Below are 44606 nucleotides of genomic sequence, written 5' to 3' on the forward strand. Positions count from 1 at the left end.
AGCCCGCGTCTGCGTACTAGCTAGCTTGTCGTCGCTACAAAAAATTTAAAGTCTAGATTTTTGATCTCGGCGCTTTTGCCCTTTTTTTACTCCGATATCCATCAGGGTTGCGAAAAATTCGCTATTGTCGGCACTTTCTTTATCATAATAATTAGTTACGGCATGAGCTTTTACCGCCTTACCCGCCGCAAAACTCTCACATGCGGCGCCCGAGTTCGCACTAAAAACTACGCTTTCTAATATGCCGCCGCCAAACTGATAAAATTTGACCTTTTTAGCATTTCTTAGAGTCGCAAGCTTGTTTTTATCGCGCATATTTATGTACTGGTAGCCAAATTTTTCCTTATCGTTAAGCTACAAAACTATAAACGAACCCCCGTTTTGCGCGCACGTATCGCCAAGTTTCAAATTTTGACCGTCTTTTTTTATGAGCGCCATGCCGATGATATCGCCGTTTTTTTGCGCGTAGGTTGCGCTCAAATTTTCTGAGAAAAATGCGACATCGCCGACAGTACCGTCATTTTCTAGATATTTGATCCAGTCTGGTTCAGGCGATACTACGCTAGCCGTTAGATGATCCTGTGAAGGCATACAACCGCCCAGCAACGCAGCTAGAGCGGCTATAGATAAGATTTTTTCACTATTTTTTTCTTTTTTATAGAGTAAATTTCGTTATTTGCCGAGGCAAAAGTTGCTAAACATTTCGTCTAAAATTTCGCTTCTTTCAAACGGCCTCGTGATTGACGAGATTTGCTCTGTTGCCGTGTTTAACTCATAAGCAAAAAGCTCAAGTTCGGACTCGGCAAGCAAATTTAACGCTCTTTTTATCGCCTCGCTCGCCGCTTCGCAGCTTGAAATTTGACGAGTGGAATTTAGTAGTATCTCACTCGTCTCCTGCGCGTCGAGATAGGCTTTTAGGCTATTTATTATCTCGTCCGTTCCTTGCTTTGCGCAGATTTTTATCGGATTTTCGGGGCTTATAAATTTAACGCCGAGGTCGCATTTATTTAGGACGTAAAAAATCTTTTTTTGCGATTTTTTTAAAAGCTCCAAGATCTCGTTATCCTGCTCGTCCGCCTCCTGCGACGCGTCAAAAACAGCCAGTATGACGTCGGCCTCCTCGATAGCCCGTAGCGAATACGAAATGCCGATCTGCTCGATCTTGCCCGCGTTTTTGCGGATGCCTGCAGTATCGATGATGCGCACTAGATGAGTGCCGATTTTTAGTGCTTCTTCGATGCTATCTCTAGTCGTACCGGCCTCGTCGCTGATGATCGCTCGCTCGTAGGACAAAAGCGAGTTTAAAATCGAGCTTTTGCCGACGTTTGGCTTGCCTACTATCGCTATTTTAAAGCCCTCGAGTAGCCCTTTTCTACTCTGACTTATGGCTACGATTTTATCTAGTTTAGCACTGTTTTGTTGTAGCATTTGACTGATGCTCTCTAGCAAGTCAGCAGGCAGATCATCATCGGCGTAGTCGATGCTAGTCTCTACAAACGCCAGAGTTTTTACGAGTTCGGAGCGGATTTCATTTGCAAATTTAGCCAGATCTCCTCTCATCGTGCGAGCGATAATTTTTACGCTATCTTCGCTTTTTGCGTTTATGAGCGAGTTTATCGCCTCGATCTTGCTAAAATCCATCTTACCGTTTATGAGGGCGCGCTTACTAAACTCTCCGGCGCGCGCGGGTCTGGCGCCGTTTTTTATAAGCTCACCCAGGATCAAATTTGCCACCACTAGTCCGCCATGGAGTTGAAACTCCACTACGTCCTCGCCCGTGAAGCTATGCGGGGCCTTAAAGTAAATAAGTAGTGCTTCGTCGATGAGCTCGCCATCGGCGTAAATTTTAGTTAGAGTCGCGTAACGCGGGACAAGTGAGGTGATTTTGGTGAGTTTTAGAGCTAGGCCAAGGGCGTCCGCGCCGCTTAGCCTGATGATAGAGATCGAGCCTACGCCGTGTGCGGTGGCGACGGCGGCTATGGTCTCGTTCATTTTTTGATAAAGTCGTTCACGACTACGAACTGCCCGTCGCTATTTGACTTTACGCTTACGTATTTGTCGGGGAATTTTTCGCGCAGTTTTTCAAGAGCGATCTTAACCAAAACGCCGTCTAAAGACTTGGTTTTGGCCTTGCCCGTTTCCTCTACGCGCTCGATTATTCCCTTTAGATACTGATCGATCGCTGCTTCTTGATTTTGCAAAAATTGCGCGATCTCAAGGCGTACCGCAAGGCCGTATTTCGAGCTGATCCAGTTATAGAGCAGATACGAAATCGCCTTGTAGCGGTAGCCCTCCTTGCCGATGAGTAGCGCCGCATCCTCACCGTCAAGCTCGACTATCACGGTCTCGTCGTCAAATTTGCGCACGTCTATCTTGTTTATAGTAAAGAAATTTCCGCCAAAAAGCTTCTCTACACCCTGCTTTATCTCAGGCAGGACTTTCTCAATGTCGGCTTTTGGTTTTTGATCTTTTTGTTTCTGAGCCTGCACTCGATCAGCTCGGGAGTCTTGTTTTTCTTTTTTAGCTAAATTTGGCACGGCTTGCGTCAAATTTGCATCGCCGACAGATGCCTGCGAGCCTAAATTTTCGCCAGCTGCGGTTTTTTCATCGCCTTCGTAAAAGTCGTTTTTATTAAAGGTATCGATTATAGAGTGATCGAGGATGTTTTTGCCGCTATCTTTTTTAGGTTGTTCTTTTTTGTGCTGCTCTTTTTCTTTTGCTTGAGGCTCTTTTTGCGGCTGTGCTTCTTCAACCTTAGGCTCGTTTGCCGAGATCGCTTCGTTTTGCTTTGCCGCATGATTTTTGTGATGTTCGTGGCGATTTTTATGATTTTTTTTCTTTTCGCTTTTATGATTTTGCTCTTCGCCAGAGTTCTCTTTCTTCTTAAATTCCTTCTTTTTCTCGCCGCCGTTTTCTTTATGGGCGTTTTCGCGGGCGGCTTGAGGGGCTTTTTTTGCTTCTTTGTGCGCACCCTCTTTTACGGCTTCGATGATCGCCGTTTTTTTGAAAAATCCCAAAAAACCAGCGCTCGGGTTTTGTAAAATTTTAATATCAAGCTCCGTGACTGAGCACTTTAGCTCCTCGGCGGCTTTTTGAAAAGCCTCTTGTAAATTTTCAGCTTCAATTCGCATTAGGCCTTTACCTCGGCTTTCTTGTGCTTTTCAAAGAGTTTATTTACAAAAACTTGCTGAACAACTGAGCAGACGTTGTTTACGAACCAGTAAAGCGTAAGTCCCGCAGGGAAAGTCACAAAGAAAAACGTAAAGATAAGCGGTAAAAATTTCATTATCTTTTCTTGCATCGGATCGCTAAAGGTCGTCGGCGTTAGCTTTTGCTGAAGGAACATCGTCGCACCCATCAAAATAGGCAACACGAAATACGGATCCATCACCGAAAGGTCGTGTATCCAGAGTATCCACGGCGCCGCTTTTAGCTCGATCGCGTTTAGCAGTACGCGGTAAATCGCAAAGAAAATCGGGATCTGCATAAGTATCGGCAAGCAGCCGCCCATAGGGTTCGCGCCGTTTTTCTTATATAGCTCCATCATATGCATATTTAGCTTTTGCGGATCACCTTTGTATTTGGCTTGCAGCTCTTTTACCTTCGGCGCTAGATCTTTGAGCTTGTTCATCGATAGCATACCCTTGTAGGTTAGTGGGAAAAGCACGATCCTGATAACTAGCGTCAGAACGACGATCGCCCAGCCCCAGTTTCCGATATAGCTGTAAAGTAAATTTAAGAATACGAACATCGGCTTTGCTATAAAGGTAAACCAGCCGTACTCGATGACATCGACAAGCTCCTCATTGATCTGGCTTAGAGTAGCGTGGTCTTTGGCGCCGATGTAGCCTTTGGCTTTAAAATTTTGCTCACCTTTTACAAATATTACGGCATTACCTGCGCCATCTTTTGAAACGACGGGATTTAAAAGTCCGTCAAATTTAAAAAACAAAGCCGTGTAGTATCTGTCGCTAGCTGCGGCTATATTTACGTTATTAAAGCTCTCGGTCGCGTCTACGTCGCCGTCCTCGATGATAGTTAGCTTACCGTCGTTATGCTTAAGTAACGCGCCGTGGACGGTATAGCTGTCGATAGCGACGTTTGGACGAAAGCCCGGAGTTACGTAGTATTCGCCAGCACTCACGCTAAGATCCAGATCGTAGCTTCCGTTTGGATAAAATGTGATTTTTTTAGTTACGCTAGAGCCTTCCAAATTTTGCGTTAAAACTATGCTTTTTGGCTCGCTAGTTAAATTTATCTCGCTAACGTCGCTTGCGTAGGCTACTTTGAATGCTTGCTCGTTTAAAGCCTTATCGCTAAAGCGTACCTCAAGCGGCAGCGGCTGCGTGCCGGCTAGCTCTATGCGCTCACCCTCGGCGTTCTTGTATTTTTCGTCATTTAAATAAAATTTCGAAATCCTGCCCAGCTCGTCTATGCGCGCCTCAAAGTGTTCGCCCTTTATCACAGCGATCTCGCGGCTTTGAGTCGATGCGGCCTGCGGAGCGCTAGTGGCCGATGCGGTATTTGCGCTTGGAGCGGCATTTGCTTGGCCTGATTGCTGCGCTGTAACGGTTTGGTTTTGATCTAACGGCAAATTTTTAGGAATAAAAAAATAATCGTAAGCGATAAAAAAGATAAAAGATAAAACGGTCGCTAATAACACGCGTTTTTGAACTGACATATTGTCTAACACTATTTTTCCTTTTGAAAGTCTAAATTTTTAATAACGTAGAATTTATTTTTTTTATACGGGACGAACCAAAATGCGATATGTGATTTTAAATTTTGATTGGATATAAAAAAAGAGTTGAAATTTTTACTGATGACGGGATAGTCGATGCCGCCTTTAAAGAGTTGATTACAGCGTAAAATTCTAAAAATAACCGCAAAGAGTGCCGAAAAAAAGCCGTTAAATTTGAACTGCCAAACGGCAAATTCCGAGCAAGAGGGGTAGTATCTGCAAGACTTCGGAGTAAATTTGGAGATATAATCTTGATACGCTTTTATCAAAAATAAAATAGCTTGTTTTATCATTTTCATATGCCTGATTTTATACATCCGAGTTTTTTCATAGCCCAAGAGATATTTTTTTTGAGCTTTAAAAACGAGCTTTTATCTAGCCCGTTTTTAACGACTATCACATAAATGCCGTCCGCAAGCTCATTTGAAATCTCGACGACGACCGCTCGCAAAAGCCTTTTACATCGATTGCGAACGACGGCTTTGCCCACCTTTTTGCTGGCTACGACGGCTAATTTGTTTTCATTGCAAGGCTTAAAAAAGACTATCGCCTCCTCGCAGTGCCATTTGACGGCCTCTTTGTAGACGCTTGAAAACTCCTTTTGGCTACTTATAGAGCTAAATTTGCTTAAACGGCCAATCTTGCTCTGCCTTTTGCGCGTCTTGCGTTTAGCACTTTGCGACCGTTTTTAGTTTTCATGCGGACGCGAAACCCGTGAGTGCGTTTTCTAGGGGTTTTATGAGGTTGATATGTTCTTTTCATAAATTTTTCCTTATGGTGATTTTGATATAAGTCGGTGATTTTATCAACAAATCGCTTAAAATCCTTTTAATAAATTTTTAAACTTCGTTTTAAAATAATAAAAATATAATCGCTTATTAAAATTTAGGAGCAAATTTGCCTTATGTTATTAGAAAAGCCGTTAGAGCCGACGTCCCGGCCGTTTGCGAGCTGGTTAAAGAGCTAGCCAAATACGAAAAAATGAGCAACGAAGTAAAATTTACGCCCGAAATTTTTGCCGAGTCTGTTTTTGAGAAAAACTACGCCGAGATTTTAGTCTGCGAAACAGAGGGTAAAATCATAGCTTACGCCATATATTTTTATACGTTTTCCACGTTTTTGGGGCTTGGCGGGATGTATTTGGAGGATTTATACGTCCAAAAAGAGCATCGCAACAAAGGCATAGGAAAAGAGTTTTTTAGGCATCTAGCTCAAATTTGCAAGGACGAAAACCTCCAACGTCTCGAGTGGGCGTGCCTGCACTGGAATGAGCCCGGCATCAAATTTTACGAAAAAATGGGCGCGAAAAACCAGTCTGAGCAGTGGCGAAACTACCGCTTGGACGGCGAAAATTTAATCAAACTAGCGCTTTGATTTATCTGTTTTTAACGCCCTTTTAGATATCATCGCGCGATGAGTTACGCAAACGAAATTTTAAGAGAGCTTTACTATCTGAGGGCGTTCGGGTATAAATTTGCCGACTTTTCGCCTTCGTCCGCGGCCTTGCCAAGTAGCCTTGCCGAGCTAAACGCAAGCATCAAAGAGTGCAATCTATGCGAGCTTTGCAAGAGCGCAAACCACGCGCTAACGGGCCTTGGAGATAAAAGCGCTAAAGTAGTTTTCGTATTTGACGCGCCAAACGACGCCGAGGATGCGAGCGGAGAGTTTTTGGCTGGCGACGATAAGTTTTTTCAAAATTTAAACGAGCTAGCAGGACTTAAAAAGGATGAAATTTACGTCACTAGCCTGCTAAAATGCAAGCCCGCCGCCAAAACTCCGACAAACGCTTACGAGCTTTGCGAGCCGTATTTTAGCGCAGAAGCCCGCCTAGTCGCGCCAAAGCTCATCGTAGCGCTTGGCGAAGAGGTCTTTTACAAAATGATAAAACAAAGCGCGCAAAGCTTTGAAACCATAAGGGGAAACATAATGAAATTTAAACACTCGGCCCTGCTGGCGACCTACTCGCCTGCCGTCGTAGCGAAAAACCCAAGCAAAAAAGAGCTGTTTTTCAGCGATCTAAAAAAGATAAAAGAGTACCTATGAGAAAAATTTTAACCATTTTACTAATCTGCTCGGCGCTATTTGCCAGGAGTGACAAGCCCTCCGATATCCCGCCCGCAAGCGAAATTTATATAAATTTAGAACCCATCAAATGTAACGACACATGTTTATTAGAACTCGTTAGAGAGGGTCTTTTGCACAGCTTTTTGGCTCGCTACGAAGGCAGCTCCAATCAAGAAATTTTACAAGCCTTTAACGCGCTAAACGGCTCATACGTAAATGCCGGTACCGAGAGCCTGACGCCAAGCTCAAACGCCGAGTTTAAGATCGCCGTCATCATCCCGCAAGATAGCATAAAAAGCTACGCCGGCGTCGTCTCAAACGCGGTTATCGCCTACATAGTGAGGCAAAACGCCCCCATCGATGTTAAATTTTACAACATCGGCAACGAAGCCCCAAGCGCTATCGATGGCGCCCTAGCGCGCGCTAGAGGCGAAAATATCTCCTATATCATCGCGCCGTTTACGCCTGTGGGCGCAAAATATCTAAACGAGGCTTTAGATCCGTCTATGACGGCTTTCGTGCCGACCCTGCACATCTCTAGCGTCGATTCGCCACAGGATAATTTGATATTCGGCGGTATAGACTACAAAGGACAAGTTGAAAAACTGCTAAATTTTTCAAACAGCCAGGTTGCGGCTTTTTCTGACGGCAGCGCGCTAGGAGCGGCACTAAATCGCTACGCCGACGAGTTTAGCGGCGGACTAACCTACAAAAACGAGATCGCAAACGGCGTCACCGACCTAAAGTCAATGCTATCTGGCAACTCGAGACTAAGCGGCGCGACCGTTTTCCTAAACGTTCCGCTCGTGAAGGCCTCGATGGTGAGCTCTCAGATGCGCCTTTACGACGTCAAATTTAACGCCCTTTTAAGCACGCAGATAAACTACGCGCCGAGCATCTTTAAACTCATGCAACCGCAAGATAGAGAAAAGCTCTACATAGCCAACTCGATTTCTAAAACCGACGGCGCACTAGACTCAAACAACGAAATTTTGGGGCAAAATTTGAACTTTAACTGGGTGGGTTACTCCGCTAGCGTCGGACTCGACTACATCTACGCGACCTACCTAAATCGCGGCGCGCAGAGGCTTTTTAGCGAGAGTGTCGAGGACTCGCAGATCATCTATGACACGAAGGTTTTAAAAGCCGGCGAATACGGCTTTTACGAGCAATAAGAGGAGAGAAAATCAACTATCTCCTCGCTCATCTTGGCAGGTCTTAGGTTACTAACAAACGCAACCTCGACGTCAGCTTCAAAGACGAGCTCAGGCTCGCATTTGCTGCTTAAATTTGCGATTTTATAAATTTTTTGATTTATGAGCGCGGAGGCTTTTTTTAGGCTTGCCACGCTCGTTTTTACCTCGAGCAGATCGCCTAGGACGGCCGGTTTTTTAAATTTCGCCCGAATCTCGCTCACGACAAAATGCCCGTCCTTGCTAAAAGGCTTAACATCCGAGCCAAAAAACATCTCGCTGCGCGCCCTTTCGCAGTATTTTATATAGTTTGCATGATAGACTATGCCGCCAGCATCGGTATCTTCGTAGTAGATTCGTATTTTCAAGGCAGCTCCTTAGGCTTTTATATCAAGCCCTATTTTACCCGTTTTTCTTAAAAGCTCCATTATATCCGTCCCTTTTTCGCGTTCGACTTTCAGGAAATTTTCAAAGAATTCTCGTCTGATGTCTTTATCTACGTATGTTTTACTTTTACTAGTAGCCTGGATGGGTTTAAACGCTGTCGCCTCACTTGTGTTTTCCTTAAATTCAGCCCTGCCCTCAAGCAGATTTTGTATATCCAGACCCTTTTCTATCGCATCTCGCACGAATTTTATAAACGCCTTTTTGCTCTGCTCGTCCTTATACTCGATACTCTCAAGCTCCCTAAACTCCACGGGAGCCTTGTTTTTATTAATGACTATCGCGATATTTTCGCCATTCACGGATATTCTTTCCGCGCCGCTCTCGCCCAGACGCTTCAGCACGGTATATTCAGCCCACCTATCCTTAAACTCGTCCACGCTCATATTGGAGTCGAGGATTTCCATCCCCTTATTCCCTGCATTATATTCTATGCCCAAAAATGGGTATTCGTGGTTTATGTATTTTTTCGCAAATTCATCGACATTGGTCGTATCGTATCCCACCAAATCCCGAGTAAGTTTATCGAAACCAAACGCCCCACTACTATTTATAAATTTCTTCAGATTTTCCGCTTCGCTCCTACTAAAAGAGCCGTCTAATCCACTTATCTTACCCCATACGCTTATCTTTTCATCCAGAGTATATCCGCTCAGAGAAAATATGCCTCGTATATTAGCTGGTGTGCCGGGCGGGAGCTTTTTTATCTCCCTGATGGCCGCTTCCATCTCTTTAATGTTAAAGTCTACGTCAATTCTGTTTGAATTTGATACGTTTTCGCTATTTTTTGGGTTCGCTTGATTTGTCGAATTTAGCTGCGCGACCTCCATATTCGAAGCCTGATTGGAGGTTAAATTTATAGCCTCTTTTTCCTCGTGTGCTTTTAAATTTCGCTCGTGAGCGCTACTAAGATCATAATTCATATTTGCACTAAATCCATTTATGCTGCTTATCATATTAATCCTTTAAAACGAGTTTTAAGCTATATCGGCAAATTTGAGAAAAAATTTAGGGTAAAGATAAGAAAGGCTATCAAATTTAGCCCCTATTTCGAGAGCTAAATTTGATCCAAATTTGACGGATTGCCAAATTTTAACAAAACAATTAGCGGAAGTATTTTAAGATGGATTTAAATGTTGCGACGAAAATTTTGTCCCAAGACTAGACATGCAGTCTGTCGCAGGGCAAAATTTTCTAGCTCATTTAAAGACGCTTAAAAGATGCCGCGCAAAATTTACTTTTCGCTGGGCTTTCTCGTCACCAGATCGCACTTGGCGCCGCGGGTAATCATCAACGACTGATCGTAAAATAAAATAAGCACCACAGAAACGCCCACGCCAAGCGCTAGCGAGACCGTCGTGGTCGTGATCGCGTTATCGAAAAATATAATTAGGTATTCGTTTTTCTTAGCGATATCAGGCTCGTTTAGAAAAGAAAACAGCGCCAAGATGCCTTTATACGCATAGACTCCCGGCACCATCGGCAAAAGCGCCGGAAATGCGATGATCTCGGCCGGCACTTTGAGCCGTTTGGCAAAGAGCATACCCAATATTCCGCTTAAAAATGAGACGATAAGGGTGGCTACGCTGATGTTAAAAAACCCCATCTGCATGATCCAAAAGCGGCTAGCGTGCGCAAACGCCGCAAGCAGCGCGCAAAAGGCGAGAGTTCTTTTAGGCGGCGAGCTAGCATAGGCAAAGCCAAGCCCTGCCACCGCGGCAAAAGCGCCGTCTATGAGCGTCGCAGTCAAAAGATCAAACATGTAAAATCTCCGCGCTACTAAGCGAGAGCGTGATATAGACGCCCACCGCTATGCAAAGTATCAGGATGCCTGTACTCACGGCTCTGCTGATACCTACAAGCGTGTTGTCGTTTATGATATCAAAGACCGAGTTTATGAGAAAAACGCCCGGCATCAAAAAGAGTATCGACGAGCCGATCGCAACGTCGCTAGTGTGCGTAAAGCCATAAAATACGCCAAGATAGGCGATAAAAGATACGACAAACGAGGTCAAAACGTACTGGATTTTTAAATTTACGCCCATTTTAGCAAGCGCAAATTTGAGACTATAGCCAACCAGAGTCGCGAAAAATACGCAAGCTACCGAGCCCATATCGCCGCCAAAAAGCTTGCAAAACGCCGCATTTGCAAAGCTAATCAAGACAAGCGAGCTGGCAAATTTATTCGCGCCTATACGCATGACGCCATCAAACTGCTCTTTGGCTTCATCAAGACTCAAATTTTCATCCAATATCCGCCAGCTAAGCGACGAAAGCTCGGAAATACGGTTAAAGCTCACCTGCCCTATCGGGATCTTTTTCACGTAGGTTCGGCGAAGAGAGTTGTCGGCTGAGTCCATAACGCTAATGGTAAAATATTTCACAAAAATGGTCACGCTAACATCAAAGCCGTAGTGCTTAGCTATGCGGTCGACGCACTTTTCTACGCGCGCAGTGTATGTGCCAGCGCTCACCATTGCTGTTGTGTATTCGGCGAGGAAATTTGTTAAGATTTGGATATCAGGCTTGGCGTTCATCTTGACTGATCTTAAATTTCACAAAAAACAAAATGAGCTGCAGAACAAGCATCACTTTCATCACATATTCGCTAGCGCTATGCATCTTAGCAAACTCCGCTGTCTGCGTCGCCTCTGCGCCAAGACTTTGAGAGTGCACGATAAAAGGTGTAAAGATAAAGACAAAGCTTAGCGCTAAGGCTAAATTTAAAAATGAGAGCATAAATGTGCTAAATTTCAGCGAAAATGCGAGCTTTTTTCTTATATCAAAGAGCTCGCTAACTGCCACAAATGCGCTTACAAGTAGCAAAATGTAGTTAAATTTTAAAAATATCTTAGTCATCATCTGTCCGCTCATAAAATGCGTAAGCACTCCCTCGCCTATGATGCTTTGTGGGAAAAATATGACTGGTGCGACCAAAATTCCAAGCGTTAGCTCAGTGCCGATCACCGCCGCTAATAGTAAAAAATATATGCTTTTCAAATTCTCTCCTTTATAGTTTTAATCTTGCGCAAAAACCCCTATCAAAGCCCGCCAAGTCCTTGTAAAAAGTGCCCTCATAGCCACTAAATTTTAGCGCCATCTCCATGCTCGCTCTTTGATCATAGCCAATCTCGCAGGCGATATGTTTTATGCTGCGATTTCTAGCGATAAGGATGATATTTTTTAAAATTTCATCACCCACTTCGCCGCCAAATAGCGCCTCATGCGGCTCGTTTATCACAAATTTATCAAGTTTATAATCCTGCGCGATATATGGCGGATTGGACACCAAAATGTCGATATCACCTGAAATTTCATCGATGTATGAGCACTTTACAAACTCTATCTTCTCGCTTACATTAAATTTAAGCGCATTTTTTTTGGCTAAATTTAGCGCCTTTTCGTTTATATCGGTGGCTACTATTTTGGCGTTTGTTTTAAGAGCAAGCATGACGCTTATTATCCCGCTACCAGTGCCGATCTCAGCGATCTTTGGCACTTCATACGAGCTTGCGATCTCTAGCACTTTATCGACTAAAATTTCAGTCTCCGAGCGAGGTATCAAAACCCCACTTTCTACATCAAACTCCAGCCCATAAAAGCCAGCCTTGCCAGTTATATATTCAAGCGGCTCATAGTTTTCAAAGCGCTTTACAAGGGCAAAGTAGCCGTTCTCGTCAAATTCGATCTTTTGGTTTAAAAATATCCACTCTACACTCACATCAAGGTAGCTCATGAGCAATATTTTAGCCACCCTGCTTGGGTTTTCACAAAGCGGCTTAAGCCTTAAATTTGCCTGCTTTAAAGCCTCTTCAACTCTCATTTTCTAGCTCATTTATCCGCTCAAAGAGGCTTGGGTGCGAGTGATAAACAAATGAGTAAAGCCAGTGCGACTTTGGAAACGCTTTGTTTTCGCTACCAAGCTTGGTTAGGGCGTTTATCATGTCGGTTTTGTTTGAAATTTCTTTTGAAAACCTATCTGCGCCAAATTCATTTTTACGGCTAAAATATGAGATGATAGGCGAGAAAAGAAAGCTAAAAATAGGCGAGAAAAGCACCAAAAAGATGATGATACTAGCGCCGTTTTGTCCAAGCCCTATCGCCTCGTAAGCACCTACGCCCACATTTCCAAAGATGAAAAATAGACAAAAGAGCATAACCGCACTTAGCGCTATCATTTTTATGATGTCTTTATGCTTAAAGTGCCCAAGCTCGTGACCCAAAACCGCCACGATCTCCTCGGTGCTTAGCTTTTTTATGAGCGTGTCAAAAAGCACCACTCGCTTTGTCGCTCCAAGCCCGCCAAAATAGGCGTTTAAGCGGTTGTCACGCTTGCTAGCGTCTATCGTAAAGACGCCACTACTTTTAAAGCCGCATTTTGCAAGCAGACCCTCTATCTTGCCTTTTAGTTCGCCATCTTCAAGCAGCGACATCTTATTAAAGATAGGTGCAATGAGTGTTGGGTATATCAAATTTATAATTAAAGCGATGCCAAAACTTAGCAAAAATGCCCAAAACCACCAAAAATTTCCAAGAAAATTTATACATAAAAGCACGAGCCAGACAAAGGCCGAGCCAAAAATGAGCATAAGAGCTAGTGACTTAATGCTATCAAGCAAAAATATCTTTGCGCTCATATTTGAAAAACCAAGTTTTTTATCTTTAACAAAGCTCTCATAGATGCTTAGCGGTAGATCAAGAAGCGATGAGATCAGTAAAAAGCTCATCACAAATATGATATTTTCAAACGTAGTACCATCTTTTAGGCAAGCGTCTGAGAGCATTTTTAACCCAAAGCTGATCCACGCAAAGAAAATGATAGCGTGGTAGATGAGGCTAAAAATTTCAAATTTTTGATTTGTCACGGCGGCAACTGCGGCGTTTTTGTATTCGTTCGCTTCAAGCACCACTGGCTCATTTTTAGCCTGCGCTCTTACAAAGCTGATCTGTAAATTCGCTAAAAAAAGCTTAAAAATCACATAAAAAATGTAGATAAATAAAAGTGTATAAAACATATTCTCCCTTAAATTTCATAAAGACTAAAGCAACCATAGTCCGTTCTAACTGCGAGCTTGCCATCTATAAATTTAGCCTCGCAGCTCTTTACGACATGATCTAGCGTAAATTCCGCCATCACATCGCCACTTTTTAGATTGGCGGCGTATGCCCTGCTTTGATCTATCACTACAAGCTTACCAGCTTTGCTGTCTAGGCAAAATTCGCTCGCTCTTAGGTATTCGTCCTTTATCCAAGGCTGCTTTGAGACTTTTGCGCTTTTGATATCTACGCAAAATAGCTTGTTTTCAAGATACTTTCTAACTAAAAGTGTCTTTTTGTCTAAAAAGCAAATTTTATCAAGCGCTCCAAATTCAGCCGCTATGACACTTAAAATTTCGCCATTTTTTGCGTTTAAAATTTGCACTTCGTTCTCTTTGGTGCAAAGCGCAAGCATGCTAGCATCAGCGTTTAGCGCCGCACAAAGTATCGGTGTGTAGCTTTTTTCGCTGCATTTATACTCGCCGATCTTTGAAATTTTGCCATCTCTAAAAGCAAAAATTTGCCCAAACATACCAAAAACTGCCACCCCATTTGAAGCACAGATAAAGCTTGCTATCTCGCTACTTCGCTTGAGATTTTGCTCGGCTGAAATTTGGCGAAATTTAGCATTACTTGGCTCAAAAATGTAAATTTCATGATCAAGGTCTAAAAGTAAATTTTCATCCACACGCTGGGCGTCCCACGCAAGCGGCTTTGGCAAGGCAATCTGCTCTTTTATAAGGCCATTTTTATCAAGCCTAACCAAAAGATCATCCAGCATGCCACCATCTTTTTGTCCGCCACTTTTATAAACGTAAATTTCATCTCTCACACTTGCAAACGAGAGCGCACCAGTGTATCCACCGCCGATATAAACGTGCATGCTCGCTTCTCCTGCCTTTGCTTCGCTATCTTGCAGGACAAAGCCCTTTTTTAGGCTCTCCCACTCTTTTTTGACGCAGGCTTTTTTGGCCTCTTGCTCGCTTGCAAATTCTTTCTTAGTCTGCTTTGTTTTAGCGCATTTTTGGCTCACGCTAACTAAAGCTTTATCCTCTACGCTAAGTCTTAGGCGCTCAGTGCTATCAAAATTTACAAGCTCTCGCATATTTTACTTCAAAAAGTTGTCGTAAAAACTACTGATAAATAGCACCAAAATGACAAAAGGCACGATAAATTTGATGTAGAAAAACCAAATATTTATAAGTTTTGCGTATTTTTCGCTGCCTTGCAATATCTCTTTTTTAGCCTCATCTTTTAGCACCCAGCCAACAAATACAGCACATCCAAGCGAGGTTAGCACGAAAAATATCGTCGCGCTTATCGCGTCGTATGCGTCAAAGATATTTTTACCAAAAACCGTGACGTGGCTTAGCAAATTTGTAGCCATTAGTGATGGTAAATTTCCTAGCACGAAAATAACGCTAAGCACTAAAAATATCGCTTTTTTGCGCTTTATCTTAAATTTCTCTTGCAGCGTAGTAATGATCACTTCATATATCGGTAACGACGTCGTAAGCGCAGCGATCATAAGAAGCGCGAAAAACGCCACCGCAAAAAATCCACCAAACGGCATGTGCGAAAAGACGATCGGAAGCGACTTGAAAACTAGGCTAGGACCGCTATCTGGCGAGACGCCGTAGCTAAAAAGCGACGGAAATATCATAAAGCCAGCAAGCACGGCTATGACGGTGTTTAAGACGCCTGTGATGATAGAAATTTTAACTAGCCCTTCGTCTTTTTTCACAAAACTTGAGAGCGTTATCATCACGCCAAATCCAAGTGAGAGCGCAAAGAAAACCTGCCCCAAAACATCGACAAAAAGCTTTAAATTTATCTTTGAAAAATCAGGCGTTAAGTAGAATTTCACGCCATCCATCGCGCCATCAAGAGTGATGTTTTTAGCGATCATGACGAGCATTAAGATAAAAAGAAGTGGCATTAGATATTTTGCTGAGCGCTCGATGCCGCCAACTGCACCTTGCACCAAGATAGCGTAGTTTACAAGCACAAAAACAAGGGTCGCAAAGCTGATGGCTAGCGGGTTGCTGACGATATTTTGCTCGTAAAATGCGCTAGTTTGCTCAAAGCTCACGATATGCGAGAGATCAAGCAAACCAAATGAAATTTGAGCGATATAGTTTAAAACCCAGCCTCCGATAACCATATAATAAGCCATGATGCCAAATGCGCCAACAAGCCCCATCCAACCGACTATCTGCCACTTTTTGCTGATCTTTTTGCCATTTATCGTGCCGCCAAATGCGTCTACGGCGTTGCATTTTAGGCGCCTACCGATGGCGTTTTCAACCAAAATCATAGGAATACCAATGACTATCATCGCTATGCAAAACACAAGAACATAGGCCCCGCCGCCGTTTTGACCGACTAAGTAAGGAAACCGCCACGTCGCACCAAAGCCGACCGTAGCCCCTGCAACAGCTAAAATATATGTAAGTCTTGAACTCCACGATCTTCTATCCATGCTATCTACCTTTGTGAAAAATAGGGATTATATAAAAAAATTGATTAAATTTTGCTAGCGGCAGGCGATGTTTGCGTGTAAATTTGGCTTTTTTGCTAAATTTAAGGACTTTTATGTGCCGATTTTTTATCTTTGCAGGGTAAATTTAACTCTGTTAATACAAAACACCAAATTCTACATACCCCTCCATCGCAATAAGCAATATCCAACCCTCTTTAAGGCTGCAAAAATAGTGATGTTGCGCGATATTTTCAACAATAAATTTTAAAAAATCATAAAAGCATTCAGGCGCAAATTCAAGCTCTACGCTTGTTAGACCATCACCGACATAGCCTATCTCACTGCTTAAAATTTTACTTTGAACACTTGGATACGAGCTTAGAAAATTTTTAATATCAGCGAAATTTTCATAATCAGCCGTTTTATAATCTTTTAAATTTTACAAAAGCGGTTTTGAGCCGACAAAGGTAAAATTTCGCTCTATAAAATTTGCTATATCATCGCTTTTGTGCCATTTTTGACCCAAATTTGACAAAAAAGCAAGCATCTCATCATCAGTTGAGATGAAATTTGAAACTGGATTTTTCTCGCTCATTTGTCTCCTTTTTGTAAAGTCTCTACACCTTTGTAAAAGAGGGATTATATAAAAATTTATGGTGGTTTTATATTTTTTAGTGACAGTTAGCGAGCAAATTTTAAAATTTCATGAGCGAGTAATTTCGGCTCTAAAATTTGAGCTAAGCGGCAAGCGAAGCCAAATTTTAGTAGTCAATTCTTGCGAGTGAATGGAATTTTAAAATTTGCAAAAAGTTCAGTTAAATTTATAAATTTGCCTAGAAATTTTCACATTCCAGGCAAATTTTACTCAAATTTACCTTCTCACAACGTGTAAAAACTGCATATGTTTGCGGTATTGCTCGATGACGTCATTTATCAGCGTCGCTTCGCTCCAACCAAGCACGTCGTAGTCCTGACCGCCCTCTTTTAGATAGACTTCAGCCCTGTAGTAAAGATCATCGCCGTCAAGCTCTCTGGTGTAGTCTGGGCTATGGCTCTTGGTGAGATAGACGCCATATCTAAAGTCCATCTCGTCGCCAAGTCCGACATTTAAATTTACGAAATTTTCGCCATTTGTGACCTTTGCTTCAAGGCCGTTTTTGGCAAATTCCTCTTTTAGCTCGTTAAAGGCTTTTAGCACGACTTCGTTTAAAAATTTCTTGCCATCTTTCTTGCCTGGCAGCATAATGATCGCACTTAGGCGCTCTTGCCACGGCTTTGAAAGATCACTGATAGGCATGTTACTAAAGTTATTTGTCTCTTTTTTGGTTAGATCCACACGTAACGCCTTAAATAGCCCGTAAATGGCGCCAAGTAGCACTATGGCAAACGGCAACGCCGTAGTTATCGTAAGTGCTTGAAGCGAGCCAAGGCCGCCGGCTAGCATCAAAAATGCCGCCACGACGCCCACCGTAACGCCCCAAAAGACCTTTTGCCAAACTGGTGTATCATCCTTGCCGTTTGAGCAAAGCATGTTCATCACGATCGCCGCTGAGTCGGCCGAAGTGATGAAAAATATGACGATCATAAAGACTGCGATCGTGCTTAGCAAGCTTGAAAAGCTAAATTTTTCTAAAAACATAAAAAGCGCCGAAGCCGAGTCGGAATTTACGGTCGTTGCAAGCTCGCTAAATCCGCCCTGAACAAGCGCGATCGCCGAGTTGCCAAAAAAGCTCATCCAGGCAAATGTAAAGCCGGTTGGCACGAAAAGTACGCCGATCACAAATTCTCTTATCGTCCTGCCCTTTGAAATTTTGGCGATAAACAGCCCCACAAATGGCGACCAAGATAGCCACCAAGCCCAGTATAGCAGCGTCCAACCGCCAAGCCAGCTCTCGTTTTGCCTCTCATAGGCGTAGAGGTTAAAGGTGTTTGAGATGAGCGTAGAGATGTAGTCGCCGCTGTTTTGCACAAACGACTTTAGAAGCTGCGTCGTATCGCCCAAAAATAGTATCAAAAACATAAAACATATAGCTAGCGCAATATTTGAGTTTGATAATATCTTGATGCCCTTATCCACGCCGCTTGCCGCTGAGATAGTAGCTGCAAAACAAAGCACGATAAGAAGCGTGATATGCATAGTCGGCAGGCCAAAAACGTGCGTAAGGCCCGCATTTACCTGAAGTACACCGTATCCTAGCGATGTCGCCACGCCAAAAAGGGTCGCTACGACGGCAAATGTATCGATGGCACTACCTATCTTGCCGTAAATTTTATCTCCGATGATCGGATAAAACGCCGATCTAAGCGTGAGTGGCAAGCCGTGTCTATACGAGAAAAAGGCTAGAATTAGCGCTACGATAGCATAAACTGACCATGCGCTCATGCCCCAGTGAAAGAAGGTGATATTCATCGCAAGCTTCTGCGCTGCGATAGTTTGTGCGTCGCCGAGCGGCGGGTTTAGATAGTGCATGAGCGGCTCGGCCACACCAAAAAACACAAGTCCGATGCCCATGCCAGCGGCAAAAAGCATAGAAAACCACGAGATATTTTTGTGCTCTGGCTTTACGTGATCAGCTCCTAGCTTGATCTCGCCAAGCTTACTAAAGCCAAGAATGATGACGCTTAGCAGTATGACGGCAACGACTAGGATGTAAAACCAGCCAAATTTCGCTGCGATGTAGTTTTGCATACCCTTAAAAAACTCATTTGAGAAATTTGGAAATATCGCTGCAAAAGCCGCTATTAAAAATATGACAATAAGCGATGGGATAAATACTGAGTTGTTAAATTTAGACCTTTGAAATTTAAACATTTTTCTCCTTTTTGTAAATTTCAGCTTCCCTTTAAAATAACAAAAAAGAGTAAATATGTCAAATTTTCTCTTTAAATTTTTTATGAAATTTTAAGCTTTAGCCACCAGAAATAGCCACTTTGAAATTTATCTCAAGTCGCTTTTATCTCTCTTTGGTTTTGCAAGAGTTGTTAGCACTATGACGACAAAAGCGATGCCAAATGTGATATACAAAATGATCTTTGGCGAGTCATACTCTATCCTCGACCTTGCGACCTCTTCGCCGCTTGCCTCCACTAGCTCGCCGCGCTTTATCATATCGCTGATATCTTTTGCGCTAAGCTCTTTAGACGCTCTTGTTAAAATTTCTATGACGCCAAGGTCGGCCACCTCATAAACGCTACGCTTTATGCCATAAAATGGCTTTATCTTACTAAAAAAATAGAGCTTATCGCCATTTGCATAAACTGCGCCATACTCGCCATCTCTTACCAGCCCTACCTCACGCCAAGATGAGCTTGGGGCAAATTTATATAAAGAGACAGTTTGCGCCTCTAAATGCCTGCCATGCTTTGAGCGCCGCCACTCTTCGCCTTGCTGTAAGAAATACGCCAAGCCATCATCTACAAAAACGTCAGCATAGAGCCTTTTTAGCTCGCCTTTTAGCTGGTAGTCTGAAATTTTAGCCTGCTCGTTTTTACTGCCATCCCAAAAGTAAATTCCATCTTTACTGGCAAAAAGAGGCCAAAACGAGTGCACGTTATCCACGCTATAAATGGCGCTATAAGGCATATTTTGAGCGTTAAATTTATGCTCATTTGCAAACACAGCCCCACTTTTTGGCTCAAAAAGATATTCTATATCATGCTTTGGGTCATAGCATATCCGGCGCGTCTCATCTGAATAGCTTGCATCAAGCCTATAAAAGCCCATAAACAAGCTTTTGCCGTCTGTATAATATCCGCTAGGAGCGCCATTTTCTGCCGTGATGTATCTTAGCTCGTTAGGCTGCGCGTCAAGCTTTTCGCCCTTGTAGTAAAGCGTGCCACCATCTCTTGCAAAGCCAGCGTCAAATATAGGCTCTAAATTTGCACTTTCAACTCGCTTTGTCCTATAAAAGTATGAGCTATCATCGTAGCTTTTTATAAAGACGTGAGCGACGCTTTTCATAACGGCGATAAATTCATTAAATCCCGCCTTTTTCTCGCTTCTAGTGCTGCAATAATAGCTTATCTTGCCGTCACTTATATAGCCATTGCCAAGCACTTTGGCGCTCTTTGGATCAAGACCAGGCAAAATTTCTCTAGCGCAATAGACACTATTTTTATCAGCCGCCACGTTTGAGTAGTCATACGCATGTTCTAGCTTTAAAACCCTAAAACTAGCCTCATCAATGCCTTTTAGCTCATACTTGCCGCTACCTGAAATTTGAACGTAAATTTTACCCTCAGGTGAGCGGTAAAACTCGCTACTATCTATGTTTGCAAAGTCTCTTTGATACTCGCCCTCATGCCATAGATAAAGCATCGCCAAAACGAAAAATAGCGTCAAGATGACTAAAAAATAAATAAATCTAATAGCAATTTTTCTCATAATCTATAATCATCTACCCTTTTTTTAAGCTTTTTTGCTTGCTTTTTATTTTTAAAAATGGCGCCAACTACCGAGACTACAAATGCAATGGCAAGAAATATCCAGTAGGCATATTTTTGCGAGTAATCATCAAAGTCGCTTATCGCATCGATCACCACCTCGCCCTCAGCTGGCGTCATAGCGCCTTGATCTACCATTTTTACTATCTCTTCAAGTTTTAAATTCTTAACATCTGAGCCATAAGGACGAGTGAGGATTTCAACCACGCTAAGGTCGTTTATATCATAAACACTGCTGTTAAAATGCCAACCGTAGCCGACGTTATCAAAATAATATGTCTTATCGCCGTTTGCATAGACTGCTCCGTAGCTATCATTTCTTACAAGACCTATCTTTCGCCACTGCTCTTTTGTATCAAGCCTAACGATACACGTGTGGCGTGAGCTTAGGCTGTGATCATTTTTCGTGTTGTGCCAAATTTCATAGGTTTTTAGAAAATATGTCTTGCCGTCATTTATCACCACGTTGCCATATAGCGGCGTTATCTCGCCTTTAAACGGATCATCTCCGTCTCTTACAAACTCGCCCTCATCTATGCTGTTATACCACTGCCACTTTCGCTCCCAGTGATAGATACCGCCCTTGCCACGAAAGAGCGCATGATAGGAGTGCTCGTCTTCTAGGTTAAAAAGCGGCTCGTATGGGGCAAATTTTGGGTCAAATTCGTGATCATTTGCATAGACCATGCCAGAATTTGGCTCATAAAGATAGTGAATGCGCCATATCTCGCCGATATCACGCATTTGCGGGTTAAATTTGATCCCTAGTTTTGTGCTGTCATAATAGACATTTTCTCCGTCAGTCGTAAAATGTATGCTCTTTCTGCCAGATGCCTGCTCGATATATCGCATTTTGCTAGCATTTGCGCCCTCTAGCTCTTTGCCCTCATGATAGACCTTTACGCCGTCACTTGCATAGCCAAATCCCAAGATCGCAGCTAAATTTGTGCTATCAACCTGTCTAAATTTATAGATATAAGTTTGCGCTTTTGGGGTGTTAAACATTTTATGTGAGACGATGTCCCAAAACTCTTTAAATGCGGATATTTCAAGGTTTGTCTCGCTTACGCTATCGCAAAAATATGTTATCTTGCCATCACCAAAATAGCCATTGCCAAGCGCTCTAACGCCATTTGGATCAAGTCCGCTCATCACGAAGTTGCCACAATATACCGCCTCATCGCTAGCGCCAACATTTCTGTTGTCGTATTTGCCAGTGTCAATATATCTAAATTTGCTGGCTCTCACGCCTATTAGCTCAAATTTACCCCCACTTGGTACCATAGCATAGACCTTATCATCTTTGACGTAAAAAAAGCTATTATTTAACTCTTTACTATCGCCAATGTCGTCATCTAAAATAGTAGCTAACCCAAAGATAAAAAAATAGATAGCAAAAAATATCACAACTATGGCAAGTAATGTGGTGATTAGCGGATGTTTTTTTAGCATTTTAGCTCCTTGGCGATCTCAAACACTTCAAAATAGTCGTTTTCAAGCTCTTCTAGCTCGTTATAAAGCGCAGCATGGCCTACTTCTTGATAAATTTTAGAGTCGCTTGCTAGCAAAACGCCGCTATTTTCATTTATGCTAAAATTGATACCGTTTAAAATTTCATCTGCGCCATTTTTTTTACTAACGTCTATCAGGTCATTTAATACCATTTTCTCTCATTTTTAAAATTTTTCGCGATTATATCAAAAGCGAGCTAAAACCAAATTTTGTTATAATCGCAGCATAAATTTATACTTTTAAGCAAGCGCTTTATGAATCTTTCTATGAAAAAATTATTAATTCCTATATTTTTTAGAGACAGTCTTAAAAGTAACGATACAAAAGACGCAATAGAGTAAACCGATCACCGGCAAATATTTATTTTGGCTCAATTAAACTTAAGAAATTCTCTTTCTTTTTCCTTTTAAATTTAGATATTCTACGCTTAGTACGAGTTAAGTTGAATTAAAACCTCTTTTCTTTTAGTTCAATAGCGTTATTTTCAAATTTTAGTCAAATTAGATGCTTTTGATACTTCTATATCCATAGGCTACGTACTTATTTTTACTTCGCTACGTTTGTTATTTTTAAGAACGCAGCTCTCATCGCAACCTACTGCTTCTTTGAATGTAGTTAAGTTATAGATAGCTTTTTTCTATAGCTCCAAATTTATAAAATTATTTATTAGTAATTTTTATTATTTAAGAAAAATTTTATTCTAAATAAGTATAATTCCAAAATAACATTTTTTATTAAAAAGGAAAAAATATGAAAAAACTAACTACCACTTCAGGCAATCCGATAGCCGACAATCAAAACTCGCTCACTGCTGGCAGCCGTGGCGGCATAATGCTGCAAGATTATCAACTACTTGAAAAGCTAGCCCACCAAAACAGAGAACGCATCCCGGAAAGAGCCGTCCATGCAAAAGGTAGCGCTGCGTACGGTACTCTAGAGATCACGCACGATATCTCACGCTATACGAAAGCAAACGTCTTGCAAAAAGGCGAGAAAACGAGGCTGTTCCTGAGATTTTCTACCGTAGCCGGAGAGGCCGGAGCGGCTGATGCCGAGCGCGACGTAAGGGGCTTTGCGATTAAATTTTACACAAAAGAGGGCAACTGGGACTTAGTCGGCAACAACACTCCGATTTTTTTCATCAAAGATCCGTATAAATTTCCCGATTTCATCCATACTCAAAAACGCGACCCGCGCACGCATCTACGCTCAAACGAAGCCGCTTGGGATTTTTGGAGTTTGAGCCCTGAAACTATGCATCAAGTTACGATTTTAATGAGCGACCGCGGCATACCTGCTAGCTACCGCCATATGCATGGATTTGGCAGCCACACCTATAGCTTGATAAATGACAAAAACGAGAGATTCTGGGTCAAATTTCACTTCAAAACTCGTCAAGGCATTAAAAATTTAACCAACGATGAAGCCGCGCAAATAATCGCAAAAGACAGGGAGAGCAACCAAAGAGACCTCTTTGAAAATATAGAAAAAGGAAATTTTCCAAGTTGGGATTTTAAAATCCAAATAATGACCCAAGATCAGGCAAAAAGCGTCAAATTTAACCCGTTTGACCTAACCAAAACATGGTCGCATAAGGAATTTCCGCTTATCGACGTTGGCGTCATGACACTAAATGAAAATCCTAAAAATTACTTCAACGAAGTAGAGCAAGCCGCATTTAGCCCGTCAAATATAGTCCCTGGTATCAGCTTTAGCCCCGATAAAATGCTTCAAGCAAGAATCTTTAGCTATCCGGACGCTCAAAGATATCGCATAGGCACGCACTACGCACAACTAAGCGTAAATCGTCCGATAAGCGAAATAAACACCTACGTCACGGGCGGCGCGATGAATAACGGAATGTACGAACTCGACGATAAAGCCTACTATGAACCAAACAGCTTTGGTGGCGGCAAAGAGGATAGAAGCCTGCTAGAGCCTGATATAAATTTAGAAGGCGCAATGCAAAGATACGACCATAGAGCTGAGGATCAGGATTATTACTCGCAACCCAGAGCGCTTTTTGCTCTAATGAACGACAGCCAAAAATCACAGCTTTTTAGCAATATTGCAGAGAGTATGGCTAGTGTGAGCGAAGCGATAAAAGAGCGTGCGATAGGGCACTTTGAGCAAATCTCGCCAGAGTACGCAAACGGCGTCAGAGCTGCGCTAAAGGCTAAAATTTGACAAATTTAACGCAGGCTGAAGAGCAAAGATATAGCGAACTTTGCGCCATGGCGCTTGATTTTGCGAGGCAAGACGAAGCAGACGAGCTAGAAAAGATGATAAAGGCGGGGCTTAGCGTAAATTTAAAATCAGCCAAAGGCGATACGCTTTTGATGCTGGCTAGCTACAACAATGCTCTAAATACCGTAAATATGCTACTCTCAAACGGCGCTAGAGTAGATGAACGCAACGACCGCGGGCAAACTCCGCTTGCGGGCGCTGCGTTTAAGGGGTACTTAGACATAGTAAAAGCGTTAGTTAACGCCGGAGCCGATATCGAAGCAAATAATGGTCTAGGTATGACGCCATGCACCTTTGCGGTGATGTTTGGTAGAAGCGAAACGGCAAAATTTTTACTTAGCAAACGTAAAAAAGAAAATATATTTCAAAAACTAGCGATTAAATTTTTAGAAATTTTTGGTAACAAGAGCGCAAAAACCGCCTAAATTTGACTCATTTACAACCTTCTAAACTCCGTCTGATTTAAGGCGGGGTTTAGAAACTTTAACACAGGCAACTAAAGATAGGAAACGGTAGCGTATTTTGCAAATTCGTTCAATTTAAGCAACAGCATGTGCAAGGCTGATTTGCGGCGATTACGCAAGCTTGTAAAGGGTTAAATTTAGCGGCTCCGTTAGTCCAAAACGCCAAATTCTACGTATCCCTCCATTGCGACGAGTAAAATCCAACCCGCCTCGGGAGCGCAAAAATAGCGATGCTCTGGGATGTTTTCAACCGTAAATTTTAAAAATCGTAAAAACAACTCGGGGGCAAATTTGACCCCTGTGCTGCTTAGATTGTCGCCAGTGTAGCTTACCTCGCCGCTTAAAATTTTAATTTGGATATTTGGATTTGAGTTTAGAAAGTTTTTAATATCGGCAAAATTTTTATAATCAGCCGTTTTATAATCTTTTAAATTTTTGCAAAACCGGTTTTGAGCCGGCAAAAGTAAAATTTCGCTCTATAAACTCCGATCCGTCGTCGCTAATACGCCACTTTGGGTCCAAATTTGACAAAAAAGCGAGCATCTCATCACCCGCTGAAATAAAATTTGAAACGGGATTTTTCGGACTCATTTGTCTCCTTTTGCGAGATTGCCGTAAATTTTATAAAAACGTAAATTTTAGCAAGCCGCTTGCTTGTTTATTTCACACGCTAAACTCGCGGCAAAGAATTCGCAAAAACCGTAAATTTAAACAAAAAGGCGTTATATCTTGAGATGATTTTTGAAGTTGCGACGTAAAAATAAAACGGAGCAGACCGGTCGTCCGTGAGTATTCATTTTTACTAGCCCTTCAAAAAGCGCTCAAAAAACTACTCAAAAGTCACGGCGAATTTAAAATTTATCTAAAAAATGCAAAAGATATTATATCTTGGAGAGATTTTAAGAGTTACGAAGCGAAAAATAGGCGTAGACTGGACAAGCCAGTCCGTCAAGCCGATTTTTCGCGAGTTCCGTTAAAAGCTCCCGAGAGATAATATCTATTTTAAAGCTTCTAGTCTAACCGCGACCGAACGCTTATGCGCCCCCAGCCCCTCGGCATCGGCTAACTTCATGCATGCGTTTCCTAGCTCGCTTATGCCTTTTGCGTTTAGCGAGATGAGCGAGGTGCGCTTCATAAAATTTTCAACCCCGAGAGGCGAATAAAACCTCGCGCTACCGCCCGTAGGCAGCGTATGGTTTGGCCCTGCTAGATAGTCGCCCATCGCTTCAGGCGTAAAGTGTCCGATAAATATCGCGCCCGCGTGCCTGATCTGCGCGGCCAGCTCCATCGCGTCATTTGTGGCGATCTCTAGGTGCTCGGGCGCTAGCTCGTTAGCCAGCCTCACGCACTCATCCAGGTCGCTAGCTACGATGATAGCGCCCTTTTTATCGATGCTAACCTGCGCGATGGGCTGTCTAGCTAGAGTCTTGATCTCCTCGTTGATATGCCTTTGCACTGCCGCACCGAAGGCCTGATTTGGCGTGATAAGTACAGCGCTAGCCATCTCGTCGTGCTCGGCCTGCGAGAGCAGATCCACGGCGATGTGGCGAGGGTCGGCGCTCTCGTCGGCGATGACGCAGATCTCGCTAGGGCCCGCGATCATATCGATATTTACCTCGCCGTAGACGAGTTTTTTAGCCGTCGCGACGTATATGTTGCCAGGGCCCGTGATGACGTCGGTTTTTTTGATCGTTTGCGTGCCGTAGGCCATCGCCGCTACCGCCGAGGCGCCGCCGACTTTATAGGCTTCCTTGATGCCGCAGATATGCATGGCTGCTAGCAGTAGCGTATTTACCTTGCCCCCAACGGCAGGCGTGCAGACTACTATCTCCCCAACGCCCGCAACCAGGGCCGGGACGGCGTTCATGAGAAGCGAACTAGGATAGGCGGCCTTACCTCCAGGGATATATAGTCCCGCGCGGTCTAGCGGGGTGTACTTGGCGCCTAGCAAAACGCCGTGCTCATCGTGCTCCATCCAAGTTTTTGGTAGGCTTTTTTCGTGGTAGCTTTTGATGCGCTCAAAGGCTAAATTTAGAGCGTTTCGTAGGCAGCTATCTATACCGTCGTAGGCCTTTTGCATCTCTTCGGTGCCGATTTTTAGGCTATTTGCGTCAGGTTTCCAGCGGTCAAATTTTTCTATCTGCTCAAAAAGCGCCTCGTCGCCTCTAGCGCGCACGTCGTCCAGTATCTGCGAAACGGCGGGCGTAACCGCGCTCATGTCGCCGTTTGAGCGGTTTACCAAAGCCGCAAAATAGTCCTTAAAATTTTCGTTGCTAGTGAGTAAAAACTTCATCTCGTCTCCTTAAATTTTCTTTCGTATCTTAGTTTTTGACTGATATTTCCGAGCACGCCGCCTTGGTGGATGTATAAAATCTCGTTTTTAAATGCGCCAAGGTTTGCCATCATCGTTAAAAAGCCCACAGGATCGTAAATGAGCTCAAACTCTATCCCCGTTTGTTCGCATACTTCGCGCCAAATTTGATAAAGCTCGGGCTTTAGATCGCCGAAATGATATTTTTTCGGCGGCGGCAAAATGTGCGCCTTTGAGTTTGGCGTCAGCTCCTCGATCTCGCTTTTTAGGTAGTCTGCGTCGCCCACGCAAGGACAGGTGTAGACGTCAAATTTGACATGCTTAGCCAAAAACGCCGCCGACGTGCCCGTGCCCGAGGGCAAAAATATATCAACGGTCTTGCCCTCCGCATCCGCCCAGCACTCTATCTGCCTAGCCTGCGAGATAAAGCCCGCCTCGGCCTGCGGCTGCCAAACGCCCTCGTTTATAAAAAGCGAATCGCCGATGAAGCAATCCTGCGCAGCGGACAAATTTGAGCTTGTTTGATCTGCGGATTTTGTTAAATTTAAGTTTTTATGGCTTATGAATTCGCCAAAATTTGCGCTTGCGAGCTTTGCCGATCCGTCAAATTTGTTCAAATTTTCTCTGCCTAGATTTTGTAAATTCGGCGCGATCTCGGCTTGCGAATTCGGCATATTTTTCGCACTTAAATTCATACCCGCAAAACCTAGTCGTTCATTAAATTTACTTAAATTTGATCCGTTTCTACCAGAACCGCACGTCAAATTTACAGCCTCATCGCCGTAAATCTCACCCTCTTTTAGGCTAGCTAGTTCGTAAGCTAGAGCCTTAGCCCGTGCCCGTCTATCTTTATTTATATAGATTTTCATCCCGTTTCCAAGGGCAAATTTAAAATTTCCGATCGGATTTTCTGCTAAATTTGAGTTTAAATTTGAAACTACGTAGTGAAACTCCAGGCCCCTCATCTTGGCAAAGACGCTTAGGCTATACATCGCGTTTGACTGGCTAGAGCCGTAGCTAACGACGCGCTTTATACTGCCTAGACCAGCATGCAGGAAATACTCTAGCTTTCTAGCCTTGTTGCCGTTAAATTCGCCGTCCATCAGATCGTCGCGAAGTACGTAAAACTCGAGTCCGTTAAATTTAGTCTTTTGAATGCTTTTGATTTTGCCGCTCCAAGAGATCTTGCATCTCTTTCATCGACTCTTTGTCCGAGATCGAAAATTTGATCTCGATGCGCCTTGAGGCGTCGGGGTCTTCTTTGCCATTTTTCATCACCAGATCGCTAAAGCTACGTCCGCTAGCGATGAGATAGTGCTCTAGGCGCTTGTCTTTGTTCCACGAGTAGATAAAGTCTAGTACCGAATACGCGCGCTTTTGCGACAGATCAAGGTTGTACATGTAGCTACCAACGGAGTTTGTATGCCCCTCGATCACGATCCTGTCGATGTGTTTTGCGATCTCTTCGTTATTTAAAATCGCCTCAAAATAAGTCTGCAAGATTTCTTTTAGACGTGCCTTTGCTTCGTCTCTTAGTTCATAAGATCCCGTGTCAAAAAGTATAGACTCAGGCAGCGACACGACACCCGAGCTTGGATCTATACTGACCTTGTTTCCAAGCTTAGCGCGTAAATTTGATATGACATTTGAGCGAAGCGAGCTGATGTCTTTTATCTTGTCTTTTGTTTTGTTAAAATCCTCTTCCAGTGCGGTAAATTTTGAGATTTCATCGCCGTATTTTGCATTTAGCTCATTTAGCGCCTCATCTTTTTGCGCTAAAATTTGCCCCAGCTGCAGCACTCTATCCTGCAAATCCGCGATAGTTTTATTCGCGTCGTTTAGATTTATCTCGTAGGTTTGGGTTAAATTCGTGAGTTCGTTTTTCTCTTTTTTGACGCCTTCAAGCATCTCGTTTACGAGCCTGTTTATGTCGGCAAGCTCTTTATTTTCGCTCTTTGCGCGGTCCAAATTTGAAAAAATTTCTTTTATGACATTTTCTTTACGAACGAGCTCGCTTTGAGACGAGGCGATTTGCTTTTCACGCTCGCTTAAGTCTTTTTGTAGTTTTGCCAGATCGCTTTGGCTAAGGACGTATTTTACGACAACGGCGCCGATGATGAGCATAAAAACAAACATCAGCCCAGCCATCAGGTCCGCATACGATATCCAAAAGGTCTGGTCTCCGCTTTTGTTCTCGTTACGCGTTTTCATCTAGCATACTCGCCTTTTCGATGGTTTGCAAGATCTCATTCGCCTCTTTATCAAGCTCGTCGATGTCTTGCTTTAGCCCTTCAATGAGCGCGCTATTATCATCATAAGCTCCGATTGCTTCGTCGTCAAAAGCCTTTTTAAATGCCTGTACGCCGTCAATTAAGCTCTCTTTAAAGCCATCCATTGCAAGTTTTTGTTTTTCTAAGATTTCACTACTAAATTTAGAAAGAGACTCACTGAAATTTTTAACATTATACTCTAGTTCGCCCACGCTCTTTTCGAGCTTTGCGATACGCTCGCCGCCCACATCATAGAGACGGTTGTACTGCTCGGCAAATTTTAGTTGCATATCTTTGATGTTACCGTTAAATTTATTGATAACGTTCAAGATTTCGGCATGGACTTTGATAAGATCTTTTTGATCTTTCGAGGATTTTAGCAGCGTATTCATCGTTTGCTTGATGTGTTCGCCGCTTAGCTTGACAGCTTCTTCTTCGTTTTTCAAGATATTTGTAAAAGTTTTAAATTTAGCCTCGATAGTCTTATCCAGCTCCTCAAAGAACTCGGCATTACTAACGTGCTCAAAGATCACTCCGATCTTTTCAAAGTGTCTTAAATTCTCTTGCAAATATCTTCTATCAAGCTCCTCTTTCGTCCAGAAAAAGCCGCTCGTAGCGTTTTTCTGTCTTCGCACTAGCGTTTCAAATTTGCTCGTTCCATATTTTTCAAAAAATATCCACCAAAGCGCTAGAAAAATACCGTAAATAGAGACGTAAAACGCAGTCGCTACGCCGCTAAGAAGGGTTGAAATTTCAGTTTCGAGCTCGGTAGTATTTGAAGAGTTAAACTCCGGCATAGAAACCGCGATACTGATAAATGTTCCCAAAATACCCAGCATCGGGAAGATGCCCGCACCCACGGAAGCGAAATTTTCATTACGTAAATTTCTAGTATAGTAGGCGACAAATTCATCAAAACCGGCATTTGATTTCGTATCTTTACCGATCACTAAAAGATGTTTGATGATGTATTCTTTTAAATTTCGCTTGAAATCAGCTCCGCTTTGCTCAAAATAACAACAAGCAAGCTCGGCGCTATTTTTAGCAAAGATTAGCGAAATCACCCAAATAATACCCATCATAACGACCGTGTGTAGGCCGATTTGAAAATCTATATACCCAAAAAACCCAAGAAGCGCGACGATATATATCGCCGTCGGCAAAAATATGATTTTCGTATATACGAAAAAAGATTGCCTGCCTTTTACCTCAGGCAACGCCAAATCAGTGAAATTATCGTTTCTCGCTTCTTTTTTGGGTTCCATTGTAAACCTTAATTTCTATTTAAGCAGTTTAAATCTTCAAAAGCGGTTAATAGGCGCTTTACCATCGACTCCTCGCCGCTCCGTAGCCATTTGCGCGGATCGTAGTATTTTTTATTTGGCTTATCCTCACCCTCTGGGTTGCCGATCTGGCCTTGCAAGTATGCTCTATTTTTAGCCTCATACTCGCGCACACCGTCCCAAAATGCCCACTGAGTATCAGTGTCAATGTTCATCTTAATAACGCCGTAGCTTACAGCATTTTTGATATCTTTTAGCTCACTGCCACTTCCGCCGTGAAAGACGAAATTTACGGGTTTATCGGTCGGAGTTTTAAATTTATCCGCGACATAAGCTTGCGAGTTTTTCAAAATTTCCGGTCGCAACACGACGTTGCCCGGCTTATAAACGCCGTGAACGTTGCCAAAGCTCGCCGCTATACTAAATCTATCGCTGATTTTACTTAGTCGTTCATAAGCCTGCGCGACGTCTTCTGGCTGCGTATATAAAAGCGCGTTATCAACGCCCGTATTATCCACGCCGTCCTCTTCGCCGCCAGTTACGCCAAGCTCGATCTCTAGGCTAATACCAAGCTCGCTAAGCTCTTTTAGATACTTCTCGCAAGTGCTTAAATTTTCCTCCAAGCTCTCTTCGCTAAGATCAAGCATATGCGAACTAAAAAGCGGCACGCCGTGAGCCTTTTTGTATTCGCGGCTAAATTTAACCAGCTCGTCGATCCAAGGCAGTAGCTTTCTAGCCGCGTGATCGGTGTGCAGGATCACGGGCACGCCGTAAGCCTTAGCTAGCAGGTGCACGTGTTGCGCGCCTGCTACTGCGCCTAGTACATCGGCGTTCCCGCAAGCTTTGCCAGCATAAAAGCCGGCTCCGCCGTTACTAAATTGGATGATAACGGGTGAGTTAGCCGTCTTTGCCGCCTCTAAAACGGCATTTACCGAGTCGCTTCCGACCACGTTTACCGCAGGTATGGCAAAGCCCTGCTCCTTTGCGTATTTATACAACCTAGTTACGTCATCGCCGCTTAAAACGCCGGCTTTTACTACGTCTAAAACACCCATTTTATCGACCTTATTTATATTCTACTTTAGCTTTTGAGCGAAGCTCGTCGCCTCTTTTTCTGATATCGTTTCTAAATTTCTCCATCTTTAGGTTGCCCTCTATTTGAGGTTTAACCTCGTTTAGACCCACGGTACCGGCAGCTTTACTATCCTCTTTTAGGATTACGTGGTAGCCGAAATTTGATTTAACAGGTTTTTGAGTTACTTCGCCTTTTTTAAGTGCAAATGCAGCGTCCGCGAAAGGTTTTACCATTTGAGATTGGCCAAACCATCCTAGTTCGCCGCCGTTAGCCGCAGAACCTTGATCGGTAGATTTAGATTTAGCTAGCTCTTCGAATTTTTTAACCAGCTCGTCGCCTTTTAGACCTTTTAGCGCAGCTATTATATCGTTTGCGTCTTTTTCAGTAGCCACTAGGATATGTTTAGCTCTTACTTGTGCAGGCACGGCAAATTCGGCTTTATTTTTGTTATAAAAGTCGCTGATCTCGCCTTCGCTAACTTTGATATTGTCAAAAATTCTCTTCATCCAAAGATCAAGCACAAGGTTATTTTTTAGCTCTTCAAGCGCAGCTTTGTATTCGTCGCTCTTATCTAGTCCGCTCTTTTTAGCCTCTTCTAAAAGTAGTTTTCTATTAATAGTTTCGTCGATCACCTTTTTTTGAGTATCTTTAGGTAGTTGCTCTAGGGTTACGCCAGGCATCGCAGCAAGCGTGAAAGCTACGTCCTTATCGGTTACTTTTGTTCCGTTTACAGTGGCGTACTCCGCCGCACTTAGGCTTAGAGCCGCAGCCAAACTAAGAGATGCGAATAAAATTTTATTCATCTTTGTTCCTTAAATTTAGATTTTTGCGAGGGTGATTATAGCAGGAAAGTCATTAAATATAAGTTATAATTCATCGAAAATTTAAATAAAAACGGCTAAAATCGGCGCCATGAGAACAAAAAAAGATATAAACGCTATCAAAAATTTATTTTTAGAAAATTTCAAAGACGCGGGCAGCGAGCTTAAATTTCGCAACCTCTACGAGCTGCTCGTTTGCGTGATGTTAAGTGCGCAGTGCACCGATAAGCGCGTAAATTTGATCACGCCTTCGCTTTTTGAGGCCTACCCGGACGTAGCAAGCCTAGCGCAGGCAAATCTCGGTAGCGTAAAGGCGCTCATAAATTCCTGTAGTTTTTTTAATAACAAAGCAGAAAATTTGATCAAAATGGCAAAGAGCGTGATGAGCGAATTTGACGGTGAGATACCAACGACCGAAAAGGAGCTAATGAGTCTAGCCGGCGTAGGTCAAAAGACCGCTCACGTCGTGCTGATCGAGCATTTCGGATCAAATTTGATGGCCGTGGATACGCACGTTTTTCGCGTGGCTCACAGGCTTGGTCTTAGTAGTGGCAAGACGCCCGAAGCCGTCGAGCTTGATCTAACCAAAGCCTTTAAAACGCAGCTAAACACGCTTCATCAAGCGATGGTGCTTTTTGGGCGCTACACCTGTAAGGCGGTCAAGCCAAACTGCAAAGAGTGCTTTTTAAACGAGCTGTGTAGTAGCAAAGATAAGAAATTTCCTTAATCGCCAAAAAAATTTTTCTTTGAGAGATACGGGTATTGCAGCTGCGACGAGCCATCTTCGTCTATCAAATTTAACGCCTCGCCGAATGTGCCTTGCTCTACAAGCTCGCTATTTAAAATCGTATGCTTTGAAATAGCTTCGATAAAGCGCTCAAAATCACTCCGCGAAATAAAATGCCCGCCGAGGACAAATATCGGTTCCGAAGTTTTGCGATCGTAAAATTTAATACTACTTTTATCGACAATCGTCCACTCTTTTCTTATGACAAATTTAATATCAGCGTATAAAAACTCTAAATTTTTACTATTTTTCTGCAAGACGATGCTATTTTCCGTCAAAAACACTTTATCTATGCGAAATATTGCAAACGCCTCAAGCAAAAACATAAAAACAGCGATTCCGAAAACAATAAAATAAAGAGTCTTGACCTCGAAAACAAGGTCATCAGCAGTCGCAATCGCATAAAAAACCAAAGCGGCGCAAGGCAAAAATATGATTATTATTGAGATTAAATTATTTTTGGCGTATCTTGCGTCCAAACGAAAAATGTAGTTATCTTTTTGCAAATTTTGTCCTTAAAATTTTAAAAATGCCTTTGGCTAAATAAAATTTTTAACATTTTCAAGATGCAGGTCTCGGCGAGTAAAATTTGAAGCCGAATTTACAAATTTGGTAAACTTGGCCTCAAATTTGGATTTAGAAACAACGAGGCGAAGTATCTTGCGACGAATTTAAATGTTGCGACGAAATTTTCGACCGAAGATAGAACATATAGTTCATCGAGGGGGGAAAATTTCTAGCTCATTTAAAGGCGCGGAAGAGACAAGCCGTTCCGAGCTACTGAAGCCTAGCGATGATATTTCTCACTACCTCCGCCATCATCTCCACCGACGCTATCTCGCAGTGCTCGTTTACGGAGTGAGGCGAGTGGATGTTGGGGCCTATGGAGCAGGCTTGCAGCTCGGGCTGTTTTGCTACCAGTACGCCGCACTCAAGGCCTGCGTGCACGGCGGCAAATTTGGCTTGCGGCTTTTGTTTTTGCAGTTCCTCAAGCACCAGATGCGCAAAGTCGCTGATGCAGGGCGCCCAGTTCGCCGAGCGGTCGGCTACCCTCACATCAAAGCCCAGCGCGCTAGCTAGCGTAGCGGTCTCAAAGCCCAGATTTTCGAGCCCATCGCGCTTCATCGCGCGAGCGAAAAAGTCAAACTCGATCACTTCGCCCTTTTGCTTGACGGTCGAGAGATTTATGCTTTCGTTTACCATGCCAAGCTGCGTGTCGTAGCTGCGCACGCCCTGGGCAAATGAGTTGATGAGCGCCAAAATTTTATCGCTATTTACCAGCACGTCCGCTTCGCCCTCGCCCAGGCTCTTTACCCACGCAAGGCCTCGCTGCTTTGGATCATGCACACAGAGCGCCTTACATACGGCATTTGCGGGGATCGAGTTACTCCTCTCGCCAAAATCCAGACTAATGAGCTCGCAGCCCTCCTCGGCGAGGAATTTCGCTAGCAGTTTCGTCGCGTTTGGGATATTTTTGTGTATCTCGTTACCCGAGTGTCCGCCGCTAAGCCCGGTAACGCCGATTTCGTAGATTTTACCGATCTTTTTAACGGTCTGCGCGCCGATTTTTGCGCTTACGTTTATACCGCCCGCGCAGCCCAGCGTCACGCGGTCGTCCTCTTCGCTGTCTAAATTTAGCAGATTGGGCGATAAAATTTTACCCTTAAAGGCGTTTGCGCCCACGAGCCCGACCTCTTCGTCGTTGGTAAATAGGCACTCCAAATTTGCAAACTCCCGCATCGCGCCCATCATCATCGCCACGCCGATGCCATCATCAGCGCCCAGAGTCGAGTTTTTAGCTCTTAGGATGCCGTTTTCTTCGATCAGCTCCAAATGCGGCGCCGCGCCCACGCAGACCATATCATAGTGGCTTTGCAAGCAAATTTTAGGCTCGCCCTTTACGGCGTGGATGTTGCCAGCCTCATCGACGCTCACGCTAAAGCCCTGAGAGCGCGCAAAATCCGCCAAAAACTCCCTCATCTGCTCCGTTTCGCAGCTGCAATGCGGTATCTCGCACAGCTTCTTAAAATCGTTCATAACCTCGTTTTTTTGCATGTTTGCTCCTTAAATTTACTTAACTATCTCGCCCGTGTAGCCAGTCGTAGCCACCGCATCTAGCAGCTGCTTCTCGCTCACGCCGTCTTTCGTCTCGACGCGGGCGGTTTTATCGTGCAGGCTAGCCTTGGCGCTGATGACGCCGTCGACGTTTAGCAGGGCTTTTCGCACCATCGCCGTACACAGCGGGCAGTGCATCCCCTCGACTTTGATAACAAAATTTTGATTTGCAAACGCCATGCTTGCAAGCAGTAAAATAGATAGAATTTTATTCATAAATTTTTCCTAAAACTTCAGGGTATGATAGCAGAATAATCACAAAAACAGCTAAAAAAACGTAGATGAAGATCCACTTTTTGCGGCGATTTGCTAGGTCGCAGGATTTTGGTTTTTTGAAAAAATAAAACGCGCTCGCCGCAAAGCAGATCGCGGCAAGTGCGGTAAAATAGGGCCTTAGCTCGGTTAGGCTCTCGATAGCTTCCGAGCTAAGCAGGCTAAATGAAGCGCCGAAAATCAAAAACAAAAGTGCAGGCAGGCAGCAAAGAGTCGCCGCCAGCGCGCTTACTACCGACGCCAGAGCTAGCCAAAAGCCCTTCATTTGACCTCTTGCGACTTGTAGTCGTAGCTAAATTCTTTAGGCGAATAGTAATTTAGCACATTGTCGTCCACTTCGCCGTAAGGATAGCCGAAGTTGTTTAGCGGGAATTCCGCAGGTTTTGGCGATAACACGAAGTCGCGCGCTTCGTTAAAGCCGATCCAGCACATCTCCCAGTTGCCGAATAGATACTCGCGAATTTTAACTAGCTTACCGTCGTCGTTGCTTAGCTTTTCGCCTAGGCGCACCTTTGCGACGTCCGCGGGATCGACAGGGATCCAGCCGTGTCCTTTTAGATAAAATTCCGCTCTGCAGTGCTGACCGCCAGAGATCGCTGCGAGGCCCTTTTCATCGGCCTTTCCCATCTCGTTTGAAAATCTGCTCTGCCCTACTCTGATACCGAAAATCTCGCGCGCAGGGATACCTACGGCGCGGCAAAGCCCAACGAATACGGAGTTTATGTCGGTACATTTGCCAACCAGCTTGCCGCTTTCAAGGATCGCTTTTACGTCGCCCGTACCGCAGCCCAGGACGGTGTTATCGCGCTGCATGGTGTTTGCCACCCACGTGTAGATCGCCTTCGCGCGCTCCAGATCGCCTTTTATGCCTTTTGTGATCTCCCCTGCTTTTTGCTTTACGATGCCGTCATTTGGAATGTGCTGAGTAGGTTTTAGATACAATTCCGTTTCAGCGCTCAGCTTTTCGTTCGGGTTAAATTTGACCTTGCTAAAGTCGGTGTTTCGCTCGAAGGTCTCGACTCTAAATTTAACGCTAAGCGTCGGCTTTGCCACCTCGGCGTAGTCCACGTAAAGCGTCGGGATCGCATCGTAGTTTACCGACGGATTGGCGAAATTACCGTCAAATTTGACGTCACTCACGCTTTGATAATCTCTGATGAACGGCAGCGGTATCCACAGCCTGGTTTTCTTGCCCGCCTCTAAAATTTCGTGATTTAGAGTTACGTCAAAAACCCTCTTGTTGCCCATAGCTTTTTCCGCTCCCAGAACGGTGCTCGGAGTAGCCATAACGGCGCCTAAAATCGCAGTGTTTCTTAAAAAATCGCGTCTTTGCATGAAATGCCTTGTATAAATAATAGTTGCCCCGCAACTCTTGGGCGGTATTTTACTAACGAAAGGCTAAATTTGGCTTTAAATAGAGGTGTTTTCGCGTGTCGTTTGGGCGCAGCCAAATTTGGATAGTTGTTTAAATTTTACCGGCCAAGACCTGCACCTTTAAGATGCTAAATTTGGTTTGGTTAAATTTGCCATTACGAGTTTGGCTTCCTTGCGTAAAAAAACAACTGTTTGAGGTTGTTTTTTTGCTTTATTGTAAAGGGGGCGGGGGCTTGAATTATGCTTTGCTGAGGCAAAGCGTCGCAAGTTTAAAATTTAGCACTTCCGCGGTGCGGGTCTCGGTGGCTCAAATTTGCAAATTTGGGCATAAAACGATAAAGTGCAGGATTTTTGTTCTAGACGAGGCGCTTTTAAATTTGGCAACGGGAGTTACCTCGTCGGTAATGACCGAGCCAAATTTAAAAGTCTCTGCTTGCAGTTGCGACCACAAGGGAAGCAAAGCGAAGTATAGAGCAAAAAGACAAGCCTTAATCAATAAATCTTTTTGTTAAATTTGCGTACGCATCTATCCTTCGGTCTCTCAAAAACGGCCAAATCCTGCGCACTTCCTCGCTCCTGGTCATATCGATCTCGACGATGCGACACTGCTCGCTCTGGCTATCGGCGCGGAAAAGCTCCTCACCCTGCGCACCGAAAACAAAGCTATTGCCCCAAAATTTGATCCCGTCCATCACGCCGCTTTCGTCACTTTCAAAGCCCACGCGGTTTACGGCGATCACTGGTAGGCCGTTTGCGACCGCATGCCCGCGCTGCACGGCGACCCAGGCCTCTAGCTGACGCGATTTTTCCTCTTCCTCATCGCCCTCAAACCAGCCGATCGCGGTCGGATAGATGAGCAGCTTCGCACCGCGCAGAGCCATGAGGCGCGCAGCCTCGGGATACCACTGATCCCAGCATACCAAAAGTCCGAGCCTACCTACGCTCGTATCTATGGGCTCAAAGCCGATGTCGCCCGGAGTAAAGTAAAATTTCTCGTAAAAGCCCGGATCGTCCGGGATGTGCATTTTGCGGTATTTGCCGGCTACGCTGCCGTCTTTTTCAAAGACAAAAGCAGTGTTGTGATACAGGCCATCCGCGCGCTTTTCAAAGAGCGAAGTGACGAGCACGACGCCGTTTTGACGCGCTACCTCACCCCAAAATTTGACGTCGTTTTCCCAGTCCTCGGCAAGATCAAAAAACCTCGTCTCCTCGCTCTGGCAAAAATACTGCGTCTGGTGCAGCTCCTGCAGCACGACAAGCTCCGCTCCGCCGCCGCTAGCCTCGCGTACGAGCTCGAGCGTCCTTTGCACGGTCGCGTCTTTGGTGCCGTGAAATTTTTGTTGGATTAGCGCTACTTTCATATTTTTCCTTACGATTTAAAATTTCAAAATTATATCAAAGCGGGGATAAATTAGGGCTTGAACGGCTGGCCGGCAATCTAAATTTTACAGCTCCCGCCGGCTTATAAAATTTGCTTCAGCCTTTCAAGCAAGCCCGCGCAAGAGCTAGAAACATCCTCGTAGCACCGCTCAAAATCGCGGGTGTAGTATGGATCGGCGATTATTTTACCGCTTGGCGCGTCGCTAAATTCGAGCAGAAATTTTACTTTTTCGTCAAATTTAGCCTCAGCGCCGAATTTGCGTTTCAAAGTCCTTAAATTTTCATCGTCCATTATCAAAATAAGATCGCTGCTATCAAAATCTTTTTGCGTTATCAAGGTTGCTTTATGGGGCGTCACGGGTACGCCGTTTTGCTTCAAAACCCGCACCGTCTCGTAATACGGCGGCTCGCCTATCTCGTCCTCGTGCGTGGCGCGCGAGTCGATGCTAAGGCGCCCGGCTAGACCCGCCTTTTCGCTCAAATTTTGCATAACGGACTGCGCCATAGTCGAGCGACAGATATTTCCGTGGCAAACGAATAAAATTTTCATATTTTTCCTTTGATTTAGCATTCGCACGAGCCATTTTGATCGTCGCACGGATCAAGATGCGTCGTGATCTGCCATTCAAACTCGCCGTATTTAGCCCTGATAGTAGCCTCTATCTCGTCTGAAATTTTGTGCGCGTCGTAAAGCGAAATTTCACGGTTAAAGACTAGATGAACCGCGACATAGCAGATGTTTGCGCTCTTTCTGGTAGCTAGGCCGTGATAGCTTGCTATCTGAGGGCGCGAGCGGATTATCTCTTCGATTTGCGCCGTTATCTCGGGCTCTAGCGCGCGGTCTAGCAGCACGCCTATGCTTTCTTTCATCAAATTTATCGCGCTAACGGCGATGTAGCCGCTAATTACTATACCAAAAACGGCGTCTATCGCGGCAAATCCCGTAAATTCGACCAAGATAAGCGAGGCAATAACGGCTAGGTTACTAAAAAGGTCGCTTTTATAGTGTAGCGCGTCGGCTCTAACGATCAAATTTCTCGTGCGGCGCGCGACGCGGGAGAGGTAGGCGACCAGTAGCCCCGTAACCGCGACCGATAGCGCCATCGCATAGAGCGAAAAAGCCGTATCTACGGGCGCTTGCTCCGTTTGCAGCTTACGCACGCTCTCGTAAAATATAAACGCGCCGGCACCCACGATCAAAACGCCCTCAAACATCGCCGCAAGCGCTTCTAGCTTGGCGTAGCCGAAGTTAAATTTAGCATCAGGCGCAGCCTGGGATTTACGGATGGCGAAGAAATTTAGCGCGGAAACTAGCAGGTCAAGCATCGAATCGATCGCCGAGCTAAGCACCGCCACCGAACCGCCGATCAAACCCGCGGCAAATTTAATCACAGCTAGCGCAAACGCCGTAGCGCCCGCGACTATCACGGCTCTGCGACCTAAAATGTCATTTTGCCTTTTTATGTCGGCATTGTTTAATTGCATTTAGATTTCGCTTTCGCTTCTTGCGCCTACAAATCTATTCTGTGAGGAACAATGCAGCGAGCCGTTTTGACGTACGAAAACGAGCGAATCTACGCCGATTATCTTATGGTTCGGCAGCTCCTGCGCTAGTCGCTCAAGCACGATTTTATCGTTGTCATCATTGTATGTCGGCACGATGGCGGCGCCGTTTATAAAGATAAAATTCGCATACGTGCACCCAAGCCTCTTGTCGCCGTAAAATTTAGCCTTCGGAAGCGGTAGCGGCACGAGCTTAAAGCCCGTGTTTTCAAGCTCTTTTTTCATCGCGGCAAGCTCCTCGAAATGCTCGTCATTTGGATCGTCGCAAGAGGCATAAGCGATGGTATCATGAGCGATAAAACGCGCCAGAGTATCGACGTGGCTGTCGGTGTCGTCGCCCTTTATAAAGCCGTTTTTAAGCCATATGACGCGCCCAAGGCCAAAAAGCTCCTTAAGCCGCGCCTCGATCTGCTCTTTGTTTAGATGGGCGTTGCGATTGTCGTTTAGTAGGCACTTTTGCGTCGTTAGTAGCGTGCCGCGCCCGTTAAAATCGATACTGCCGCCCTCAAGCACGAGATCGATACTTCGCAAATCGCTTTTAAAACGCTTGGCAAGCTCCAAATTTACGGCATTATCCTTCGAACTTTCAAATTTACCGCCCCAAGCGTTAAATTTAAAATCATAACTGACGATTTTCGCGCCGTCCTGCACGTCTATCATGCCGTAGTCGCGTATCCACGTATCATCGGTGTCGATTTTTACGAACTCCACGTTATCAAATTTAGCAAATCGCTCCCGAAAAATCCCCTCATCGGGGCAGATCAAAACGACCTTTTGAAACGGCGCGATAGCTGCCACCAGCCTCTCGTAGGCATCCAAAATTTCGCCCAGATACGGCTTCCAGTCGGTATTTTCGTGCGGTAGCGATAAAAATATCAGCTCTTGTTTTTCCCACTCTGCAAACGCTCTCAAATTTGTCCTTTATTTAAATAATTTCTATCAAAATTTAGGGGTTATGATACCTTTTGCAAGCTTAAATTTTAAAATAAATCATACAAAATTAGTTTTAAATTTAGTTTGCTTTCGCTACAATCTCGCTAAATTATCAAAAAGAAGCTAAAAAAATTATGGATTTTGAGTTTATAAAAGAATTTACGCCGATGTTCGTAAAAGCTGGCATTTTCACAGTCAAGCTCTCTGTTTACGGTATCTTGCTATCGCTTGTTATCGGCATATTTTGCACGCTGGTTAAATTTTACAAGATCAAGCTCCTAACGCCTATCGTAAACGGCTACATCGAGGTTTCCAGAAACACTCCGCTACTTATACAGCTTTTTTTCCTCTACTACGGACTTAGTAAATTCGGGCTAAATTTGAGCGCCTTTACCTGCGCGGTCGCGGGACTTGCGTTTCTAGGCGGCAGCTACATGGCGGAGAGTTTTCGCCTTGGTTTTGAGGCGGTGAAAAAGACGCAGATCGAGGCCGCGCTTAGCGTCGCGCTCACGCAAGGGCAAATTTTACGCTACGTTATCTTGCCTCAGGCTTTTAGCGTTTCGATCCCCGCGGTCGCGGCTAACGTCATCTTTCTCATCAAAGAAACCTCGGTCATCAGTATCATCGCCCTGCCCGATCTAGTTTACGCGACCAAGGATATCATCGGGCTTTACTACATGACCGACGAGGCGCTTTTTATGCTCGTCGTTAGCTATTTGATTATCATTTTGCCGATATCTTTGGTGTTATTTTGGCTAGAAAAAAGGATGAGAGTTGGACGGAGTTAGTATTTTATTCGACCCGCTAGTCTTAAAGCGGCTGATTTTCGAGGGGCTGTGGATGAGCGTGCAGATTTCGGCCATCTCGATCGCCATCTCTCTTGTTTTGGGCACGTTTTTGGGCGTGGCTATGAGCTCGAAAAACAAATTTATCTTTTTCGTGCTCAAAATTTGTCTCGAAATCGTACGTATAATGCCTCAAATCGTCTGGCTATTTTTGTTTTACTACGGTGCAAGCAAGGCGTTTGGGCTTGATATCTCTAAATTTAACGCCTCGCTCATCGTATTTAGCTTGTGGGGCGTGTTTGAGATGATGGATATCGTGCGCGGCGCGATCGTCTCGATACCGCGGCATCAGTTTGAAAGCGCGGCGGCTCTGGCGCTTAGCAAGACTCAAATTTATCTTTACGTTGTGATCCCGCTAGCCACGCGCCGTCTAGTGCCTGCCGGCGTAAATTTACTAAGCCGTATCATCAAAACCACCCCGATCGTCGCTCTCATAGGCGTACCCGACCTGCTAAAAGTCGGACAGCAAACGATCGAAGCCGCAAGCTTAACGGCAAACCCGACCGTGCCGTTTTGGATATACGGCTTTATATTTTTATTATATTTTCTCGTCTGCTATCCTATCTCAAAACTATCCAAGATACTTGAAAACAGATGGGCATAAGGAATCAAATGAGCGAAATTTTAAAACTCTCAAATTTAAGCAAATCTTACGGCGACTTGCAGGTGCTAAAAGGCATCGACCTTAGCGTAAAAAACGGCGAAGTAGTCGTGATCCTAGGACCGTCAGGATGCGGCAAAAGCACGACCCTGCGCTGCATAAACGGCCTTGAGCCCTTTGACGGCGGACAGATAGAGATAGCTGGCGAAAAGATCGACAAAGACTACAAAGACTGGATAAAAATCCGCCAAAAAGTGGGCATGGTTTTTCAAAACTACGAGCTGTTTGACCATATGAACGTCATCGAAAACATCGTGCTAGGCCCGGTAAAAGCGCAAAAAAGAAGCCGCGAAGAGGTCGAAAAAGAAGCCGAAGCATGGCTAGAAAAAGTTGGCCTAAAACATAAAAAATACGCCTATCCAAAGGAGCTTAGCGGCGGACAAAAGCAGCGTATCGCCATCGTGCGAGCGCTTTGCATGAGGCCAGAGATCATGCTCTTTGACGAGATAACAGCCTCGCTAGACCCCGAGATCGTGCGCGAGGTGCTAGACGTCGTCATAAACCTCGCAAAAGAGGGCATGACGATGCTAATCGTAACGCACGAGATGGGCTTTGCGCGCTCGGTGGCAAATCGCATCGTTTTCATGGATGAGGGCAAGATCGTCGAGGAGAGCGAACCGGAGGCGTTTTTCACGCATCCAAAAAGCGAACGCGCGAAGAAATTTTTAAATTTATTTTCGTTCTAAGAGGTTTTAAATTTAATGTTTTTAGGCTAAATTTGAGAGCTTTTCGTCAAATTTAGCTGTTAAGCTCTTGCGCTTTAGTTAAATTCAAATAACTTAGATTTAACATCCTAACTCTAACTCAAATTTACGCAAAATAACGAGCCCAAATTTGATCCGCTAGCCATTTCTTAAATTTAAAATTAAATTTACAAATTTATATTGAGTAAATTTTACACTCCATTTTAAATCTAGCGTTACGTTTTTAAACAAAATTTGATTTTTCTATACACCAGCCATCTAAAAAAATACAAATTTAGTCGCATTTTAGTCAAGCTTTTGTATATTTTGCGCACTTTATTTTAAAGGAGAAAGAATGAGAAAACTTCTGTTTTCATTTTTGGCAACATTCGCCGCCGTCTTTCTAACGGGTCAGGCTAATTTGCAGGCTGCCGAAGCTGACGCTTTGGCTAAAATCAAAGAGCGCGGATACGTGCGCGTGGGCGTCTTTAGCGACAAACCGCCATTTGGCTACGTCGATAAAGAGGGCAAAAACCAAGGCTATGACATATACTTCGCCAAACGCATCGCAAAGGATTTGCTGGGTGACGAGAGCAAGGTAAAATTTGAGCTCGTAGAAGCAGCAGGCCGCGTAGAAGTGCTAGTAGCCGACAAAGTCGACATCACTTTGGCAAATTTTACAAAAACGCCGGAGCGTGCTAGAGTCGTTGATTTCGCGCTTCCGTACATGAAAGTGTCGCTAGGCGTAGTTAGCCCTGACGGCGCGGTCATAAAAAGCGTGGATGAGCTAAAAGGCAAAAAGCTAATCGTCAATAAAGGCACTACCGCGGATGCGTATTTCACAAAAAATCACCCTGACATCGAGCTTATAAAATACGACCAAAACACCGAAACTTTCGCCGCTTTGGTAGATAAAAGAGGCGCGGCGCTAGCGCACGATAACGCGCTGCTTTTTGCATGGGCTAAAGAAAATCATGGCTTTACAGTTGGTATCGAAGCTCTAGGCGAGGTCGACGTCATCGCGCCTGCGGTCAAAAAGGGCAACAAAGCGCTGCTTGAGTGGCTAAATAACGAGATTATTGAGCTTGGCAAGGAAAATTTCTTCCACAAAGACTATGACGCTACGCTAAAACCGATCTACGGCGATAGCGTAAATCCGGAATCTCTAGTCGTCGAAGGCGGCAAACTATAAAACCCAAAGTCGGAAGAAATTCCGACTTTTTCATTCTATACATTTTAAAATTTAAAGCATTAGGTAAATTTACCACCTGCACAGCCCACCGTTGCGATATTTTAAATACGACTAAAATTTTACACTTGCTTCTTATTAAAGCAAATTTGATCCGAAAAATACAATAAATAAATCGTCAAATTTAAGCTCACATATCAAAGTTTGTAAATTTTAATCGCTATAGAGTTCAAGGATATTTTTTTGGCTCAAGATAAGTTAAAAACTTTCAAAGGAGTTTTTCTCAAAGAGTGTGCAAGCACAAGAACTATGATTCTGTCGATGAAAAACAAGTATATAGTTCGTTCCCGAATTTCGCAGAAGAAATTTAGAGAAATTCTCAAGTATTTTGCAGAGGATATAGAGGCTACTAAAAT

General features: G+C 44.1%; 48 protein-coding genes and 1 pseudogene. 11 read left to right on the forward strand and 38 right to left on the reverse strand.

Annotated features, from left to right (window positions below; genetic code table 11):
- Positions 1-45 precede the first annotated feature (45 nt).
- The 8 genes from CSUNSWCD_RS11800 to rpmH all read right to left on the reverse strand — a co-directional run bounded on the left by CSUNSWCD_RS11800 (position 46) and on the right by rpmH (position 5503).
- The gene (locus CSUNSWCD_RS11800) at positions 46-315 is read right to left on the reverse strand and encodes a DUF8095 domain-containing protein (RefSeq protein ID WP_009496498.1); all 270 of its coding nucleotides are present in this window, start codon (positions 313-315) and stop codon (positions 46-48) included.
- Between the two features lie 39 nt (positions 316-354).
- Positions 355-591 carry a hypothetical protein gene (locus CSUNSWCD_RS11805; protein WP_009496665.1) on the reverse strand — a complete coding sequence of 79 codons (237 nt, stop codon included), beginning with the start codon at positions 589-591 and terminating at the stop codon, positions 355-357.
- A gap of 81 nt (positions 592-672) precedes the next feature.
- Positions 673-1992, reverse strand: a complete 1320-nt coding sequence (mnmE, locus tag CSUNSWCD_RS09595) for a tRNA uridine-5-carboxymethylaminomethyl(34) synthesis GTPase MnmE (RefSeq protein ID WP_009496667.1) — start codon at positions 1990-1992, stop codon at positions 673-675.
- Positions 1989-3131 carry a Jag N-terminal domain-containing protein gene (locus CSUNSWCD_RS09600; RefSeq protein ID WP_009496669.1) on the reverse strand — a complete coding sequence of 381 codons (1143 nt, stop codon included), beginning with the start codon at positions 3129-3131 and terminating at the stop codon, positions 1989-1991. The genes mnmE and CSUNSWCD_RS09600 overlap by 4 nt, the downstream gene beginning before the upstream one ends.
- A complete protein-coding gene (gene yidC / locus CSUNSWCD_RS09605; RefSeq protein ID WP_034964820.1) occupies positions 3131-4681 on the reverse strand; it encodes a membrane protein insertase YidC in 1551 nt (516 codons plus the stop codon). The genes CSUNSWCD_RS09600 and yidC overlap by 1 nt, the downstream gene beginning before the upstream one ends.
- Before the next feature lie 11 nt (positions 4682-4692).
- Positions 4693-5034, reverse strand: coding sequence for a membrane protein insertion efficiency factor YidD (gene yidD / locus CSUNSWCD_RS09610; RefSeq protein ID WP_002946838.1), 342 nt, complete (start codon positions 5032-5034; stop codon positions 4693-4695).
- Positions 5035-5036: 2 nt separating this feature from the next.
- Complete coding sequence (gene rnpA, locus CSUNSWCD_RS09615; RefSeq protein WP_376826297.1) at positions 5037-5381, reverse strand: ribonuclease P protein component; 345 nt, start codon at positions 5379-5381, stop codon at positions 5037-5039.
- Positions 5369-5503, reverse strand: coding sequence for a 50S ribosomal protein L34 (gene rpmH / locus CSUNSWCD_RS09620; protein ID WP_002946826.1), 135 nt, complete (start codon positions 5501-5503; stop codon positions 5369-5371). Before rpmH ends, rnpA begins: the two co-directional genes overlap by 13 nt.
- 135 nt (positions 5504-5638) lie before the next feature.
- On the opposite strand from rpmH, the gene CSUNSWCD_RS09625 reads away from it, so the two are divergent.
- Genes CSUNSWCD_RS09625 through CSUNSWCD_RS09635 form a run of 3 tightly spaced genes read left to right on the forward strand, consistent with a single transcriptional unit; the run spans position 5639 to position 7980 of the window.
- Entirely contained in the window at positions 5639-6115 is a 477-nt protein-coding gene (locus CSUNSWCD_RS09625; RefSeq protein ID WP_009496679.1) for a GNAT family N-acetyltransferase, read from the forward strand.
- 39 nt (positions 6116-6154) lie between these two features.
- On the forward strand, positions 6155-6784 hold the full coding sequence (locus CSUNSWCD_RS09630) for a uracil-DNA glycosylase (protein WP_009496681.1): 630 nt from the start codon (positions 6155-6157) through the stop codon (positions 6782-6784).
- The gene (locus tag CSUNSWCD_RS09635) at positions 6781-7980 is read left to right on the forward strand and encodes a hypothetical protein (RefSeq protein ID WP_009496682.1); all 1200 of its coding nucleotides are present in this window, start codon (positions 6781-6783) and stop codon (positions 7978-7980) included. Before CSUNSWCD_RS09630 ends, CSUNSWCD_RS09635 begins: the two co-directional genes overlap by 4 nt.
- On the opposite strand, the gene CSUNSWCD_RS09640 is transcribed toward CSUNSWCD_RS09635, so the two are convergent.
- From CSUNSWCD_RS09640 to CSUNSWCD_RS09705, 14 genes are all read right to left on the reverse strand, one after another.
- Positions 7968-8366, reverse strand: coding sequence for a YbgC/FadM family acyl-CoA thioesterase (locus CSUNSWCD_RS09640; RefSeq protein ID WP_009496684.1), 399 nt, complete (start codon positions 8364-8366; stop codon positions 7968-7970). The two genes, CSUNSWCD_RS09635 and CSUNSWCD_RS09640, sit on opposite strands and share 13 nt — an antisense overlap.
- A 9-nt stretch (positions 8367-8375) precedes the next feature.
- Positions 8376-9398, reverse strand: a complete 1023-nt coding sequence (locus CSUNSWCD_RS09645; RefSeq protein WP_034964809.1) for a hypothetical protein — start codon at positions 9396-9398, stop codon at positions 8376-8378.
- Between the two features lie 278 nt (positions 9399-9676).
- On the reverse strand, positions 9677-10204 hold the full coding sequence (locus tag CSUNSWCD_RS09650) for a threonine/serine exporter family protein (RefSeq protein ID WP_009496690.1): 528 nt from the start codon (positions 10202-10204) through the stop codon (positions 9677-9679).
- Positions 10197-10979, reverse strand: a complete 783-nt coding sequence (locus CSUNSWCD_RS09655; protein ID WP_009496692.1) for a threonine/serine exporter family protein — start codon at positions 10977-10979, stop codon at positions 10197-10199. The genes CSUNSWCD_RS09650 and CSUNSWCD_RS09655 overlap by 8 nt, the downstream gene beginning before the upstream one ends.
- The gene (locus CSUNSWCD_RS09660; protein ID WP_009496694.1) at positions 10963-11442 is read right to left on the reverse strand and encodes a DUF4149 domain-containing protein; all 480 of its coding nucleotides are present in this window, start codon (positions 11440-11442) and stop codon (positions 10963-10965) included. The genes CSUNSWCD_RS09655 and CSUNSWCD_RS09660 overlap by 17 nt, the downstream gene beginning before the upstream one ends.
- A gap of 10 nt (positions 11443-11452) precedes the next feature.
- Positions 11453-12265, reverse strand: a complete 813-nt coding sequence (gene prmC, locus CSUNSWCD_RS09665) for a peptide chain release factor N(5)-glutamine methyltransferase (RefSeq protein ID WP_009496696.1) — start codon at positions 12263-12265, stop codon at positions 11453-11455.
- The gene (locus CSUNSWCD_RS09670; protein ID WP_009496698.1) at positions 12255-13457 is read right to left on the reverse strand and encodes a M48 family metallopeptidase; all 1203 of its coding nucleotides are present in this window, start codon (positions 13455-13457) and stop codon (positions 12255-12257) included. Before CSUNSWCD_RS09670 ends, prmC begins: the two co-directional genes overlap by 11 nt.
- An 8-nt stretch (positions 13458-13465) precedes the next feature.
- Complete coding sequence (locus CSUNSWCD_RS09675) at positions 13466-14584, reverse strand: hypothetical protein (protein WP_009496699.1); 1119 nt, start codon at positions 14582-14584, stop codon at positions 13466-13468.
- Positions 14585-14587: 3 nt separating this feature from the next.
- Positions 14588-15961, reverse strand: a complete 1374-nt coding sequence (locus CSUNSWCD_RS09680) for a sodium-dependent transporter (protein WP_034964811.1) — start codon at positions 15959-15961, stop codon at positions 14588-14590.
- Positions 15962-16400: 439 nt separating this feature from the next.
- The gene (locus CSUNSWCD_RS11810; protein ID WP_009496702.1) at positions 16401-16556 is read right to left on the reverse strand and encodes a hypothetical protein; all 156 of its coding nucleotides are present in this window, start codon (positions 16554-16556) and stop codon (positions 16401-16403) included.
- Between the two features lie 276 nt (positions 16557-16832).
- Complete coding sequence (locus tag CSUNSWCD_RS09690) at positions 16833-18773, reverse strand: BCCT family transporter (RefSeq protein WP_009496705.1); 1941 nt, start codon at positions 18771-18773, stop codon at positions 16833-16835.
- 126 nt (positions 18774-18899) lie between these two features.
- A complete protein-coding gene (locus tag CSUNSWCD_RS09695) occupies positions 18900-20345 on the reverse strand; it encodes a DKNYY domain-containing protein (protein WP_009496706.1) in 1446 nt (481 codons plus the stop codon).
- The gene (locus CSUNSWCD_RS09700) at positions 20342-21856 is read right to left on the reverse strand and encodes a DKNYY domain-containing protein (protein ID WP_009496708.1); all 1515 of its coding nucleotides are present in this window, start codon (positions 21854-21856) and stop codon (positions 20342-20344) included. Before CSUNSWCD_RS09700 ends, CSUNSWCD_RS09695 begins: the two co-directional genes overlap by 4 nt.
- Positions 21850-22068, reverse strand: coding sequence for a hypothetical protein (locus CSUNSWCD_RS09705; RefSeq protein ID WP_009496709.1), 219 nt, complete (start codon positions 22066-22068; stop codon positions 21850-21852). Before CSUNSWCD_RS09705 ends, CSUNSWCD_RS09700 begins: the two co-directional genes overlap by 7 nt.
- Before the next feature lie 598 nt (positions 22069-22666).
- Here CSUNSWCD_RS09705 and CSUNSWCD_RS09710 point away from each other — a divergent pair.
- Together CSUNSWCD_RS09710 and CSUNSWCD_RS09715 are read left to right on the forward strand one after the other, a co-directional pair.
- Entirely contained in the window at positions 22667-24103 is a 1437-nt protein-coding gene (locus tag CSUNSWCD_RS09710; protein WP_009496722.1) for a catalase, read from the forward strand.
- Positions 24100-24588: an ankyrin repeat domain-containing protein gene (locus tag CSUNSWCD_RS09715; RefSeq protein ID WP_009496724.1), complete on the forward strand. Its 489-nt coding sequence runs from the start codon at positions 24100-24102 to the stop codon at positions 24586-24588. The genes CSUNSWCD_RS09710 and CSUNSWCD_RS09715 overlap by 4 nt, the downstream gene beginning before the upstream one ends.
- Before the next feature lie 188 nt (positions 24589-24776).
- On the opposite strand, the gene CSUNSWCD_RS09720 is transcribed toward CSUNSWCD_RS09715, so the two are convergent.
- The 7 genes from CSUNSWCD_RS09720 to CSUNSWCD_RS09750 form a co-directional block, all read right to left on the reverse strand.
- Positions 24777-25088, reverse strand: a complete 312-nt coding sequence (locus CSUNSWCD_RS09720; RefSeq protein ID WP_009496725.1) for a hypothetical protein — start codon at positions 25086-25088, stop codon at positions 24777-24779.
- Between the two features lie 536 nt (positions 25089-25624).
- Entirely contained in the window at positions 25625-26920 is a 1296-nt protein-coding gene (gene hisD / locus CSUNSWCD_RS09725) for a histidinol dehydrogenase (RefSeq protein WP_009496728.1), read from the reverse strand.
- Positions 26917-28041 (reverse strand): pyridoxal phosphate-dependent deaminase, encoded by a 1125-nt coding sequence (locus CSUNSWCD_RS09730; protein ID WP_009496729.1) that lies wholly within the window; start codon positions 28039-28041, stop codon positions 26917-26919. Before CSUNSWCD_RS09730 ends, hisD begins: the two co-directional genes overlap by 4 nt.
- A 40-nt stretch (positions 28042-28081) precedes the next feature.
- Entirely contained in the window at positions 28082-29149 is a 1068-nt protein-coding gene (locus CSUNSWCD_RS09735; protein ID WP_009496730.1) for an OmpA family protein, read from the reverse strand.
- Positions 29136-30473: a MotA/TolQ/ExbB proton channel family protein gene (locus CSUNSWCD_RS09740; RefSeq protein ID WP_009496732.1), complete on the reverse strand. Its 1338-nt coding sequence runs from the start codon at positions 30471-30473 to the stop codon at positions 29136-29138. Before CSUNSWCD_RS09740 ends, CSUNSWCD_RS09735 begins: the two co-directional genes overlap by 14 nt.
- An 8-nt stretch (positions 30474-30481) precedes the next feature.
- Complete coding sequence (gene fbaA, locus CSUNSWCD_RS09745) at positions 30482-31546, reverse strand: class II fructose-bisphosphate aldolase (protein ID WP_009496734.1); 1065 nt, start codon at positions 31544-31546, stop codon at positions 30482-30484.
- A 10-nt stretch (positions 31547-31556) separates the two neighbouring features.
- The gene (locus CSUNSWCD_RS09750) at positions 31557-32369 is read right to left on the reverse strand and encodes a peptidylprolyl isomerase (RefSeq protein ID WP_009496737.1); all 813 of its coding nucleotides are present in this window, start codon (positions 32367-32369) and stop codon (positions 31557-31559) included.
- Positions 32370-32478: 109 nt separating this feature from the next.
- Here CSUNSWCD_RS09750 and nth point away from each other — a divergent pair, with 109 nt between their 5' ends.
- Positions 32479-33114 (forward strand): endonuclease III, encoded by a 636-nt coding sequence (gene nth / locus CSUNSWCD_RS09755; protein WP_009496739.1) that lies wholly within the window; start codon positions 32479-32481, stop codon positions 33112-33114.
- Here nth and CSUNSWCD_RS09760 read toward each other — a convergent pair.
- From CSUNSWCD_RS09760 to CSUNSWCD_RS09805, 9 genes are all read right to left on the reverse strand, one after another.
- Positions 33111-33680: a hypothetical protein gene (locus CSUNSWCD_RS09760; RefSeq protein ID WP_009496741.1), complete on the reverse strand. Its 570-nt coding sequence runs from the start codon at positions 33678-33680 to the stop codon at positions 33111-33113. The genes nth and CSUNSWCD_RS09760 overlap by 4 nt on opposite strands.
- A gap of 271 nt (positions 33681-33951) precedes the next feature.
- A complete protein-coding gene (locus tag CSUNSWCD_RS09765; protein WP_009496743.1) occupies positions 33952-35229 on the reverse strand; it encodes a M20/M25/M40 family metallo-hydrolase in 1278 nt (425 codons plus the stop codon).
- Between the two features lie 15 nt (positions 35230-35244).
- Positions 35245-35505, reverse strand: coding sequence for a heavy-metal-associated domain-containing protein (locus CSUNSWCD_RS09770; RefSeq protein WP_009496745.1), 261 nt, complete (start codon positions 35503-35505; stop codon positions 35245-35247).
- Entirely contained in the window at positions 35498-35827 is a 330-nt protein-coding gene (locus CSUNSWCD_RS09775) for a hypothetical protein (protein WP_009496747.1), read from the reverse strand. The genes CSUNSWCD_RS09770 and CSUNSWCD_RS09775 overlap by 8 nt, the downstream gene beginning before the upstream one ends.
- Entirely contained in the window at positions 35824-36897 is a 1074-nt protein-coding gene (locus CSUNSWCD_RS09780) for a transglutaminase-like domain-containing protein (RefSeq protein ID WP_009496749.1), read from the reverse strand. The genes CSUNSWCD_RS09775 and CSUNSWCD_RS09780 overlap by 4 nt, the downstream gene beginning before the upstream one ends.
- Positions 36898-37424: 527 nt before the next feature.
- Positions 37425-38297 (reverse strand): carbon-nitrogen hydrolase, encoded by an 873-nt coding sequence (locus CSUNSWCD_RS09790; protein ID WP_009496752.1) that lies wholly within the window; start codon positions 38295-38297, stop codon positions 37425-37427.
- A gap of 101 nt (positions 38298-38398) precedes the next feature.
- Positions 38399-38866: a low molecular weight protein-tyrosine-phosphatase gene (locus CSUNSWCD_RS09795; RefSeq protein WP_009496753.1), complete on the reverse strand. Its 468-nt coding sequence runs from the start codon at positions 38864-38866 to the stop codon at positions 38399-38401.
- 14 nt (positions 38867-38880) lie between these two features.
- Complete coding sequence (locus CSUNSWCD_RS09800) at positions 38881-39801, reverse strand: cation diffusion facilitator family transporter (RefSeq protein ID WP_009496754.1); 921 nt, start codon at positions 39799-39801, stop codon at positions 38881-38883.
- Positions 39802-40791 carry an agmatine deiminase family protein gene (locus CSUNSWCD_RS09805; protein ID WP_009496755.1) on the reverse strand — a complete coding sequence of 330 codons (990 nt, stop codon included), beginning with the start codon at positions 40789-40791 and terminating at the stop codon, positions 39802-39804.
- Between the two features lie 155 nt (positions 40792-40946).
- Here CSUNSWCD_RS09805 and CSUNSWCD_RS09810 point away from each other — a divergent pair, with 155 nt between their 5' ends.
- The 5 genes and pseudogenes from CSUNSWCD_RS09810 to CSUNSWCD_RS11110 form a co-directional block, all read left to right on the forward strand.
- Complete coding sequence (locus CSUNSWCD_RS09810; protein WP_009496757.1) at positions 40947-41600, forward strand: amino acid ABC transporter permease; 654 nt, start codon at positions 40947-40949, stop codon at positions 41598-41600.
- Entirely contained in the window at positions 41587-42261 is a 675-nt protein-coding gene (locus CSUNSWCD_RS09815) for an amino acid ABC transporter permease (protein WP_009496759.1), read from the forward strand. Before CSUNSWCD_RS09810 ends, CSUNSWCD_RS09815 begins: the two co-directional genes overlap by 14 nt.
- An 8-nt stretch (positions 42262-42269) precedes the next feature.
- Positions 42270-43004: an amino acid ABC transporter ATP-binding protein gene (locus CSUNSWCD_RS09820; RefSeq protein WP_002950871.1), complete on the forward strand. Its 735-nt coding sequence runs from the start codon at positions 42270-42272 to the stop codon at positions 43002-43004.
- 352 nt (positions 43005-43356) lie between these two features.
- Positions 43357-44193 (forward strand): cysteine ABC transporter substrate-binding protein, encoded by an 837-nt coding sequence (locus tag CSUNSWCD_RS09825; protein WP_009496761.1) that lies wholly within the window; start codon positions 43357-43359, stop codon positions 44191-44193.
- Between the two features lie 306 nt (positions 44194-44499).
- Positions 44500-44606, forward strand: a pseudogene (locus CSUNSWCD_RS11110) (IS1595 family transposase); the annotation flags it as partial.

Source organism: Campylobacter showae CSUNSWCD (assembly GCF_000313615.1).
Taxonomy (GTDB): domain Bacteria; phylum Campylobacterota; class Campylobacteria; order Campylobacterales; family Campylobacteraceae; genus Campylobacter_A; species Campylobacter_A showae_A.

Excerpts from the sequence above, each read along its gene's own strand:
- rpmH (WP_002946826.1), bottom strand. The coding sequence starts at position 5,503 with ATGAAAAGAACATATCAACCTCATAAAACCCCTAGAAAACGCACTCAC.
- CSUNSWCD_RS09735 (WP_009496730.1), bottom strand. The coding sequence starts at position 29,149 with ATGAAAACGCGTAACGAGAACAAAAGCGGAGACCAGACCTTTTGGATA.
- CSUNSWCD_RS09800 (WP_009496754.1), bottom strand. The coding sequence starts at position 39,801 with ATGCAATTAAACAATGCCGACATAAAAAGGCAAAATGACATTTTAGGT.
- CSUNSWCD_RS11805 (WP_009496665.1), bottom strand. The coding sequence starts at position 591 with ATGCCTTCACAGGATCATCTAACGGCTAGCGTAGTATCGCCTGAACCA.
- CSUNSWCD_RS09780 (WP_009496749.1), bottom strand. The coding sequence starts at position 36,897 with ATGCAAAGACGCGATTTTTTAAGAAACACTGCGATTTTAGGCGCCGTT.
- CSUNSWCD_RS09650 (WP_009496690.1), bottom strand. The coding sequence starts at position 10,204 with ATGTTTGATCTTTTGACTGCGACGCTCATAGACGGCGCTTTTGCCGCG.
- CSUNSWCD_RS09670 (WP_009496698.1), bottom strand. The coding sequence starts at position 13,457 with ATGTTTTATACACTTTTATTTATCTACATTTTTTATGTGATTTTTAAG.
- CSUNSWCD_RS09690 (WP_009496705.1), bottom strand. The coding sequence starts at position 18,773 with ATGTTTAAATTTCAAAGGTCTAAATTTAACAACTCAGTATTTATCCCA.
- yidD (WP_002946838.1), bottom strand. The coding sequence starts at position 5,034 with ATGATAAAACAAGCTATTTTATTTTTGATAAAAGCGTATCAAGATTAT.
- CSUNSWCD_RS09740 (WP_009496732.1), bottom strand. The coding sequence starts at position 30,473 with ATGGAACCCAAAAAAGAAGCGAGAAACGATAATTTCACTGATTTGGCG.
- CSUNSWCD_RS09655 (WP_009496692.1), bottom strand. The coding sequence starts at position 10,979 with ATGAACGCCAAGCCTGATATCCAAATCTTAACAAATTTCCTCGCCGAA.
- CSUNSWCD_RS09750 (WP_009496737.1), bottom strand. The coding sequence starts at position 32,369 with ATGAATAAAATTTTATTCGCATCTCTTAGTTTGGCTGCGGCTCTAAGC.
- yidC (WP_034964820.1), bottom strand. The coding sequence starts at position 4,681 with ATGTCAGTTCAAAAACGCGTGTTATTAGCGACCGTTTTATCTTTTATC.
- CSUNSWCD_RS09700 (WP_009496708.1), bottom strand. The coding sequence starts at position 21,856 with ATGCTAAAAAAACATCCGCTAATCACCACATTACTTGCCATAGTTGTG.
- CSUNSWCD_RS09820 (WP_002950871.1), top strand. The coding sequence starts at position 42,270 with ATGAGCGAAATTTTAAAACTCTCAAATTTAAGCAAATCTTACGGCGAC.
- CSUNSWCD_RS09795 (WP_009496753.1), bottom strand. The coding sequence starts at position 38,866 with ATGAAAATTTTATTCGTTTGCCACGGAAATATCTGTCGCTCGACTATG.
- CSUNSWCD_RS09775 (WP_009496747.1), bottom strand. The coding sequence starts at position 35,827 with ATGAAGGGCTTTTGGCTAGCTCTGGCGTCGGTAGTAAGCGCGCTGGCG.
- CSUNSWCD_RS09680 (WP_034964811.1), bottom strand. The coding sequence starts at position 15,961 with ATGGATAGAAGATCGTGGAGTTCAAGACTTACATATATTTTAGCTGTT.
- CSUNSWCD_RS09770 (WP_009496745.1), bottom strand. The coding sequence starts at position 35,505 with ATGAATAAAATTCTATCTATTTTACTGCTTGCAAGCATGGCGTTTGCA.
- prmC (WP_009496696.1), bottom strand. The coding sequence starts at position 12,265 with ATGAGAGTTGAAGAGGCTTTAAAGCAGGCAAATTTAAGGCTTAAGCCG.
- CSUNSWCD_RS11810 (WP_009496702.1), bottom strand. The coding sequence starts at position 16,556 with ATGAGCGAGAAAAATCCAGTTTCAAATTTCATCTCAACTGATGATGAG.
- CSUNSWCD_RS09645 (WP_034964809.1), bottom strand. The coding sequence starts at position 9,398 with ATGATAAGCAGCATAAATGGATTTAGTGCAAATATGAATTATGATCTT.
- CSUNSWCD_RS11800 (WP_009496498.1), bottom strand. The coding sequence starts at position 315 with ATGCGCGATAAAAACAAGCTTGCGACTCTAAGAAATGCTAAAAAGGTC.
- CSUNSWCD_RS09810 (WP_009496757.1), top strand. The coding sequence starts at position 40,947 with ATGGATTTTGAGTTTATAAAAGAATTTACGCCGATGTTCGTAAAAGCT.
- CSUNSWCD_RS09695 (WP_009496706.1), bottom strand. The coding sequence starts at position 20,345 with ATGAGAAAAATTGCTATTAGATTTATTTATTTTTTAGTCATCTTGACG.
- CSUNSWCD_RS09710 (WP_009496722.1), top strand. The coding sequence starts at position 22,667 with ATGAAAAAACTAACTACCACTTCAGGCAATCCGATAGCCGACAATCAA.
- CSUNSWCD_RS09635 (WP_009496682.1), top strand. The coding sequence starts at position 6,781 with ATGAGAAAAATTTTAACCATTTTACTAATCTGCTCGGCGCTATTTGCC.
- CSUNSWCD_RS09825 (WP_009496761.1), top strand. The coding sequence starts at position 43,357 with ATGAGAAAACTTCTGTTTTCATTTTTGGCAACATTCGCCGCCGTCTTT.
- CSUNSWCD_RS09600 (WP_009496669.1), bottom strand. The coding sequence starts at position 3,131 with ATGCGAATTGAAGCTGAAAATTTACAAGAGGCTTTTCAAAAAGCCGCC.
- nth (WP_009496739.1), top strand. The coding sequence starts at position 32,479 with ATGAGAACAAAAAAAGATATAAACGCTATCAAAAATTTATTTTTAGAA.
- CSUNSWCD_RS09675 (WP_009496699.1), bottom strand. The coding sequence starts at position 14,584 with ATGCGAGAGCTTGTAAATTTTGATAGCACTGAGCGCCTAAGACTTAGC.
- CSUNSWCD_RS09765 (WP_009496743.1), bottom strand. The coding sequence starts at position 35,229 with ATGCAAAAAAACGAGGTTATGAACGATTTTAAGAAGCTGTGCGAGATA.
- fbaA (WP_009496734.1), bottom strand. The coding sequence starts at position 31,546 with ATGGGTGTTTTAGACGTAGTAAAAGCCGGCGTTTTAAGCGGCGATGAC.
- CSUNSWCD_RS09705 (WP_009496709.1), bottom strand. The coding sequence starts at position 22,068 with ATGGTATTAAATGACCTGATAGACGTTAGTAAAAAAAATGGCGCAGAT.
- mnmE (WP_009496667.1), bottom strand. The coding sequence starts at position 1,992 with ATGAACGAGACCATAGCCGCCGTCGCCACCGCACACGGCGTAGGCTCG.
- CSUNSWCD_RS09730 (WP_009496729.1), bottom strand. The coding sequence starts at position 28,041 with ATGGACGGCGAATTTAACGGCAACAAGGCTAGAAAGCTAGAGTATTTC.
- CSUNSWCD_RS09630 (WP_009496681.1), top strand. The coding sequence starts at position 6,155 with ATGAGTTACGCAAACGAAATTTTAAGAGAGCTTTACTATCTGAGGGCG.
- hisD (WP_009496728.1), bottom strand. The coding sequence starts at position 26,920 with ATGAAGTTTTTACTCACTAGCAACGAAAATTTTAAGGACTATTTTGCG.
- CSUNSWCD_RS09790 (WP_009496752.1), bottom strand. The coding sequence starts at position 38,297 with ATGAAAGTAGCGCTAATCCAACAAAAATTTCACGGCACCAAAGACGCG.